Genomic DNA, 57,671 nt, shown 5'->3' on the forward strand with positions numbered 1-57,671 from the left:
TCTCCACCGTGATAAGGTGGTGGTAACTTCCCTGGAGGGTCAACTGCTGCATCTGAGACAGGTAAAGCTTTGCTGCAACAATAGCGTCTTCAGCTGCATAGTGGATCTGCTCGCGGGTAAATTCTCCACTGTCATAGTCAATAAAGGAGTGCTGCAAGTCTGATTTCACCAAATTGAATCGGTGGTGAATATCATAGCGGCTCGCCACGGTATTTAGTGCATAACGGATCCGATTGTTTTCAGCGTGCTCTGCTCTGGCGCAAATCTCTGCGTTCTCTGAATCAAATACCTGATCATTGTCAAACACATGCAGGCCCAGATATCGTGCTCTCTCGGCGATACAGGTGTCCCAGATATTGCGAGGCTCAGTCAGACCCAATTGCCAGAGACAATGTAACTCGGCTTTGGCATGGTGGGCGATATAGGTCGTGGGCAGGTCAAGCAATGGCTGAAGAAGTTTCGGTTCTTTGAATTTAGTTAAATCAATAACATAATTGTGAAGATGCAACTGATTGCCTGTGTTTGTCATCAAGGTAACAGCCATCAATAGGGGTAGAATACTTCGGATATCCTGTTTTTGCTTGTTACCTCGAAGAGGGATTGCGGGGCCGCTGAACTTAAACTCAAAGTCTAGTGACGCGCCGGTCAATGGCAGCTGATGAGCTAGATGTATCAGATCTTCCAAGTCTTTTTGGGTTTCAATGTACGTCACCGCCGCTGAATCCATTGGCGGCAGCATTGGCAGTATAATAGCGCTTTTCTTTGGCTCGAATTCGGCTTCGTTAAATCGTTTTGCTAGTGCGGGCAATAAATTCATAATCAATATTCTCTCTTGGAAGCGTAGGGCCGCCGGGTGGCCAGCAACCCTATAAAACAGTTTTTATTTAGGCCTCTTGGCCACTCCAGTAGCGACGGACAGTGCGAACACCCATACTTAACTGCTCGGCTATTTGTTTTTGTGTTAAGCCTTGCTGCTTGAGTCGCTGTATTTCTCGCTTTTTGGCATCCGTTGCTCGAGTGCGCTGATTGGTAATGCAGAAATAAGCACGGGCTTCCGCGAGGTTGTTAAACTCTGCATCATATGGGTAGCTAGGGTGCGGGTTATTCTGAAAAGTAATAACCTCGCATGGCGTTGTAAAAGGGCGCACCCGACCCACAGCTTGGATCACGGTACCCATTTCCAGTGTCTGTAACATTGGTTCGGCTAATTGAGCTACATCTGTGTAGCGGTACTTGTTGTCAGCGATACGGGCGTGACGGCGGCGAGGATTTGGTGTGACTCTAATGTCTATATCCAACTGCTCATCACTGGCGCGCATGTCTTGCAAGGTATTGCCTAGGATCTTCGGTGTAACGTAGTAACTGTTCAGACAATATACGCAGTCGAATTTTTCGAACTGATTAATGCCAATGACCCCATAATGGATAACTGGCACGTTAGTGACAGTGTCACTATGGGCGTATTCTTCACCATCAACGAAATGAACATCAACTATCCCACGTGCCGCCAGCATGTCATTCAGCTTGTCGATGCAAAATTGCTTGTGATTCTTCTTTGAGACCAGGAGCACTTTCTTGCCATCACTTATGCGCTTGATTAGTAGCTCAAGAAAGAAATCCAGGATCTGTGCTGAGTTCTTCAGAAAGTTACTTGCAGTGCCCAAAGATGATGCGATATTCAGCCAAACGGTACCTTCACCTTTAAAAGTGGTGTCTTGGTAGAAGTTGTGAAAGTCGAGACCCAGCTTGTGCTTCAACAGGGCTTCATGCGTGGTACCGCTATACAGCAGAACATCACAATCGGTTGCCAGCGGTGTTGCGGAGAATCGTAAATCGCCAAATTCGGTCTTCTCCCGTGAGTCAGGCGGTGATTTCATCAATGCCTGAAGGTCAAAATGAATATTGCGATACTCTTCCGGCCAGTGGCGCTCTCCGATGGTAACCAGCTCTCTAATCTCTGCCGGAAATATAGGAGGCATTGACCAAACACCTGGCTCTCTCAGGTCATCGGTTGAGGCATCCAGTAGGGTTTGCAGAGTGAGTACACAAGCCTCTTTACGCTTCTGCGGTAGGTTTGACTCACATAGGCAGAAAATCAGGTTCGCGATTTCTTCCTGTGTTATGAGTCGACTGTAGGGCGTTAGCGATACGGTAGCTTCATCGAAGATAACCAGTACCTTCTCTGCGTTGCATTTAGCTTTCATGCGCGCAATGAAGTTCAGATCGTTTGCCAAGTGTGCTTGAGTTGCGAATAATACTTGCGTGCCTTTTAGGGCATCACCATACTGATCGACCCAGTAGCATTTTTCTCGATTCGGGCAAAGGGCACAAATCGTACGTTTTCCAAGGATAGAGAGACCGCGTTTTTCATAGTCAGCCCATTCAGCATTGCGCTGCTTACCGCATAACTCTTTGTCGCGTGGACGAAGGTTAGCTACTTGGATGTTTTTAGGTGGGTGCTGGATATATTGGCGCTCATCAATGATGGCGCGAGTGGGGGCTAATACGATGATTAGATCGTACTCTTCCGTTTCTATGCCTTTTGCTACTACGTCGTCCATGTTCGTGGATTTACCTACACCTACTGCCCAGTTAACCAGCAGGTGAGGATATTCCCGGAGAAGTGACAGCACATAGAGACCATTGTTAGTCTGTCTGTAACCAGCGAGCGCCAAAGCGCCGCTGATTGGATTCAGATTAGACCGCATCTTAAGCTGCCTTGTAGCCACGACACTCAAGCATTACTTTGATGCTTGGGATCGCTGCCAATTCTTGATTGGAGCACTTTTCGTACACGTCACTTAGCTTAATCTGACCGGTTGAGTATGCAGTGTTAAACGCTTCGATCTTTTCTTTGCCTAGATCTATGTTTTGAGGTACTGGCTTCAAAGCAATAGTGTACTTATTGCGCTGACGACTCATCAGTAACATCATTGGATCTGGAGCGTCAAAGATCGGTAGGATTTGAGGTAAGGCGGCACCAGGATTGCAAGCATCAGTGATCGCTAAGACTTCCACCTGCTGTGAGCCAAAGTTAAACACTTGTAGCAGTAAGCGGCTATATGCTTTGTTATCTGCATGGCATAGAGCACAATCGTCACCGTTGCATTGGACGTAGCCCTTTTTCTCAGCAGTGTCGATCCAGTGGATTTTAACATCCTCATGCTCTGGACTAAATAACATTAAAGGAATTGCGCTTTCACCAACTTTAGCCAGCTCCAGCGTTGATTGGTTTGAGCTTGTTGTATTTGCCGCTACGCGGTTTTTCAGCGCTTGTATCTTTGCCTGCATGTCAGTCGAAGCATTATCAGAAGACAGTGCGGTAGAAACAGCGGTAGAGGCGGTTGTTAGTTGAGTGGTCGTGGTCATTTCGTATCCTTTGTACATCAAATTGTTAGACGTCGTGACCGTGATTGCGGTCACGACTAGAATTTACGTTTAATCGCGGAGCAAAGACATAAATGCATGTCTCACCCATTCCCACTGAGTGGGTATGGCTTTTAATTCAGTAGGTTACCTTGTTCTTGGTGATATCGCTGACTATGGTCCAGGTCATGGTGGACAGCGGCCACGATGTCAAAGTGAACTCCAAGTAGGCGATGTACTTCAGTCTGTCGCAGCTCTTCTTCATCCATGAACTCACCCCAGTACGGCACGGTGATTTGATGTAGTAGGCATCCAAAAATGGCAAGCGCACCTTCAGTGGAATAGGACTTGTTCTCTATTAGGTAAGAAAGAAAGTCATACAGAAACTGCGGAAATCCGGGCATTTGATGATGATAAGGTGAGCAGAAATCTTTACCTTCAAAACAGATACCTGCAAACTCAGAATGTGCATTGAGCTGTTCAGGCTTTTCGAAGTAGATTAGAAATTCGCTATCGATAAAGTGGCTGATGCGGCGGGCGTTGTCTTCCTGATCAGCAGTGAACACATCGGTATCGTGACAAATACTAAAAGTACCTGCACCAATACTTTCCGCTCCGATATTTACTTGCAGTTTGTTCGGGTTGACGCCTAGATCATCGTTCGAGTAAAACGGATTGGTGACAAGGCCAAGGTAGGCCTCAATATAGGCTTTAATGCTCAGAGGAATAATTGCTTGTGGTGAATTAGTCATAATAAATCTCCGTTTGTTTCGTGCCGCCTAAATAACTTAGGCGGCGAATTTAGGGTGTAAGAAGCCGTCACCGTGAGTGCACGGCTAGATACTGAATTAATATGTGTTTATTTAACGGTTAGTTTTAATAAACGAGCTTAGCCGTTAGTTGCTTGCTCTAAGCGCTGTAAATCGAAGGTTATTGCGCTTTGTACATTGAAATGATGCCCCATCGTGCCAATTAGGCCTGTACGGAATATTTCTTCGTGATGGAAGGTAATTGCGCTAGTAATTGCACCAAATATTTCCAGCATTGTGCTTACTGGTAGTGTAAGGCTTATACGAAGGTATGCGTAAGCTTGATACATAATGAGGGGAAGTCCTTTATTACCATCAAAGTCGTACAACTCAGTAAATGAAATAGGCTCTACGCCGTTGAAAGTTACAGTTATTTTAAGCCAGTAGACATTACCGGTTAGATGCTCTGCTTCCGTATCAAAGTAATCTGTCAGTCTTAAGAAACGCTCATGGTCATATTCCCCTTTGTCGCAGATTAGTGATTTAGGGTGGTCAAAAGCCACCATCATCCCACCGAACTCATTGTCGCCCACAGCAATTAGTGTAGTGGTGCCTCCCTCTTCGTTAGCCAATTCATATTTATTACCTGATAGCAAATTTTCCAGAAGCGCCATATCTTTTTGGATATAAGTAGCAATGTTCGTGTTCATGATTTAGTCCTTGTTAAATACTAAAGAAACGACTGATTCACTCAGCTGAGAGAGGATTATGTGGTTAGAGCTCAAAAATGGATAGAAATTAGAATCTCACGTATTCCCATAGAGTGGCTCTTTGTCTTATCTGTATGTTTTGTAATGTGTTATTTGGACTGTGCTGGTGTAACTACATTTAAGTGGCCACCAAACCTAAAAGACATCATTTCAAGGGTTGGTGGCCACTTAGTGCGTTTGAGGTCTGTGATCTGGTCAAGATACCTGTTACCGAATATGCGCTATGTTGTATTGCTATTAGAGTTAACAACAATAAGGCTAGGTAAATGGAACAAATCTCAATAATCCACGTAGCTATAGCGGGTGCTATTGTCGTGCTAATTCTCACGCTTATCAGTAGCAGAAAAGTAAAACGACTGAGCGAGGCATTATCTAAAGAGAAAGAAAAGGTCACGTTAACTACTACTCGGATTAAAGAGTATGAAGAAAAATACTCACAGGTAATCGATATTGAAGCCGAGTGCGAGAGAGTCAAGTCAGCGCTTGAAGTAGAGAAGGCTGAAATTGAATCTAAATCGAAACAGAAGCTCGACGAACTAGAAGCCCAGAAAGAGCAATTGGTTAAAGAACGGACAAATATTGAAGGTCAGATTGCAAATATTCGTATTGACTATAAAAGCAAGAAAAATACCTACGATGCGTTAAGTAAGCAAATAGCAATTTTCAGTGAGGATGTTGAATTGATCGAACTAGGTTTCTACGAGCCTAAGTTTGACTTCGATGCTTCTGAGACCTTCAAAGAAGAAATCAAAAAATGCAAGGAACGACAGAAGGTGTTACTTAGGGAGCGTTCTTCAAGTGGTGCCATTTATTGCTACCGCGACTGGACAGTTGATGGCTCCAGAACGGAAGGCAAAAAGATGACAAATAAAGGTATTCGTCTAACGGCTCGGGCATTTAACAATGAATGCGAAGCAGCAATAGCGAATTGCACGTGGAAGAACGTAAGTAAAATGGAAGAGCGTATTAGGAAAGCATTCTCGGCTATCAATAAACTTAATGAATCTAATGCTATTTCTATTACTGAACGCTACCTAAAGGAAAAGATACACGAGCTGCAACTGACATATGAATATCATGAGAAAAAGCAGCGGGAAAAGGAAGAACAAGCAGAAATAAAAGCTCAGATGCGAGAAGAGGCGAGAGTAGAAGTGGAAATTAAGAAAGCAGAAGCGGAAGCCATTAAGGAAGAGAAACGGTATCAGAAAGCACTTGATACGGCTCGACAAGAGCTGGTAAAAGCCAATGATGAGACAAGATTAGTATTGGAATCACAAATTGCAGAGTTACAAGCTAGTTTAGAGGAAGCGGAGCGCAAGCACCAACGCGCTCAATCGATGGCAGAGCAAACCAAGCAAGGACATGTTTATATAATTTCTAACATTGGTTCGTTTGGTGAGGGGGTGTACAAGATAGGTATGACTCGTAGGCTAGAGCCTATGGATAGGATCAAGGAGCTGGGAGATGCTTCAGTTCCTTTCACTTTTGATGTTCATGCGATGATACATACAGATGACGCACCGACTTTAGAAAAGAAGCTGCATGAACAGTTCGATACTCGCAGGCTCAATATGATCAATCGACGTAAGGAATTTTTCAATGTGTCTTTGGATGAGATAAAGCAGGTTGTAAATGATTTTACTGAACACGCAGTTGAATTCGTTGAAACAGCAGTGGCGAAGGACTATCACGAAACACGGGCGATGAAAAAACAACAGTTCCTTAGAGAAGGCAAATTTAAAGAAAAGGAAGCAACAGTGTCCAGCAAGATTCCTGAATTTGCTGATGTACTTTAATGAAAGCGTAATGAGATTAAATTGTAGTGGAGATAACTAATATATGGGACGTAAGTCTAGGGAAAAGAAAGAGCGAAAGAAAAACGTGAATAAAGAAAGTGCTGTGTTAGAGGATGTTGTTCAATTCCGAAGTATTACATTTAGAGCGAGAGGTAATGGGAAAGTAGATTTATGGACACAGTCTCAAAGCGAAGCATATAGCCCGTTTGATCAAAATGGGGTACCAAAGGAACTAGTTGGCAAATTACGCTCTGACATTTCCGGTACCGAAATGAATAAGATATTCGAATTATATATCAGTGGATTAAGGGATATAGATAAGCATGTCGATGACAAGATAATCGCAAAATGGCTTTCTGAGCTAACTAACGAGTTAGTAGAAGAGTTCAAAGATAGTGATTTAGAAGATGGGTCGATAAAGGACGAGAAACACTATTACCAGTTTATCTCTGGACCACCGGCGAATATTGCACTGTCTGTATGTGTTGATAGTCGTGTTGCTAATTTATGGCAGCCTATAGATATTGATGCGTTTACTCGTCATCAAAAAGGAGTCTGGGTTTCATCTCATATTGATGAAAACGGTGTGAGTCAAGATGAAAAACAATATGGATTAGGTTTCGAATATAGGTTAGTTACTGTAGGAAAAAGAAGCCCTATAACTGATGTGAGTCTGTTTGCTGAAAGCTGCGAAGATGAGAATGCTCTAGATACATTAAAAGTAATGACCCACGATAAAGCGCGCTCGACCTTGAACACGTTTTGGAATAAATTAGATCACTATATTTTATTTGAGGTAAATGTAGCGCCCTATGACCGATTGCCATCTCAATATCGTGATAGTTTTTCTAGCAAGGAATTTATAGATAAAAATGGAAGAAAGGTTCCCGCACATAACAAAAAAATCCCAAGGAGAAGGTTAAAGCCAAGGACTGAACTGAGCAGACAAAAATACGTGGTATATATTGCGAAGGACATTGAGGGCAATGTCCGTTATATAGGTGAAGGGAACCCTTCCAGGCCAGGCCATGTCAACTCAGGTACATCACATGTATACAACTTAAACAGAGAACACTTTGCTAATCGGCCAATGATGGTTGATATAGTTGCAGAGTCATTGACCAAAGCAGAAGCATTGGCGATAGAGAAGATATTAATAGACAAGTATCCTAAAGACCAGCTTTGGAATAGAGCCAAAAATTGTTAACATCGTGTCAATCGGATCCCCCCCAAAGTGTCCACCGACCCTATTAGTAACTCGTTTTAGGTTTCTGTCCGCACTTTACAAACAAATTGGATAGCTTTCTTCTGTGATCCTCCAGTCAGAGTCCGATTCTGGAGGCAAAAAACAGATTAAAGTGGTACAGAATCGTAGTTAAAGGTTGGCTGAGTTTAGAATCGGCAGAGACTCCATTCCATTATTACGCTATCTATGGAGTCAACCGCTAATAAGTTACAATACACATATATTTTTATTTCTAAAGGCTTTCAGATGGTTCAGGTAAAGCACGCAAGTAAATATAAAGAGTGGCGACACAAGTATAACTGGTCTACTAGCAGGACTGGACGAGAAGAATATGGGAAGTTCCTGCTATCAGTACTCACCGCCGAGAAAAATGGTTTTGTTCTGAATTTGAATGGTTCTTGGGGGAGTGGAAAGACGCAGTTTCTGCGAAGACTCTACATTGAGCTTGCTGAGCAGAGTTACCCTGTTGTTTACATTGATGCTTGGGAGAGCGATTTCCTTCAGGATCCTTTAGTCGTTGTCTGTACTGAAATTTTAAATCAACTTGGCTATCTATTCGACAATGCGGGTAAAGATGGCCGGAAAAGGGGATTGGTTAGTAAGTTAAAAACTAATTATGCCGACCTTCAAAGTAGTTTTGATAAGCTGTTGAAAGCTGGTAGAAGTCTATCGAAGGGCTATGAACTTCTGAGTAGTGATGGCACTGGTTCAATGATATTCGGTGTTGTCGATTCATTAGCGGAGTCGGCATCTGTGTTACCTAAGATGAAAGGTGTAAATGAAACTAACCTCGAAATTTTGGAAACTCTTAGAGGTGAACAGAACCAGCTAGTCCAAGCGATGAAAGATATTCGAAATCAGGTTTCAATTATCAGCGGCATAATGCATGACCTTTACGAGCTTAACCTGCCGCTCGTGATATTTGTTGACGAGCTAGATAGATGTCGCCCTGACTATGCAATAAAGATGCTGGAGATCATTAAGCATTTCTTTGATGTTAAGGGTTGCGCATTTTTGGTCGCAACCGATACCGAGGCTCTCGAGAAGTCCATTAAGGCAGTATATGGAAACGAGTTTGCATCAGATCGTTATCTAAGACGTTTCTTTAACCAGCGTATAAAATTACCCAAACCGTCTATTTATGAGTTTGTTTCCGGACGCAACATAGACTTTAAAAGCATCCAGGGTGCTGGACTCAAGTTATTCCCCTTCAACGATCCTAAGATAATAAACCGGATAATTTCTGCAACATTGGACCGAAGAGAAATTGAGCTCAGGGACGCAGAACAAGTATTGGGTAAAATTGAAGCCAGCTTAAATTATATCGCTTCTAATCGATTACGAGGCGCAAGCTACATCAATGTTGCGGTTCTTACGTATGGCATCGTTGAGCAACATTTAGGTGAAGTTGCATTTGAGGGCAGAACTAACCGCAATATTAACGAGATAAATCTGAAAGGGATTAAGCTTTTTGATTCGATCGATATAGGAGATTTCATTAACAGCCAATTAAAAACGGTTACAATTTCGAATAGCTTTCAAGAGTATAACTTCGCTGGTGGTTCCCACCATTATAATGAGGCAAGGGATATTCTAACTATATGTGCAACCAGCACGGCCAAATACAGTAATAGGGAATGGTCTTTGATAAAAGCTAGAGAGGATCTTAGAGAACAATTCGATAGTTGGAAGAGTAATCCCGGCAGCCACTGGTTATGGGGAGATTACAAAAGCTTGATAGGTTTGACGTCACATATTGAGTGATTTTGCATAGCGGCCACCGACCCTATCAAACTAATTTAATAGGTTTGCTGTCCACTTACTGTGGAAAAGCTGACAGCTCTCTCCGGTAAACCTTTGGTCGATTTCCGGTGTAGGAGTCAGAGTATAAGATACCGGTGCCAAACCTACTGTGCGTCCAATCATTATCCATATTGGGTGAGAAATATACCTGTCGGAACATTTGTTGTTCAGTCAGTTGATAAATATCAAATTTATTGTTGACCAGATAAATTAATCCGTTAAAGTACGCCTCGTTCTCACGGCAAAGGCCGCTGAGACAGATGGTGTCTAACCCATCGCATGATTGCGTTGCCCTGGTGGTGGAATTGGTAGACACAAGGGATTTAAAATCCCTCGGCGTTCGCGCTGTGCCGGTTCAAGTCCGGCCCGGGGCACCATCAAAATCTTTGGTGACAGAGATACAAAATCAGAAAGGCGCCTTGGCAGAGTGGCTATGCAGCGGATTGCAAATCCGTGGACCTCGGTTCGACTCCGGGAGGCGCCTCCATTCTTTTACTTGTCCATGAGTTCCGATAGTAACCTGTAGGATCTCAACTTCTCAGATTGTTCAAACACCATCGTGTTTACCATAATTTCATCTGCCCCAGTGCGTTCCAAAAGTTTCTCAATTTTCTGTCTTACATATGTTTGATCACCATGGATAGATTCACGTAATTGAGTTTCAACGTGAAGCTTTTCCTGTGCTGACCATAGTGGTGCCATACTTTTCACTGGTGCGCGAAGTTTTTCGCGATTGCCGCGAATCATTTTTAAGAATTTTTGCTTCTCTGTTGTCGCGAGAAAATCTGCATGTGACTGAGTATCCGCTACGATAACGTTGGCACAAATCATCACATAGGGTTGAGCTAAATGCTCGGATGGGACAAACTCATCTCGATAAAAGTTTAGAGCACGAGACATTGCATCTGGAGCAAAGTGTGCAGCAAATGCGAAAGGTAAGCCTCTCTTAGCTGCTAAACGTGCGCTGTATGTACTCGACCCCAGAAGCCAAATCGGCAGAGATGTGTTGTTACCTGGATAAGCCGCGACTGGTTGATTTCGAGATACGGGACCAAGAAAGAAATTAAGTTCCTCCAACAGCTCTTCAAAGTCAGGATCCATATGCTCTGGTTCCCGCCTTAATGCATGCATTGTTTGGTAGTCGGTGCCTGGTGCGCGTCCTAATCCGAGGTCAATACGACCAGGGTATAATGCCTCTAACGTTCCGAATTGCTCTGCAATAACTAGTGGTGCATGGTTAGGTAACATGATTCCACCTGATCCTAAACGGATCGAGTTCGTGTGCGCTCCAATATGACTGAGTAATACACTGGTTGCGGCACTGGCGATGTCGGGCATGTTATGGTGTTCAGCCATCCAAAACCGATGATAGCCCCAGGACTCGATTGATTGAGCTAATTCAACGGAGCGTTCGAACGTTTCGGTGAAGTTTGTTCCGTCGGACACGGGTGCCAAATCCAGAACAGATAAACGAGGAAAAGACATAGGATAGTTATAGCCTGTTAATGAATCTTAACTATCATATGGTGGTGAAAGTTGACGTTTAAAAGGGGAGGATTAACCATTCACAATGGATTATTTTTCTTCAATGCCTGGAGAGCGTTTAGCTTACGAGTTTAGCTTTTGCTATGTGATAAAAGCGGCTTTATTACTGTAAGTGGCCACAGTGGTCGATGTCGTTGAATATTCGCATGTAGAACGTTTCCACAGCTACTTTAGATTAAAACATAGGCCTCTTTAACAGCGAACTGCTGTTGTCGACAATAGTGAACGAGCTAGCTTTAGAACGTTTTGACTGATACATAGACTTGTCTGCCGCTGTTAATAATTCATGTACATTCGACCCATGCTCAGGATAGAGTGCAATACCAATGCTAGCTCCGACGCATAACTCTTTACCTTTAAAATGAATTACTTTTTCTATTTCTTGGATATAGCGTAGTGCACATGCAGACAGAGACGTACCTGTTGTGTGTGAACGATGAATAATAATAAATTCATCTCCACCAAAGCGGCCTACCATGTCTGATTCGTCGATAATACTTGATAATCTACTAGCTACAGATTTTAACACTGCATCACCTGCCTCATGGCCATGGCTATCGTTAATATCCTTAAATAAATTTAAATCTATAAAAAACAAACTAAAACTATTCTCACTGCCTCTGAAATTACGCGTAAGCTGGATCAAATGTTTTTCTATTGCTCGACGATTGTAGATATTAGTTAAGGAGTCGTGCTCAGACAAAAATACCAAACTTTCTTTTTGACGATTTAGAACTGAAGTTTGATTCTCTACTTCTTCTTTAAGTTTTGATTTTGATATTGTTGTGTGGTTTAACAATGCCGCCATTTTATTGAAGTAACAAGACAGATTTTCAAATTCCGTGAATTGATTTTCTGAAGGGATTTTATAGTCAAAATTTGACCTGCTTAATTGTTTTATTCCATTTATAAACCTTTGAAAGCTTCTCTTGAACTTTATTTTTATATAAAAGCATAATAGCATAACAACCAGAGAGATAAAAATAATACCTGCTTGAGTGTAATAATTTAAATTTTGTAGTTTTGTAGACTTATTATTAAGTATTTTTTTATAAATATATATTATTTCATTATTCATATCCTGGGATACAATGTTTATTCTGGATTGTATGACAGGATTTGATTTATTATAATTTACGACTGAATCATAATGGCGATCTTTGTCTAGTAAATGATTATTTTCGTATTGAACTAAAAAATACAGTTCGAGATTCATTTTTTTTAGGTCTTTAGTAAGGTATAAAACATCTTCATTTTGAGATAATAATTCGTTTAATTTGTTATGAGAAATCATGAATTGTGTGAAATTGTTTTTTCCCCTATTTTGAGTGTAAGCCCAAAGATAACTACTTAATGACTCTAATGATATTTGTATGTCCATTATTTGGTTTAATTGTTTCTTGGCTTTATAATCTTCTATTTTTATGAAGCTTATGTATACTATAACGCTGATACATAGTATTACGCTTAGACTGAATAGTGATGCTAAATAGTGGTTTAACGAACGATGCATTTTAATCTAGACCATCAAAATATGAATTGATATAGTTTTCTTTAAATATTTTTCTGTAATTTGGAATCTGTCCTTCTACATAGTTTTGTTTTAATGCCCAATTAGCTTCTGATTGTAATGTAAATAATAAAGAATTCGTTAAATTTAATCGAAAGTTATAATCATCCCAACTCCAAGATATTTCTTCAACTGTTGTGTTAAGTTTTTGTGATAGTATTTTCATTGTTAAATGAGGGTTTTTATCCATCCAGTTAATTGAGTGATGAAGTGACTTTATTATTTTCATTACTTCTTGATCTGATTTTTCAATGTGTATTTCTTTTGATACAAGCAAAAAGTAAAGTTTATACACGCCAATAATTCCTATGTTCTTTACTTCTTCATTTATTCTATTCTTGGCCATAAATCCGTATGGCTCCCAAGTAGATATTGCATCGACGTTTCCTTGCATTAAATTATTTATAATAACCTGCGTTGTTGATGATATTTTTTCTACTTTTTCTAAATCAATGTCATTTACCTGTAGCAACAAGTCTAAGTAATATTCGCTAGCGCTCTTTTTTATTACACCAACCTTTTTTCCTGGTAATTTATCTATACTTTCTATGCCAGACCGCTTTTTAGTTAGCAGCTTAATATCATTCGTAGAAGATGCAAAAGAAGTGATTAATGCTAAATCTTTGTATTCAAAGCTTTTAAACATCAGTACGCTTTCAGAAAAAGTGGCGTAATTAACATGGTTTTCTAGAAGTAGGTTTGAACATTCGACCCCTCCAAAGCACATGATAAGTTCGACGTTTAAATCGTTTTCTTCAAACGCACCTATGTGCTCTGCAATGATAAAAGGGGCTGACAGAGGCGTCTTAGATATACCGATTGTTGTAGGTTTGTGGATAGCATTTGATACCGTTGTTAATTTTAAATAAGCAACTACTAATGCAGAAAGAACTAAAATTATGATAACTGTAGAAATCTGTTTTGTATCCATCAAAAACAACTCCCTTCATAATAGTAGTAATTAATCTATCAGTTAAATGAGTGTAGTTGCTTATTGGGTTGATGCTAGGAGAGGAGAGGATTTATTTGTATCGTGCCAAATTTATGAGTACCTAGGGGTAATTTCGGTAACTGGCTTAGATATAAAGAATTTATCTTGAGTTAGTTCAAGTTGTAGCAAATGACTGATTTCATAACATGATGATTTATGGAGAGATATCAACTTTTTAAGTTGAAAAATTGTACTCCATTTTTGCCATTTTTCTTTATCTCATACATTGCGTGATCGGCTTTTTGATACACTTCATTAAACGGTTGCTTTCCTTTGTTAAAGAGACAAACACCGATACTCATTCCTATCGTTACTTTATGTAAGTCTTGATTTATCGCTGGAATGATTGAATCTAAGAGTTGATTGCAAAGTTGGGATATTTCCTCTCGACTTGAATGCCAGTTTAAGATAACAAATTCATCGCCTCCTATGCGTCCAACTTGAGACTTGCTTGACGCAAGCTCTGTTAAGCTATTGGCGATATTGATGAGGAGGGTGTCGCCAGTATGATGGCCTAGCTGGTCGTTAACTGCTTTAAAATTATCTATATCAACAAACACTAAAGCAGACTGCTGAGACGGTTCGGTTTGAGGTTGATGATTAAAGTTTTCCTCAATTGCTTTTCTATTTAACAATCCAGTCAATGGATCACTCGAAGCCAACTTGGCCAGTTGCTGCTCATAACGCTTTTCTTTTGTAATATCGATATGAGTACCCATCATCCGTAGTGGTTCGCCATCAGAACCATACTCGACGATGCGCCCTCGATCGTAGACCCAGCTATCACTGCCGTCTTTATGAATCATGCGATGTACTACCTCATAAAGGTCGGTCTTGCCTGCTAGGTGATCTTCAAATGCACCCACTGCAAGATCGTAATCTTCAGGGTGGAGATTGCTTTTCCATGTTTCAACCGTGGCGGTTAACTCATGGGGCTGATAACCTAGCATTTTGCCCCATTGCATATTGAATATCGTCAAAGTACCTGAAGGAATATGCTGCTCCCACAAACACAGTCCATTACTGTCGAGTGCAGCATTCAACTTTTCTTGTAGTCGCGCATTCTTCCGCTTCAGCTCTTCATTTTCTTTTTCTAAGCAGGCAATTCGAGTTAGATATTCTTCCATTTTGCGCATAATTTACGTCGTTTTCGGAGCGACAATATACGAAAAATACTTTGCAATTTCTATGATTGAGCTTGGAGATATAAATATTGAATATGCGGTAAATAATAAAGAATCGGTGATGTTACTTAAGAGCAGCAAAGTAAATGCTTGGAAAACAAAGAAGGAAATAGGGGGTAAGCGAGGGGCTCTCCTGGTGCAAAGTCTTAAATGGAGGCCTTTGCACCGGGACTACTGAGGGCTAGCGGTTTAGTGCACCACAACGCTCAGGTTGGTATGTGATATCGACAATTTCAATTGTCTTCACTTGATTATTTGGCATTGGCCATTCAAGTTTTTGACCAACAGACAAACCGATCAGTGCGCTGCCTACGGGCGCAAAAATAGAGATATCATCACTGCTTTTCAGTTCAGAAGGGTAAACCAGTGTCTTTGTCATGGTTCTATCTTCACCTGAAAATTTAAACTCTACAGTCGAGTTCATCGTGACCACGTTATCTGGCATTTGTTCTGGCTCAAGAACTGTTGCTCGGTCGAGCTCTGCTTCTAATTCCACAAGCTCCGCTGCGATGTTTGGCATTTTATCCAACAAAGCCGTGATTCGGTTCATATCTAAGCTTGAGATGTAGATAGAATTGTTTTCTGACATTTTATGACTCCCAAATAAAAGGCCGCCTCACAAAAATGGGACGGCACTCTATATGTCAATTACGGTATCAATCATATGGACGCTATTCCATATGAACTAAACCTGATTTTAGTCTTTATAGTGCGACTTAGCTAGTAAAAAATTTTTGTTGTGAAGCTTGATTTTTCTAAATCTTTCAATCACTTCAGATATTGTTCTCTGATCACCTTGAAACGGTGAAGTCAAGTGAGTGCGTCGTTTAGAAGAAAAGCAGGATTTATCGTAGGTGTGCTCGGTTTCGATGGTCAACCTAACTTCATAAAAGCAAAACGGTATAGTCCGTTGCTAGCATGGCTTCGGTTATCTCAGTTTGTTAAAACTACCAATATCCGTTAATAAATTACTTTTTATTTCGCAATAGTCAGATAAATACGTTCATCTACCCCTTTAGGGTAGTTTGAAATTGTAATTGATTTACATCATGTATTAATTTTCTTTCACAATTAACAATGAGCTCAGTGATAAGAACCTAACCCTTAGGAATTATAATGAGCAAGTTGAAGCTAGTAGTCATCGGTAACGGTATGGTAGGGCACCGTTATATTGAAGACTTAGTCGAGAAAGCTGATATGTCTAATATAGACATTACGGTTTTCTGTGAAGAACCTCGTGTCGCATACGACCGTGTGCACCTTTCCTCTTACTTTTCTCACCATACTGCAGATGAACTTTCTTTAGTAAAAGAAGGCTTCTACGAGAAACACGGTATTAACATGCTGATCGGCGAACGCGCGATTAACATCAACCGTGAAAACCGCATTGTTTACTCAAGCACTGGCCGTGAAGTTCAATACGACAAGCTTATTCTTGCTACTGGCTCATTCCCATTTGTTCCACCTATCAAAGGTCACGAAAGCAAAGACTGTTTTGTTTACCGTACTATCGAAGATCTTAAAGCGATCGAAGCGTGTGCGAAGAAGAGCAAATCAGGCGTTGTTGTCGGTGGTGGTCTGCTAGGTCTTGAAGCAGCAGGCGCATTGAAAGCACTGGGTGTAGAAACGCATGTTGTTGAGTTCGCACCGAAGCTAATGGCTGAGCAACTTGACCTTGCTGGTGGTAACCAACTTCGACAAAAGATCGAGCGTATGGGCGTGAACGTTCACACCAGCAAAAATACGCTTGAGATTGCGCCAGAAGGCACAAACGCACGCAACGTTATGCGTTTTGCTGACGGTTCAGAACTAGAAACAGACTTCATCGTATTCTCTGCAGGTATTCGTCCACAAGACAAACTAGCACGCCAAATGGAGCTAGAAGTGGCACCTCGTGGCGGTGTTGCTATCAACGACCATTGTCAGACTTCTGATGAGAACATCTACGCGATTGGTGAGTGTGCGTCTTGGAACGAAATGTTCTACGGCCTTGTTGCTCCTGGCTACAAGATGGCGACCGTTGCTGTTGACCACCTACTAGGTAACACAGAAAGCAAATTCGAAGGCGCTGACATGTCTGCGAAGCTGAAACTTCTAGGTGTAAAAGTAGGTTCAATCGGTGACGCGAACGGTCGTACTGAAGGCTGTAAGAGTTACGTTTACCAGAACGAAGAACAAGAAGTTTACAAACGTCTTATCGTTTCTAAAGACAACAAGAAACTGCTTGGCGCGGTTATGGTTGGCGACACCTCTGACTACGGTGACCTGCTTCAACTTATGTTGAACGAAATCGACCTACCAGAACACCCGGATGCGTTGATCCTTCCTGCACACGCAGGCGCTGAGAAACCAGCACTCGGTGCAGACGCTCTACCAGAAAGCGCAGTAATCTGTTCTTGTTTCGACGTAACCAAAGGCAAGATCGCACAAGCGGTTGCTGATGGTCACCACACATTGGGCGACATCAAAGCAGTGACTGGCGCAGGTACAGGCTGTGGTGGTTGTATTCCTCTAGTGACCTCTGTTCTAAATGCTGAGCTTGCTAAATCTGGTATCGAAGTGAAGAACGACGTGTGTGAGCACTTTGCATACTCACGCCAAGAGCTGTTCCACCTAATCCGTATTGAAGAGATCAAAACGTTTGATGAGCTTCTAGAGAAATACGGTAAAGGTTACGGCTGTGAAGTTTGTAAACCACTGGCTGGTTCTATCTTGGCTTCTTGCTGGGGTGAGCACATTCTTAAGCCACAACTGGTTAAGCTGCACGACACGAACGATAACTTCCTAGGTAACATCCAAAAAGACGGTACTTACTCTGTTATCCCACGTATGGCGGGTGGTGAAGTAACACCTCAAGCACTGGGTGCGTTAGCGAACGTTGCAGCAGAATACAACCTATACACCAAAGTAACCGGTGCTCAACGTATTGGTCTGTTTGGTGCTCAAAAAGACGATCTTCCAGAGATCTGGCGCAAGCTTATCGACGCTGGTTTCGAAACAGGTCAAGCGTACGCAAAAGCACTTCGTATGGCGAAGACCTGTGTTGGCTCAACGTGGTGTCGTTACGGCGTTCAAGACTCTGTTGGTCTGGGTTCTTACATCGAGAACCGTTACAAAGGCATTCGTACACCTCATAAGATGAAGTTCGGTGTTTCTGGCTGTACTCGTGAGTGTGCGGAAGCACAAGGTAAAGACCTTGGTATTATCGCGACTGACGCAGGTTGGAACATGTACGTATGTGGTAACGGTGGTATGAAACCTCGTCACGCAGACCTACTTGCAAGTGACCTAGATAAAGAAACGCTAATCAAGTACATCGACCGCTTCATGATGTTCTACATCCGTACTGCTGCGCCACTACAACGCACATCAGTTTGGATGGAAAACATGGAAGGTGGCGTTGACTACCTACGCGAAGTGATTGTTAACGACAAACTTGGCATCAACACTCAACTAGAAGCTGACGTAGCGAAGCTTGTAGACGAGTACGAGTGTGAGTGGACTGCGACCATCAACGACGAATCACAACTGACTCGTTTCGCGCACTTCATCAACTCTGACAAGCGCGATGAAAACGTCGTGTTTGTACAAGAGCGCGAACAGCACCGCCCAGCAACCTTCACGGAAAAACACCCTGAAGCGAAAGGCGACATCCTACACGTAGCGATCACTGAAGCATAAGGGAAGTTTGATTATGTCATTTGAAAAGATTTGCCAAATCAGCGACATCGTACCGGGCACGGGTGTTTGTGCTTTGGTTAATGGTCAGCAAGTTGCGGTATTTCGCCCAACACAAGCAGAAGAAGTGCTGGCGATCAGCAACACAGACCCGTTCTTCCAATCAAACGTGCTTTCTCGCGGTTTGATCTGTGAGCACCAAGGCGAGCTTTGGGTGGCAAGCCCACTTAAGAAGCAGCGCTTTAACCTGACAACAGGTGCGTGCATGGAAGACGAACGTTTTAGCGTGAAAGCGTACAAAACGCGTGTAACCAACGGCGAAGTAGAAATCTCTGCGTAAGCTTGGTTTTCATTCCCTCCTCTTAGGGGGAGGGAATGAACTGAAACCTAGATTCAATAGACAAAGGCTTTCCAAGCATCATCTCAGGGGAACAGGGAAGCGAGGTGTTGTAGATAGCGTTCAGGTGTCAACGGGAAGCCTTTCTCTATTCAATCTTTAACTTTTTAACTTTCAATTTTGGATAAGGACACATTCATGTCTACTGATTTTAAGCCTGCAGAATTCGTGCAAACCATGATCAATGTTGGTGAAGCGAAAACTAATACAAGCACGCGAGACCTTCTGCTTCGCGGTACGATGGCTGGCGTTATTCTTTCGCTTGCGGTGGTGGTTGCTATTACCGCGATTGTACAAACGGGTATCGGTCTTGTAGGAGCACTTGTTTTCCCCGTTGGTTTCGTAATTCTAAGTGTGATGGGGTATGACCTAGTAACCGGTGTTTTTGGTCTAGCGCCTCTGGCTAAGTTTGCTAACCGTCCGGGCATCACTTGGGGTCGTATCTTCCGTTGTTGGGGTCTTGTAGGCTTGGGTAACCTTATCGGTTCTCTGATCGTTGCTTACCTAGTGGCTATCTCTCTAACAGGTAACTTCTCTCTAGAACTGAATGCAGTAGCGAAGAAATTTGTGGCTGTTTCTACCGCGCGTAGCCTTGGTTTTGAAAACATGGGTATGGACGGATGGATCACGTGTTTCGTACGTGGCATCTTCTGTAACCTAATGGTATGTCTAGGCGTTATCGGCAACATGACTGCACGTTCAGTGTCTGGTCGCGTAGCAATGATGTGGTTCCCAATCTTCATCTTCTTCGCACTAGTATTCGAGCACACAGTAGTAAACATGTTCCTATTCCCACTAGGTATGATTCTAGGTGCGGATTTTGGTATCGCGACTTGGTTGAACTTCAACCTTATCCCAACCATCCTAGGTAACATTGTTGGTGGTCTAGTAATGACTTGTATTCCACTGTACCTAACTCACGCTAAAACTGCGCCTTCTATCAATGCTGAAGAAGAAGTAAAAGCACAACCTGCAATGGCTAAATAACCATTAACGGGTAATTCGCTTAATATGGTCCCGCTTCTGGATGGGCGGGACTGTTCTCTAACTTGGATTTCAATTTTTAACTTTCACTTTCGCGACATATTTTATTGGTTTAGCTATAAAAAGTAATAACTCCTTAGAGTGGTTTTAGCCCTAAGTGCATAACGCGAGTGTTACTCTTTATATCTAAATTTTTCGATAGGCGTTGATATGACTACTGCTCACTCATCTTTAAACAGCGGCTTAGTTTCTCTTGTTGGTGCAGGTCCAGGTGATCCTGATTTGCTCACAGTAAAAGGCTTAAAAGCCATTCAAGCGGCTGAAGTTCTGGTGTACGACCGATTGGTGTCGAAAGATATTCTTGAATTGGCTCATGCATCAGCAGAGATGATTTACGTTGGCAAAAAATTGGACTTTCACTGCGTGCCTCAAGATCAAATCAATCAAATCTTGGTGCAGAAAGCGCAAGAAGGTAAGCGTGTTGTACGTCTGAAGGGCGGTGACTCATTTATATTTGGCCGTGGTGGTGAAGAGCTAGAAGAGCTAGCCGAATTTGGCATCAAATACGAAGTGGTTCCGGGTATTACGGCGGCGGCGGGCGCGACGGCTTATGCTGGTATTCCATTAACACACCGCGACCATGCACAAAGCGTTCAATTTATCACTGGTCATGTACAAAAAGATGGTCGTGAGATTGAATGGCATTCACTAGCGCAATCCAACAACACACTTGTGTTCTATATGGGTTTGAAGCAAAGCGGCCATATTATGGATAAGCTGGTCACTCACGGGTTAGATCCTGAGATATCATGCGCCATTATTGAAAACGGTACGCGCCCAGAGCAGCGCGTGTTCCAAGGAAAGTTGAACGAGCTATCGATCATGGCAGAGCAAGCCGTGAGCCCAGCATTGATTGTGGTTGGCAGCGTGACTCAACTTCACAACAAGTTGGATTGGTTCGCAAAGTAATACTGCTCAGAAGTGACTATATTTTACAGGGGCTTTGTTGCCTCTGCATTTCTTGCTTACGCATAGGCATTTGATCAATGAGGTTGTTGATAAACGGCCAGTCTGTTTCTGCGCCCCAACGGTGCTTTTCTAGCCCATCTTTACCAAGCAAAATAGCGGTATGAGAACCTTTTTCGACCTCATAAAGACGAGCTAGCATTTTTAGGTCGAACTCTTCTTTAAGCCAAGCAGGAAAAGTATAACCTTGTTCTGTAATGACCAGCGTGACGACATCTCTGTCTTCCAACTCACACTCATTCATAAGTGTTTCTAGCAAGAATTGTTTGACGTATTCATCATTTTCTGGCGCAAAGTAGAGCACACTTCTATGTGGCCAGTATTTGGAGTGCGCTAGATAACCAAATGCTGTCGATGACAAGATACAAGAAAGCAGTATCACTAGTAACTTTCCGCCCATGACAGTTCCCCTAGAAACCCAAATAACTTTTTATACGTTAAGTTTAGTGGAATTGGCTCATTGTGCTTTTTCCAAAACTGGCATAGGGTAGGCAGCAAATAAATTGAGCGTAGAAATAGATGAGTTCGGAAAGCAAACAAAAAATCGCCATTTTGGTTGATGTACAGAATGTGTATTACACCTGTCGCGAAGCGTATCGAAGCAATTTTGATTACAACCAGTTTTGGTATGTTGCCACACAAGGGAAAGAGGTGGTAAGTGCTCGTGCTTATGCTATTGCGAGCAATGATCCCAAGCAACGTCAGTTCCACCATATTCTTCGGGGTGTTGGCTTTGAGGTGATGCTTAAACCCTACATCCAGCGTCGTGATGGTAGCTCGAAAGGCGATTGGGATGTGGGTATTACTCTCGATGCAATTGAAATTGCTCCCGAAGTTGAGGAAGTGATTCTAGTTTCGGGAGATGGAGACTTTAGTCTGCTAGTAGAGAGAATTCAGCAGCGCTTCAATAACACGGTGACCGTTTATGGTGTACCTAAGCTAACATCCCAAACTCTGATTGATTGTGCCGACAATTTTGTCGCGATTGATGACGATTTCTTGCTGTAGTAATAGTGCAATAAAGAAAGGCGAGTCACTCAGGCTGTACGAAACGTACAATGACTCGCCTCTAATTTATCGTTGATTTGGCTAGTTACGAAGGAATGATCATTTGCCCTAGCAAGTAACCCAAGCAACACGCACCAATCACGCCGATTAAGCCCACAGACATGAATGAGTGGTTGAAGTACCACTTACCAATCTTAGTTGTGCCCGAGGTATCGAAGTTCACAGTCGCGATATCTGAAGGGTAGTTTGGAATAAAGAAGTAGCCGTATACCGCTGGCATCAAGCCGATAAGCAGCGCAGGTTCCAAACCTAAGCCGAGACCAACAGGCAGCATCATGCGAGCCGTTGCAGCTTGAGAGTTCACCACAACCGACACAATGAATAACGCAAGCGCGAATGTCCAAGGATAGTTGGTTACCATCTCAACGATGCCAGATTTAAATTGAGGCATAGCGTACTGGAAGTAGGTATCTGACATCCATGCAATACCGAAGATAGCAATCGCCGCCACCATACCAGATTTAAATACCACCCCATTTGGTACGTCACGCGGGTCAGTTTTGGTCGCAAGCAAAATGATACCGCCGAAGCAGAGCATCATCATTTGAATCACAACTGCCATGCTGATTGGCTTCGAGCCATCTACGATGGTACGAATGTCTGGCCACATCGCGATAACGACGATAACCAAGATAGAAGCAATGAACAGCAATACAGAGTTACGAGCACTTGTTGGTAGTACTTCATCAAGAGACGTTGCAGTTGTGTTGAGGATTTTTTCTCTCCACACAGGATCTTTCAAACGCTCTTGGTATTCTTCATCGTCGTCTAGCTCTTTACCACGCTTTAGGCTGTAAAGTGACATCAACAACGTACCGAATAGCGTTGCAGGTACAGTAACGAGCAGAATTGAGAGCAGAGTGATCTCGTGTTGAATATCAGAGAGTTGCGCCAAGTAGTAAACTACGGCCGCTGAAATTGGTGATGCCGTGATTGCGATTTGAGAGGCGACAGAAGCGGCAGCCATAGGACGCTCAGGACGAATGCCGTTTTTAAGTGCAACGTCGCCAATGATTGGCATGATAGAGTAAACCGCGTGACCTGTACCAAGTAGGAAGGTCATAAAGTAAGTCACGAACGGAGCAATAAGGGTGACGCGTTTTGGGTTCTTACGAAGCACACGCTCGGCAACTTGCAGCATGTATTTCAAACCGCCAGCGGCTTCAAGAATGGAAGCACATGTTACCACCGCTAAAATGATCAACATGACGGTGACAGGAGGAGAGGTTGGCGGCATCTTAAAGATGAAGACTTCAATCACCAAGCCAATTCCGGATACGACCCCAAGGCCTATACCACCATAACGTGAGCCGATATACAGCATCACGAGCAAAAATAGAAACTCAAGATACAACATGTGGATTTCCTTATTCAAAACAGAGGGCTACATAGCCAAATTACCTCTTTGTATTGTCTCGATATTCAGAAAGAAAATACTTCATGTTGTTCACAATCCGCTGGATAAGAAACAGCAATATTCAATTATTGGCAATAACTCACGCTACACAGGGGAACTGTTAACACAGTTTTATCAGGGTGTTTTTATGCTGTGTATTTTTGCGATCATGTGAGCGTTAAATGCGAAGAGGTTTAAGAGTTTGTTGCTATTCATCGCATACGTAACCAGACCTTACAGTTTCACAGAACGCGGAAATACAGTCATAACTAACCCTAAAGGTGCTTCTTTGTTATGAAAACGCAAAGGATAATAGTTTGCATTGCGATTGGTGCTTGGGTATAAAGGTGTCAGAATGACTACACCAACAATAAGCCATCATGTCTGAGCAATTTTTCCCGCAACTGTTTCAAACTTCGAGTGAGATTACACCTTATCTACACGGTGATATCGGCGAGATAGGGCAAGAAGCTATCCATATCGAGAATGATATCAACCCGATCATCCAAGGCCTTTACCAGCAAATCTCGGAGGCTCATCCGGAAGCGGGAAAAGCATATTGGTTGACAAGAACGTGGGATTTACTTTGTTGGCAGCCAGTTTATGTCGCATTCATCTCTATTTACGGTTACCACACGTTGCCAAACATTCGCGAGATAGCGCAGCACCTCAAACCTTGTTTTGTTTCTGGGTACCGATTCGCCGACGAAGCGCATATACATGGCGAGCCAGAAGCGTTGATAAAAGAGGCGGGGCGTCAAATCCGAGAACTGTTCGACTTCTATCAACAAGAGATGAGTCAATGGACACGCATTCGTCCTGGCTTCACCCATCAATTGATGTCTGACGGAATCATGGCTTGTTTAATTCGTCTCCAACAGCGCTTTCCGCAAATGACTAACTCGACACTTCAGGAGCATGCGGTCTTGTGGCTAAGCGCAATGGGTTTGGATGTTGATAATAGCCGCTCACTTCATGAGACGGAATCTGATCAGCCGCTAAAGTTAGTAAGAAAAAGTTGTTGTTTAGTCTATAAGTGTGAAGGCAGAAAGCTTTGTGCAGATTGTCCTCGTTTAGAGGAAAATCGACAGCTTATGAGCAAGAAGGTTCTTAATTAACATTTATTTAACTTGTGTAACAGTGCTCGATTTGAGAGTGAGAATAAGTATCATTGCATGCTCTTGTTGACAACAAAAAGATAAATACAATGATGAAAAGGACGTTTTCTTTCAATCTCATCGTACTTGCGATGAGCAGTGGATACGCAGTTAGCTCAATAGCAGCAGAAGATCTTCAACAAACATCGACTCCGAGCGATGAGCAATTGGTTGTTGTAGGCAGTGTGATGCCGAAATCGATCTCCGATATTCCAGGAACGGTTTGGTTTGTTGGCCAAGAAGAGATTGCTCAGCAATATCGTGCGGGCAAGACACTGGGTGATATTCTTTCTGCAACCATCCCTTCTTTAGACGTCGGCACCGGTGGTCGAACTAACTATGGTCAGAACCTTCGCGGTAGAGCAATGTTGGTAATGATTGATGGTGTCTCGTTACAGTCTTCTCGCCCGATTAGTCGTCAGTTAGATGCAATAGACCCATTCAACATCGAGCGAATTGAAGTACTATCTGGTGCAACCTCCATTTATGGTGCAGGCGCTACTGGTGGTGTTATTAACATTATCACCAAGAAAGCGTACTCGGATGACTTGTCGTTTGAATCCTACGTGAGTGGCACTACAGGCTTTAATAGCAGCGATGACTTTGATTACAAACTCGCTCAGTCTATCTCGGGTGGTAATGAGCGAATTATCGCTAGAGGTTCGGTTGTGTACACCGAGACACAAGGTGCATTTGACGCAAATGGCGACATTGTCACCCCAGACATTTCACAGGGCTCTTTGCAGTATAATTCAACGCTCGATGTTATGGGATCGACCGAGATTCAAATCTCCGATGCCAGCAAGTTAAACCTTGTCGCACAATACTATGACAGCCAGCAAGATTCGCCATACGGTTTGTACATTGTTAACAATAAATTTGTTGATGTACGAGAGGGGTTCGATTCCGACCGTGAACATGGTACAGAGCGAGTTCTCTTAAGTGCGAACTACGCTCACGACAGCGTATTCGGTCATCAACTGATAGGCGAGTTATCTTACCGTAGTGAAGACCAAACCTTTACTCCTTATTACCAAAGTGCCTCTCAACAAAAAACAGAAGTTTTTGCTGGGCGCTTAGCGTTAGCTAAAAGCTGGGAGTCATTCAAACTTGTTTATGGTGTCGATGCGTACTTAGACCGTTTTGAAAGTAACCAGGCTCTGTTCGATCCAACCATTGCGAACAGCTCTGGGAACTTAATTAATCGAACCTATGCCGAAGTGGGGCGTTACCCAGATGTTGATGTGGCGTCTTACGCAATGTTTGTCCAAGGGGATTACCAAATCAATCAAGATTGGTCAGTACAAGCAGGCTACCGCTACCAATACATGGACAATAAGATTGATGATTTTGTTGCCTATAGTATACAAAAGAAGATCGCATCGGGTAATGGTGTATCAGCGGATGCGGTACCAGGTGGCAGCACTGACTACTCTGTGAGCTTATTTAATTTGGGCACCATTTATCAGCTTAACGATGAATCTCAGCTTTGGGCGAACTTCTCTCAAGGTTTCGAACTCGCTGATCCTGCAAAGTACTACGGCCAAGGTAGCTACGATGCCGCGGATGCAAATGGTCACTACGCGTTGAACAATAGCATTAACGTATCTGACTCAAAAATGTCGGGCATCAAAACGGACAGCTATGAAATTGGTTACCGATTAGATACGGATACTGTCGCACTGCAAGCGGCGGGTTACTACTCGGTGTCGGATAACTCAATCAAGTATGACAAGAAGACGCTCCTAATCACCAATGTTGATGACGAGCAACGTGTATACGGTGCCGAAGCAAACATTAACTACTGGGTAAACCGTGATATTTTGTTAGGTGCATCAGGTCACTATGTGGTTTCTGAGCTGAAAACCAACGGTAAGTGGGAAGATCTAAGTGCGGGTAAAGCAAGTACATCAAAAGCGAACGCGTGGGCGGCTTACTATCAGGATGGCTATTCACTACGTCTACAAAGCCAGACGATGTTTGATTACGAAGATGACGCAAACAACAAACTAGATGGATACACTACGTTTGATCTTCTTGGTAACGTAACACTACCTATCGGGCAGTTAGGTTTTGGTATTCAAAACCTATTTGACGAAGACTACACAACCGCTTGGGGACAACGTGCGCAGATTCTTTATGCAGCACACTACGATGCAGCAGCGTACGACTACAAAGGAAGAGGTCGCACATTCACACTGAACTACAGTGTTGAATACTAAAGCTAACTCGCTCCAAATATCAAAAAAGCCGCTTGAAGCGGCTTTTCTTTTAGGCTTGATCTGTCTGCGCTGTGTCTACAACGTTTTCCGTGTGTTCTGAAGCTTGGTTTTGTTCTTCAGCTTCCATTTTCGCGCGTTCAGCTTTGGAGATATAACGCGGCTTATTGCTCTTATGTAGCTTAGCGTTATGCTTCTTCTGCTTCGCTTTCAAGATCTGATTGATTTTCTTCTTGCGGTTCATGGTGGTGGTCCTTTAATTTAGCGAGGCAGGATAGTTACTTTTTTATCAAGTTACAACTAAATAAGCGCCGGTATCGGTCGCAAAATTCAAGTACGTTCCTATGTCCAATCATCTATCGCGTTTTAATGGAGCCCAAATGAAAACACTGTACACCGAACGTTTGATACTGCGTCTTGTGAGTGTAAATGATGCACCATTTATACTAGAACTTTATAACCGCCCAGACTTCTACCGTTTTGTCGGAGACAAACAAATTCGTACCGAATATGAAGCGGCGCGTTACATAAAAGAAAACATGCTACGCATGCAAAAAATTAGAGGCGTGAGTTTACTCGTTGTAGAGAAGAAAGAAGATGGACAACCCATCGGGATTTGTGGGTTGGTTAAACGTGACACATTACAACACTATGATCTCGGATATGGATTTTTACCTTCCGCTTATGGCTTCGGCTACGGAACGGAGTCTGCAACCGCAGTGCTGGAATACGCTAGAGAGGAAATGAAACTCGATAATTTGGTTGCCATCACCAACAATGACAATATTCGTAGTATAAGTTTGCTCAAAAAACTGGGCTTTGAGTTTGAACGAGTTGAGCAGCAATATGATAATGGCCGCACGTTAGAACTTTACACAATGATGTTGTGATTTTTGGATAGCGCATGAGCGATATTTTACTTGGCAAACTCGCCACTGAATTTAAGACAGTAAAAGCCATGGTAGAGGTTTACTGTCATGACCATCATGGAACAAAACGTGACTTATGCTCAGAATGTCATGAGCTGCTTGAATACGCAGAAGTGCGCCTCGACCGCTGTCCTTATGGAGAGAATAAACCGACGTGTAATAAATGTCCGATTCACTGCTACAAACCAGAGCCGAAAGAACAAATGCGTTTGGTCATGCGTTACTCTGGCCCCAGAATGTTACTGAAACATCCCATCTTGGCGGTTCGTCATTTGCTTCATGAAAAGCGAATGGTACCGGAAAAGCCTGCAGCGAACGCGTCAAACCGTCACAAGCGTTTATCTAAACAAAAATGCGAAGAATAAAAAAACGAGGGCGACATGCCCTCGTTTTCGTTGAGTAGAAGCGGCGTGGTTAGAGGCCAGCGGCCATACGCTGCTTGGTTTTGCTCGCAGCAAGTAGCATGTATACGCCAGTCGCAACCAAAGCGGCAAACAAGTAGCCTAGCAAGCCGTGTTCTTGGCCCATAAATTTATCAGCGACAACAGGACCAGCAACAGAGCCGATGCTGTAGCTAAACAGCATGACTTGTGTCGCAGAGACAATAAAGCGTTCATCAAGTCCTTCGCAACCTAAGTTGATTGCAATCGGGTACAAGGCAAAAGTAGCTGCACCTAAAAAGAATAATGCAGCAGCCAATACCACGGCTGACGAGGAAATAAAGGTCATACCGATCGAAAAAATACCCAAAATACAGAAAAACGCCATTAGCACTGTGCGGCTCATGTATTTGTTTAACGCGGTCACCATTGGTTGAACTAGCATGCCACCTAGAATCACTAGCGCCATCAATGTACCAATGTCTTGATGGCTAATTTTACGGTTAGTTAACTCAACTGGCATTAATCCGTAGATCGCGCCTAAGGTCAAACCTGAAACAACACAACCAATAATTGCTGCATGGTTTAGTTTGGCAATTTGCTTAAATGATAAAGCGGTTGATTCATGGCTGTTTGGCTGCTCACACTCAATGAACATTAGCACCAGCATCGCCATTAAGATCAACGTCGTGATCGCAATAAACGGAACGCCGCCACTTACGCCAAGCACGCCAATACCAAACTGGCCTAATGCTGAACCACCATAAAGCGATAGCATGTACAAGCTCAAACGTCTCGCACGCGATGCTTCGTCTCCAGACATTAGCCAAGATTCAACAATGACAAAAACACCAGCAACCGCGATACCCGCAATAAAGCGAGCGGCAAGCCACATCAATCCGTTAGCAAACACGGGTAGTGTGACGATAGTTAGCGAAAATACGGCCAAGCAACCAATAAACGCGTTACGGTGACCAACTTGACGTACGATACGTTCAATAAAAATAGCACCGGTTAATAAGCCGCCATAAAACACACTCGCCAACCAACTCGCGTAATCTGCTGAGATGTTGTATTCACCGAGCATGAGAGGGATCAAGCTCATTAAATAGCCCGAAGCCACCGCATAAAGAGACAGTGCGACGACTGGAACTGTAACTCGTGGTGATGCTGCAGGAACGACTGTGTTTTCCACTGTTTTGCGCCTATAAGTTAAATGAAATCTAAGGGTTATTCGGCGCGAATATGAGGCTAATAGTTAGGCAAGTAAAATGATAAATTTAAGTCGTTTCGATAAATAATATTTGTTAACTAGATAGGTTGATAAGTTGCATAAAAACGCCAACCTACAAACAAGGTTGGCGTGGAAGATTATTTAGTAAGTGCTTGATTTAACCATTGATCGAATTGAGTTTTAGGTAACGCACCATTGATCATATCAACGCGTTGACCATTCTTGAAAACCATAATGGTAGGAATACTGCGAATACCAAATTGCGTCGCAAGTTGTTGTTGAGCTTCGGTATCAATCTTAACAAAACGAGCCGTTCCGGCTTGCTCATGAGCAACATCAGAGAAAACAGGAGCAAAACCAACGCACGGGTTGCACCATGGGGCCCAAAAATCTACTACAACAGGCATATCACTTTGTAATAGAGCAGAAAAGTTATCTTGTGTACCTTCGATAGGCGAGCCGTCTAAAAGTGCACTTTTACATTTACCGCAAGTTGCAGATTCGGCAACGCGCTCATTAGGGACACGATTTAGACCGCCGCACGAAGGGCAGCGAGTTTTAAACGATGACATGACTTCTTCCTTTATTACGTATTGATGAAAACATGACTTACCAGTCAGCCTCATTATTTGTATACTTATTTTTTAACCTGCCGAAATAACGCAGCGCAGGTTTGTATTTGAGCCTAAGGTTCTAAGAAATTTTATTAAAATACAACAATAAATAGGTCTGCGATGACAAATTACTACGCTGAAATTACAGGTTGGGGGAAATGTGTTCCGCCAGCCGTGCTCTCTAACGATGATCTTAGCACTTTCCTCGATACTTCCGATGAGTGGATTCGTACCCGCACTGGTATCGAAAACCGCCGTATTAGTCATGTAAACACGTCAGACATGGCGACCGTTGCTGCTAAACATGCATTAGCTCGAGCAGGCGTCGATGCAACAGACGTGGATTTAATCATTGTGGCGACTTGTTCACCAGATTCATTGATTCCAAATATCGCGTCTAAAGTACAGCAGAACCTAGGTATTCGTGCAGCCGCTGCCTTTGACTTAAATGCCGCATGTACGGGATTTGTCTATGGCCTAGAAACGGGCACACGTTTGATTCAATCAGGTAACTATCGTAACGCGATCATTATTGGTGCGGAAAGATTGTCTTTCTACATCGATTGGGCAATGCGAGATACCGCTGTTCTATTTGGTGATGGTGCGGGCGCCGTTGTGTTATCAAGAACGGAAAAAGAAAAGGGTTTACTACAGTCTCAAATCGGTTGTGACGCAAAAGGCCGCGATATTCTGTCCGTACCAAAGTTTGGTACTTGTATGGATCGCTTTGCGGAAGACAACGGTTACTGGGATTTCAACTTTGTAGGACAAGAAATTTTCAAACGTGCGGTAAAAGGTATGGGGCTAGCTGCGAAAACCGTACTGAAAGCATCACAGTTAACGACGGAACAAATCGATGTTGTGATTCCGCATCAAGCGAATATTCGTATTATTCAAACCTTGTGCGACCTGTCTGGAATTCCACACGACAAAGCGTTTGTTAACATTCAAAACTATGGCAATACTTCAGCTGCGACGGTGCCAATTGCATTGTGTGAAGCGGTAGAGCAAGGTCGAGTTAACCCAGGTGATAACATGCTTCTTGCTGCGTTTGGTGCAGGTTTGACATGGGGTGCGGCAGTATTGAAATGGGGTGACCGCGTAACGCCAATTGGTGAAAGTGATGCGGTTCTGCCTGAATGTGAGCAATCCGCGCTAGAATTACTTGAGCGTGCCATTAAGCTGTGTAACGAACGCCGTCGCGACGAGGTGTAACGGACACTTTGCAAACATAAGATGAGTAAGGGAGCGCGAGGCTCCCTTATTTGATGATGTGTTCTACAGCTACCTGTAAAATATCTTACGACATAAAACCCAGGTTTGAATGGGTAAAATTACGGATGTTCGGGAACACGTATTCCAGTGCAGCGTTATCACTCACGCCCATCCACTGTGCTAGTGTTGAACCAACTTGATCAGCGGCAATTTTGGGTATGAGTCGGCCTTGAGAGTAATCATCGTTTCCGCCCAGTATTAGTTCCGGCCATGTACCGATAGGTTGTTTCCCATTTACCGCGCCTCCAATTAATAGTTGATGACCACCCCAGCCATGATCGGTACCATTTCCGTTGCTCATCATCCGTCGACCGAAGTCAGACATAGTGAAAGAGGTGACTTGCTTGTTTAGCCCTAACCGTTCGACTACACGATACATTGCTAAAAGGTTTGTCGCGAGATCCTCAAGTAACACTGGATGACGTGCCAGTTGCGAATCGTGTAGGTCATACCCAGAGTGTTTAACGAAAAAGACTTGTCGTTGCTGCTTCAGGACATCTTGGCTTGCTATCAATTTGTACACGGTTTGCATCTGCTTGCCGAGCGTCGATGACGTAAACAGCGGCTCGTCAGCAATGTGGTTGAGTTGCTCGCTCAGTACACTGCTCATTACCATCGACTCATCAACCATCAAATTAAAATGACCATTAAATGGATTGTCAGTTTGATGAGAGAGAAGGCGATCATAGATCCCCTTGTATAGCGGGTTATCAATCGCGGTAAGCTGAACCGCGCGATCTTTTTTCAGGACAGTTTGGCGGTGTTCCATTGCCCGTAACCAAAGCGAGTTGCCATGCACACTGTATAGCGGTGTTATTTCTGATTCAGAGTTTAATACATCCAACATTCTGCCAGCCCAACCAAGATTTTTAGACTCGCTCATTCCACCAAGTAACCAAGCGTCTGTTTGAGAATTATGAGAAAACAGTTGCTCGGGAAGTGATGCTTCACCTTGCTCAATAGCTTGTTTGGTGACGGGATGGTTGAGAATGCCACTATTGAGCACGATGCTGGCATCGCCTTGTTCGAAAACGGAAGTTAACGCATTTAACTTTGGGTGTAAGCCGAGCTTCACTGGGTGATTTGAGCTATCGACAGCACTCAAATTGATAGGGAGTATGTCTTCTTTGGCGACAGAGAGTGGCCCTCTGACTTTGGAATATTGACGATAATGCGCCTCCGATAATGGCAGTACGGTGTTGAATGCATCGTTTCCGCCTGCTAAATACACACATATTAATGCTCGAAAGTCATTGGATGGCGCTGCGAGAGAGTAACCTGGCAGACTAAGAGAGGCTAATGCGCCCATCGATAGCGTGCTTTGTATAAAATGTCGTCGTGAAATATCCATAATTCACTCCTAATCCTGAATATAGAATTCGTCGCCAGAAATGGCGGTAAATATCACTAGAGCGAGTTTTGTTGTTGGCACATAGTCCCCACGATAATCATTCAGGGCGGTGAGCATGAGCTCTTTCAATTCAGCAGAAGCCGTTCCAGCAAAGAAACGCTCGTTAACCAATTCGACTAAGGCACGGTGATCGTCCAGAAGAAGATAAAACTCGTTAAGATCGAAGTGGTAGGAATCACCACCTCCTCTACGAGTGCTGGTTAACATATAGTTGACCAAATCGGTATAAACAGACCAATTGAGAAGTTCATACTCTGGAGAGTTAATACCAGACTCCGTAAACTCGTTAGACGGCTGATAGTCTGGAGAGTAAAAATTAAACACGGAAGGAGAACGAAGCGGCCCTTGATTAGCGATGTTCATCATCGTTGTTGCGTCTTCGTAACGTGATCCTTTAACCGTAAAACCTGATGCTCGATGAAAATTAGTCAGGACCAGTATCGGTTCTTTCACTTTTATAGGCGGGGTATCCGTCATCCCTAATGCTTCAGGGTCGAGCAATATGGCTCGAACAACGGCGGTTAGATCGCCTTTTTCTCCTTCCCCATTGTTGTTAAATATCGTAGCAACACGCGCGACGTACGCTGGGCTTGGATTTGAACTGACCAAACGTTGGATAAGTAACTTTGAAACAAATGGAGCAACATTTGGGTGAGACATCAACATATCAATCACTTTTGAAAGCTCTTCTTGTGCGGTTAGACCCGATGGGATCACGTTCCCTAGAAATCGCTTCTCGCCGGTGTCGTGTCGCTGACTGATAACTCGCATCGGTTTCACGAATGCGATGTCGGAATTTTTCCATCCAGTTAATGCTCGCGCGAGCTCTTGAATATCAGTTTGATTGTACGTGGGGATAGGTTTGCCTGTTTCGTGGTTTAGCTTTTTACTGCCATCTAAATTGAGTTCATACAAACCGATAGTGAATAACTGCATTAACTCTCGAGCAAAGTTCTCATCGGGAAGCGTTCCTGTCGCACTATTTTCTTTTGCACTACCGAGCATAGACAAATAGCTCCCCATGACTGGATGGATGGAAACGTCATACAACAGGTCTCGGTAGTTGCCAAACGCATGCTCAACCAACAGATCGTAGTAATTCACTAACCCTGTAGGTTTGCTGGAAAGAACGCCGCCATAACGAGAAACGACTATGATCTGACTCAATGCATAAGCCGTTCGCTGTCTGAGCTGATCTTCAGCAGTAACAACAATCTGATACCAAGCATTTTCTCGGTTTGACTGTAGGCCTTTAGAAAAAGGCGTTTGATAAAGTGGTTGATGGTAGGTTGCTGGCAGGTTGATTTGTTTCTGTATCCAGTCCTCTAACCCGTTTTCCCTAACCTCATTAATTAACGCAGGAGTTGGTCCAAAAGAGGTTTGATAGAGAAAACGCGCAACGGTTTGATCGGATGGGGATTGCTGTATTTGTGCTGATACATTAGGCACATGGCTCAGCAATAAGATAGCCAATCCTAGTACCCAAGCAGAGATTTTATTTAGCTTCTGACGTCTCATAGTTAACTCGCTTACCCGAAGTAACGATTTAAGTCCATTTAACGGGAGTTATTAAGCTCTTTTGAGCTGTTTAGTAAATTTATGAAAATCAAGCAGCTGCATAGGCGAGTATAGTAGCTATAAGTGGTGAACAAAAAACTCAAACGATGAATTTGGTACTATAGTGCTAGAAGTTTTTGATGCTATTTTTTCTAAGATACTGATATTAAATATGGCCAATGAAGAGTAACAAGCAGAGATATCGCAATGGATATAGAAGGGGGACAGCTAAAGTACTGTTAACAAGAGATTGGTATGTTTGTTAAGGCTTAAGTTAGTTTCAAGAAATTATTGAGCCAATAAATAAAGTCCATTGGTTTGCACAAGAGAAAACCACACGGATGTTCTCTTGTACAAAGCAACAAAGGTTATTTTCGGGCAAGCTTATGGTGAGCACGAGAAAAGTGATCGGCACAAAATGCGCCCACGATCGAGAGTTCGCCAGCCAGACAAAGCGCAGCTGCGACTTCGGCTAACGCTTTCGCATTGCCGTTGCCGTGCAAACCCAAAATATCCAAACATGCTTTTTGCGTTGGAAGGCCAGTACCACCACCAACCGTTCCCACCATGATGTTTGGCAAGGTCACGCACGCGTACAAGTTGCCTTGAGCGTCCACATCCATACGAGTGATTCCAATGGCAGACTCTGCAACGCAAGCGGCATCTTGACCACAAGCAATGTACAGCGCGGCAAGCGCGTTTGCGTAATGCGCGTTGACGCCAATTGTCCCGCTGAGTAAACCGCCCACTGTGGTCATTTTGCCAAATTGAACCATAGACTCCGGCGTCGTATGCAGATATTTTTCCACCAACTCAGCAGGAATGGTCACTTCGGCGGATACTTTCTTACCGCGTACCGAGCGCAGTGTGTGTGCGTTTGGTTTTTTGTCGCCTGATAAGTTGCCATCCAAGAATGCTTGAGTTGGTTTGATTGGGCTGGTCGCCAAAATATGATGGAACACTTCGTTTGTTGCGATGGTCACCATGTTTTGTCCGGAAGCGTCACCAGTCACGTATTCAAAGACCAAATAAACATGGTTTCCTTCGATATTTACATTGATGTCTTTGAGTTTGCCATGTGAGGTGGTGGATTCCGCTATTTGACGAAATGCGTCAAACTGGGTCACAACCCAACTGACGAACTGGCCAGCGTCGGCAAGGTTATTAAAGGCGAACACTGGCGTTCGGCTCACCCCTTCACTCAGCAACAATGCGCTCGCGCCACCAGCGGCGGTGATAAGATTTGCGCCACGGTTGTAGGAAGCGACTAACGCGGCTTCTGTCGTTGCGAGCGGAACCAAAAAGTCATCGTTCGCATACAAGCCGTTGACGCGCAAAGGGCCTGCAATGCCGACCGGCACATTAACAGTACCAATGAAGTGCTCGATGTTGTTGGAGTAAGCATCGCAATGTGACTGCGTGAAAGGATCAAGGAGATGATCTTTATTGGTCACGTGTTCCAATACTTGCCAACGGCGCGCCAAATGCTTATCCGACAGGCCAGGGCTTAAGCAGAGACGTTTCTCTGGCTTGTGAAACTTCGGTTCTAATGCCGATTGAATCTTACTGCTGGTTTCGATATCGGAAAGGGCGGAGCTTTGAACAGGGTTATCTTGGTTTAACTTCGGCATACAAACGTTAACTGAAAAATCGAACCAGAGATTGTAGTTATTGAGGCTTTGATTACAACGTTGATTATACGTTTTGCAACAAATACCACTGTGCAAGCGCCTTTATTATCCAAGTGATTTGATATTGGAGCGACGAATTTATCGGACATAAATGGGTTTTGACAATGAATGTTGAGTAAATGGTAGATCCGGGAGGTTATGGCTTTTAGAGAAACTGGCCTGTAGGTGTTTGGATTCGACAAGGTGTAAGCATGAGTGCCTTAAGAGCGGAATGGTTCAATCTATGAAAGGAATAAATTGTCTAACCCAGTCCCTTGGGTCAGACGTTAGTTTGAATCAGTTATTCAAAAACTAGTTGAAGGCGCGAGCCACACGTCCCGCACTTTGAATACGGTAATGGCCAACGTAAGCAGGAACAAATACAGATTGTCCTTTCGCGGCGGTTAACGTCTCACCGTTATCACTGATGAGTGTCAGGTCGGCATCAATCGCCATCAAAATCTCTGCGCTGTTTGCCTCAACCACTTCATTGTTCGGTTGGTTTAGAATGCAGAAGCTAAAGTCTGCCACTGGGACCGGATAAAGGCTTTGGCAACCATCGGCATTGGGTTCTAGAACAAGGCTGTTAAACGGCTTAGGCACAAAGTCTGTGCATTTAACCAGTTCTTCAACATCCATGTGTTTCGGCGTGAGTCCTGCACGCAAAACGTTATCTGAGTTCGCCATGATCTCTAATCCCGTACCTTTAATGTAAGCGTGTGGCGTTCTTGCGCTCAGGAACATCGCTTCGCCAGGTTGCAGCGTGATGACATTCAACAGTAATGGCGCAAACAAGCCGACATCGCCAGGGTATTGAGTGGATAGATCCAAGATGAGCTGGAAAACGTCGCTGTCAGTGCCTTGATCCGATTGACGTGAAGCGTGGGCAAGAAGCTGTTTCAGTGCTCGCTCTTTTGTTTCTCCTTCCATGGTAAGAATGTGCACAAAGAAATCGCGTAAACCTTGTGAGTTGATTTCGCGTTTGAATGTGTCAAGAGGCGCGCGTAGCTCATCGATATCGCAAAGGCCAAATGCCTCAATAATCTCGTCATACGAACGAAAACCGTTCATGGCTTGGTAGCTTGTCAGCGCGTACACCAACTCAGGTTTATGGTTTGGATCCTTGTAGTTACGATGGCTCGCGTTTAGTGGGATCCCAGCACTTTGCTCTTTTTCGAAACCTATTTCGGCATCTTGTTTGCTTGGGTGAACTTGAATCGACAGTGCGTGTTCGGCCGCTAAGATCTTAAACAGAAAGGGCAGGTCGCCAAATTTCGCTGCGGTTTCTGCTGATAAGTAAGCGGGTTGGTTTTGTTTGATCAGTTCAGACAAAGGCAGCGTGTTTTGCTCAACCTGAACTTCAGAGCAGCCGTTTGGGTGAGTACCCATCCATACTTCTGCTTGAGGCTCATTCGTTTCGTTAGAAAAGCCAAACAAATCGTGAATAGAAGAGGTGCTTCCCCAAGCGTAGTTTTGGATTTTGTTGTTCATTTGAAAGAAGCTATGCGATGAAATAGTGTTCAAATTCATGAATTTTTCCCATAGTTAACCCTCCGAACTGAATCGGAAGAAAAATTGAGCAGAGATACGTTAAATAAGGAGGGCGAGCGCGGTTAGGTCACTCGCCAATTGGCCCGAAGGGCGATAAGTCGATTTACAACCGAGGCTTTGGTTCGAGAGGTTTTCGTGATGGCTGCGCTTGCAAAAATGGCAGCAACAAAAGGCCAATGACGGCTGCACAAACTGAAATGGTGATGAAGAAACCCGTCCAATGATACTCTTCAAGAATTAACGCCAGCGGATAGCCAGACAATGCTGCGCCCATGTAGGCGAACAAGCCCACGAATCCTGTTGCCGCGCCGGCAGAGTCTTTGTGAGAGCACTCCGCCGCCGCCATACCGATCAGCATTTGTGGTCCAAAGACAAAGAAGCCGATGGAGAACAATCCCGCTGCTTGGAATGCAAAGTTGGTCAGAGGCATTAGCCAAAGCGCGGAGACAGATAAGAAAATCCCAATCGCGAACAGCAAGTTCATTGGCCCACGGTTACCGCCAAAGAGTTTGTCTGAGCCCCAACCCGCAACCAATGAACCAACAAAACCGCCGATTTCAAACATCGACAGAGCAGCGTTGGCATTAATCAGGCTATAGTGATGCTGCTCGGTCAAGTACAGGTTTCCCCAGTCATTGATTGCGGTTCGGACGATGTAAACCAACACATAACTGAACGCGAGCAGCCAGATGTATTTGTTGTTAAATACGTACGATTTCAGAATTTCGCGGTAGGTGAGGCCACGTCCGTAATTTTCTTGCGCAAGTTCTAGTGCGTCGTTGCGCCATTGGCCGACACTTGGTAAACCCATTGTTGTGGGTTTGTCGCGCAATCGCCAACAAACGAATAGACCGAGTAATACCCCGATGATGCCGGGTAGAATAAAACCTTCACGCCAGCTGTAGTGCAACGTTAAATAGCCCACCAAAATAGGGATCAGCGCGCCACCAACGTTGTGTGCGGTGTTCCAAATGGCCCATAAGAAGCCACGCTCGGAGCGTGAATACCAAGTGGTTAACAGCTTCGAGCATGAAGGCCAGCCCCAGCCTTGGAACCACGCGTTTAAGATCCACAGAGTAATGAAAGCCGCGAGTGAGCTAGAAAAGCCGAACGCGATGTTGACCAGACCTGTCGCAATCAATCCTAATCCCATGAAATAACGAGGATTAGAGCGATCCGAAATCGTGCCAGAAATAAACTTCGAGCAGCCGTAGGTGATGTAGAAAAGCGTACCGATAAGACCCAAATCGCCTTTATCTAAGCCAAGATCGGTAATCATCGCTGGTGCGGCGTAGTTAAAGGTCTTACGGGTAAAGTAGAAACCTGCGTAGCCGATGTACATCCCCAACATAATGTGCAAACGCCAATGGCGGTAACGCTGGTCGATTTGCTCGTTGCTTAGACTCGGTTGAGTAAATTTAGGTGAACGTAAAAATCCAAACATCTTGAGTTACACCTTAGGTAAAGTAATGCTGATTTGTGTGCCGATCACTTGATCGCTGGTGGAGTAGATAACCATTTTTCCACCTAACGCGTGCACACGCTCTTGCATGCCGCGAACGCCCATGCCTTTCATACTGTCCTGAACTTTGAAACCGACACCATCATCGTGAATCATCAATGACACCGCCGTTTCTCCAATTGTCAGTTCAATATTGATCAACTGCGCTTCTGCGTACTTGGCTGCGTTATTTAATGACTCTTGGCATAAACGGAATAGGGTTACTTTGAGTGTGTCACTCAGGCTGGTGTAATCGCCTTGCCAGTTCAGTTGAACAGTTGTTCCGTGATTGGCGAATTCCATCTCTCGCGTCAGTTGCTCGACGGATTCTTTTAAGTCCAAATCATCCAGCATTTTTGGTCTTAGCTTGCTTAACAGTCGCTTAGTGGTGTCGTACACGTTGAGGGAAAGCCCTTCGATCATGTCGGCGCAACCCACGCGTGTTTCAGCGTTGTTCACTCGTTTAATGATGTTGGCTTGTGTGCGGATTGCCGTGATGTTCTGTCCGATTTCGTCATGCAGTTCGCGCGCAATATCGCGTCTTACGGACTCTTCCGCTTTGATAAGCTGGCGAGACAAATTCTGATTGCGTGCAAGTTCGCCGCGCAGTTTGTGATTGAGGTCTTTTTGTTTCTGAACCCCTAAGCCGAGCATAATGCCGGTGATGGTTTGCGCCGAGAGAGATAATAACAAATCGGTGATTTCTAGATTTGATACGCCGCTGCGAGCCGCAATCAGCGCAATGCTGTTGAGCATGGTGGCGAGTAGAGCACCTTGCCAGCCGTAACGCAGAGCAAGCACGATGATTGGAATCGCCATACAAAACGGCGCAAATCGTTTTAGCTCTTCAGGCAAACTGGTTTGCACCAAAATACTGCCGATCAAAAGTAGCGCATAAAGCACGATATGACGCACCTGAAATACAACGGCATTACTTAGTAGGAGAGAGCTAAGCGGAGACCAACGACTTTGGAACAAATAACTCCATAACAAGTAGCACATAGGCACCACGAGCAAGCCTCCAGAAATGCTAGCCAGCCATACCATGTAAACCGAAGGAACGTGAAAACCAACGGCCATCACATTAATAAACGCGCTAATGATAATGACTGCGCTCATCACGGCTAAATGGCGGTTTTGGTCTCCGTAGTAGTATTTTTTCGCAATCAGAGTGACCGGGATACTGGCAATGCTCGCAATCAGCACGGTAAGCCACTGCGGTTGACCCAGTAAGATCGCAAGTGCGATGGAAAGTCCCCACTCCGAAAGGTAAATCGTCGGCCAATAAGCGGTGCGAGTGTGCAGGGCGACACCTAATCTTAAAGCGAAAGGAAACAATAAGATCGCCAGTTCGGGATCATTGACAAAGTAATAGGCAATCACCCATAAGCAGAACCAGGCGCAAGCCATAACAAATAGTCCGCAAATGGTGGTAACAGCGTAAGCTCGCATTAAAAGGACTCTTGAGAAAATAGTTTGGCGAGCTCAACGTTGTTTTTCACGCCGAGTTTGTCGATGGCATTCGCACGATGCACATGCACGGTCTTGTGGCTCAAGCCAAGCTCTGCCGCGACAGACTTTACATCCAAACCGGTCGCAAGTAGCTGACATACCTCGTTTTCACGTTTTGTCAGTTGGCATAGAGAGGTGGTGTTGTCGCTAGGCGTTGCAAGTTTAAGTGCAATATCTGATGTGAGGTAACAGCCGCCAGAAGCACTGGTTCTCACGGCTTGAATAAGTTCGTCTGGGCTACAGCGTTTACTAAGATAGCCTTTTGCACCTAGCTTTAGTGATTTTTCCACCATCGCAGGGGAGTCATGCACGCTAAGCATCACGCAGGCAATGCCAGTTGGTATTTCGCTAAGAAAGTTTAAGCCGCTTTCATCTGGCATGGAGATATCTAGGATGACGACATGAGGGTGTACCGCAGGCAAGCCTTTGCGCGCTTCGGCGACAGAGCCGAATTCACCGACAACGGTAATATCACTTTCTAAATTTAATAATTGTGCGAAACCTGAACGCACGATGACGTGATCATCAACTAGAGCAACATGAATCATTATTACAACCAAATAGAGCAGACGACTAACAACAATAAGCTCCAACAGGAGCCAATAGAAAAACCTTTAATGATACTGAATTGATCAACTCATTTTAATGATCTTGCACGCTTTACCGAAGTAAAGCGCGCAGAGAAGTTAGGCTTGGTTTTGTGCAAGTTGAAGCTTCTTCGCGTGTCGAATCTTCTTCTCTTCCGCGATAGCGACGAAAGCAAGCAAAACAATACAAATCATGGCGGAGGTATCTAGAGCTGCGAAGGTACCTTTCCAACCTGTTAAGCCGAAGATAGGTGTACCGTCTGCAATCATACCGAGACCAAGTTTCGCGAAGCTGTCACCGATTAGGTAAGCGAATGTACCTTTTACTCCGTCAGCTACACTGATTGCTTTTTTAGGGACAAAACCAACCGCGGCAACACCGATAAGAAGTTGCGGACCAAACACCAAGAAGCCCAATACAAATAGAGAGGCTAAGTACATGAACTCGCTAGTGGCGTGTTGGTAGAACTCAAGCGATACGATGATCAAACCAAGAGACACACAAGCAACCAATGCGCGGCGACCGTTTGCTAAGTCAGATAAGTAACCCCACATCAAAGTACCCACAAGCGCACCGACTTCGAATAGAGTAAAGCCAGAGATTGCCGTTTCTTTTGACAGACCAAGTTCTTGGTACGCGTATACCGTTGACCATTGGTCGATACCAATACGCACGATGTAAAGGAAGATGTTGGCAAAGCAAAGTAGCCAGATAACTTTGTTTTTAAGAACGTATTCAACAAAGATTTCTTTTTTGGTCATCTGGTTTTCTTCAGCGGCGGTGTCTTCTTCACTCACTGCTTCATCGAAAAGTTCTTCTACTTTACCTAGACCGTAAGCTTCTGGTGAGTCGCTACCAAAGCGCATACCGATAAAGCCAACGATGATCGCGATGATAGAAGGGAACACGAACATGCCGATTACGTGGCCGTCGAATAGGTAGTTGGCACCGAAAAGAGCAACACCCGCTGCGCCCGCACCACCAACGTTGTGTGACATGTTCCACAAGCCTAGGTAAGAGCCGCGCTTGTTACGAGGTGTCCATTTTGTAATGGTTGAGTAACTAGAAGGGCCACCAGTACTTTGGAAGAAACCACTTAGAGCGTAGAAAGCCACCATCAAGAACAGGCTTGCACTACCGCCGCCCATGCTGAAGCTGAAACCAAGCATTGCAAGACCAGAAAGGATCAGCATAAAAGGGAGGAATTGCTTGGTGTTCTTACCGTCAGCGTAGTAAGACACAACGGTTTTACCGATGCCGTATGTGATGGAGAAGCCAAGGCCAATAAGACCTAGGTCTGTCATGCTCAAACCGTAAGTTGAGATCATGTCGTTTTGCGCGACATTGAAGTTCTTACGAATCAAGTACATGGTTAGGTAGCCGATGAATACGACCAAGTAAGATTGGATGAACGGTTTAAACCACATCTTTCTTCTAACTTCGACAGGAAGATCGAGGGTCGGCTTCCGCACCTGTTCGAGGAATTTTAACATGATGAACTCTCTTGTAATTGTTTTAGAAACACAACGGCGGCCGTTATGCGCTCTTGTTACCTTTGACTGAGCGGAATTCTAGAGAGTGGTTTTGTAAGGCACATGAGATGGTTGCCTAGATCGGCTAGGAAAAATTCCTAGAAATGCCTAGGAAGGCGGAAAAGCGTGAAAAGAGTCACACAAAATCCTTACTAATTTATGGGTTTTTGACAGGGTTCTTATCGGGTTGGAAAGCGTTCAAATGCAAGCAGGTTAATATACGCAAGCTTAGTGCTGACAAGGGGTGAGCACGTTTGGTTGGAGAGAATAGTGTCTTGTCGCTAAGTATCAATTGGGAACGAGAAGCAAACAACAGAGACCCAGAGGTCTCCGTTAGAAATATTATGAATTCGATTAGGTTGACGTGTTAAGGCGCGGGGCTGTATAGACGCGGCGAGCCGTGTTTTGGCAAGTGAATTAGGTTCAAATGGTTTCTTCTTGCCCATTCGACAGTTAACGCTGTAGGCGCAGATAAGCAAACCAGAGTGGGGATACGCGCGCGAACGGCTTTGTGGATCAACTCCAAGCTGCAACGGCTTGTCATGATTGCGAAGCCACTTTGAGGCTCGATGTGATTGTTGGTCAATGCGCCAATCAACTTATCTAGCGCGTTGTGACGGCCGATGTCCTCTCGGCACAACTTGATGTTGCCTTGTAAATCTGCAAATAAAGCGGCGTGTAACGCGCCAGATTCACGTGCGGCTTCTTGATGCAGTGCGACTTTGTCTCGCAGCCCTTCGAATACATCGGAGCGCGGAGGAAGAGACGGTGTTAGCGGTGCCAAATCAGGCAAAGCTTGTTCCAGAGCCTCTACACCACAAATGCCGCATCCGGTTGTGCCGGCAAGATTTCGGCGCTGTGTTTTTAACGCCCAGAAAGCGCGGTTGCTGATTTCCACTTCCGCATAGTGAGATTCGTGATCGCCACCAATTTCAATGTCTTTAATCTCTTTGAAATCGTGGACGATGCCTGTGCTTAGGCTAAATCCTTTCACGAAGTCTTCCAGATGGCCTGGCGTCACCATCATGACCGCTTGGCTAATGCCGTTATAGCTGATAGCTAAGGCGGATTCACTCGCCAGCGACATTTGTTGCACTGGGCGGCCATCAATCAATTCTCGGTAATTGAACGCACTTGGTTGAGGTGGTGCTTGATTGAAATCGGACAGTTCTAAATAAGATTGAGTAGTACATCTCATGAAATCACCTCATAAGCCGTTATGTATGCCAAAAATTGACGTGTGGATTCTTGTTATCGATTGAATATGTTTTTTGCTTCTGCGAAGCACTGATCGGTTAGCGCGGAGAAGGGTTCTTGTTTTCGCTTTAACAAACCTAGAGGGGCGTGAACGGCGGCTTCTTCGATAGGGATAATGCGAAGCGTATCGTTCAACTCTTCCAATCCACAATTCAGCGGCATAATGGCGCAACAAAGGCCACTGGCTACTGCTTGGATCAAGTGAAAGGTGGAGTTACTTTCAATGACGGTTTGCGGAACCAGCCCTTTACTCACAAAGCTAAGATCAATGGAGTGGCGATAGTGCATGCCCTTCGAAAGCAGCCCTAGCGGAATGTTATTGAGTGACTCCCACAACACTTCAGATTCGGCAAAATCAAAATGACGCTCATCGAATAAAACGCCAAGTTTGGTTGAATCTAGTTCGATAACATCGAAGTAAGCGGTGTTGACTTGATCGACATAACACATCCCCAAATCAAGTTGATTGCGATTGAGTTGGTCTATGATCTGTTCGGTCGTCATGGAGAGTATTTGAAAGCGTAACTCAGGGAACTGTTGAGCTAATGGTTTGAGCAATTGCATCGGGTTTTGGCTGGCGAGTGGCACCATTCCAAGCCGAAGAGAGCCTACCAACTGACCACGGCAGTTGGCGGCTTCGGCTTGCAATCCATCATGAGCTGCTAAGACGGTTTTTGCCCAAGCTAAAATGCGTTCTCCGGCTTCAGTAAATCCTTCAAATCTTTGACTTCTTTGGATTAATTCGAGATCGAGTTCTTCCTCTAAGCTTCGGATTCTCATGGACAAAGTAGGCTGCGTAATGTGGCACAATGCGGCGGCTTGACCAAAGTGTTTGGTCTGTTCAAGTGCGATGAGATATTTAAGTTGTTTGATATCCATAATGGCTTGTTAACCTTGCGTTGTGAGTCACATGTACGGGGGAACTCCCTAAAAAGGGCACAGCACTACCGTACTTTTTAAGCGCTGGAGCGTTTTAACTGGGGAATGAAAAACCAAAACCAAGTCAAGAATAAAACCACACTCAAAATTGATCTGAATCAAGGCTATTCCTGATATTAATTAGGGTCAAATTTAAAGTATCTATAGTGTGATAGATATTATCTATTATCAAGAGTAGCGATTTTATTGAGTTCGTTAAGCGAACTAGGCGGAATCGAATAGAAAAACGATTAACCTCATAAATTGTATTGATTAAAAATGTGATGACCGTCAGTGGAAAAATTCGTCATAGACTTTGTTTATCACTCGGTCAGGATTATCAATTGGACGCATATTGAATATCGACTTAATCTTTGATTTAGATCAAGACGCAACAATGCGAATTGAATCTACCAGTCTTAGAAACAGTAGGCGGGTATCCGATATCAAGAATCTAGATAAGTAAACGCTCGGACAAGCGAGAGCGTGTTGAGTGGTTACTTATTTGGATTAAAAAATACATGGATTAGAAACTAAGCCCTTCAATACTTCCGCATTATCTCAATAAATAACGCGCTTGTTTTCACGGGCACCCTGCTTGCTGGTATATCTGCGAGGAGTAAAGTCGTGAGCCAAAAAGAACAAATAAAAGCATACAAAGGTCCAGCTGGTGGTTGGGGTGCACTGAAAGCCGTAACCAGAAGTTGGTGGGGCAGTGAAAATGCAGTTAAAAACATTCGCACTATGCTCAAAACCAACCAAAATGGCGGTTTCGACTGTCCGGGATGTGCATGGGGCGAGTCGCCAGATAGTGGTAAAGTCAATTTCTGTGAGAATGGCGCGAAAGCGGTAAACTGGGAGGCAACCAATCGTCTGGTTGATCCTGAGTTTTTTGCCAATCACAGCGTTTCTTCTCTCTCAACGCAAACCGATTACTGGTTGGAATACCAAGGCCGTATCACACACCCAATGCGATACGATGCCGAATCCGACCACTATGTGCCTGTCTCTTGGGATGAGGCTTTTTCTCTTGTGGCTAAACATCTCAACCAATTGGATTCACCGCACCAAGCGGAGTTTTATACCTCTGGTCGTGCAAGCAACGAAGCGGCGTTTTTGTATCAGCTATTTGTCCGCGCATTCGGTACCAACAACTTCCCAGATTGTTCCAACATGTGTCACGAAGCCAGTGCAATCGGGATGAAAGACACCATTGGCGTTGGTAAAGGCACAGTGATCTTTGATGATTTTGAAGAAGCTGATGCGATTTTCGTGATTGGTCAAAACCCGGGCACGAATCACCCACGAATGCTTGAACCTCTGCGCGAAGCGGTAAAACGTGGTGCTCAGGTTATCTGTCTAAACCCGCTGAAAGAGCGCGGATTAGAGCGTTTCCAAAACCCACAAATGCCGATAGAGATGTTGAGTAACGGCTCAGAACCTACAAACACGGCGTACCTGCGTCCTGCTTTGGGCGGAGACATGGCAGTGTTTCGTGGCATCGCGAAATTCTTGTTGCAATGGGAACGCGAGGCATTGCAAAACGGTGGCAAAGCGGTATTTGACCGTGAATTCATCAAACAACACACGATAGGTATTGATGAGTATTTGGCTGAAGTGGACGCAACCTCTTGGGAACACATCGCGGAACAATCGGGTCTTGATTTAAGTGAAATCGAGATGGTGGCGAGCATGTATCGACGTGCAGAACGTGTGATCATGTGTTGGGCGATGGGGTTGACTCAGCATCGTCACTCTGTACCAACCATTAAAGAAGTCGCAAACGTGCAAATGTTACGAGGTAACGTTGGTAAGCCGGGCGCGGGTCTTTCACCAGTGCGTGGTCACAGTAACGTTCAGGGCGACCGTACGATGGGCATTGATGAAAAACCTTCAGATCTGTTGTTAGATCGCATCGAAAGTCGATTTGCCTTTGCCGTCCCGCGTGGTGAAGGCCACAACACTGTGCAAGCCATTAAAGCAATGGAAGAAGGGCAAGCGAAAGTATTTATCGGTTTGGGCGGTAACTTTGCACAAGCAACGCCAGACACAGAACGTACGCACAACGCGATGCGAAACTGTAATTTAACCGTACACATTTCGACGAAGTTAAATCGTTCTCACCTTGTCACAGGTAAAGATGCGCTTATTCTTCCGTGCTTAGGCCGTACCGAGATTGATCAGCAAGCGACGGGCCCACAAGGTGTGACGGTTGAAGATACTTTCAGCATGGTACATATCTCATTTGGTCAGCTAAAACCGCGTTCGGAGCATTTGCGTTCAGAACCAGCGATTATTGCCGGTATTGCCAATGCTACACTCGGGGCAAAACCAATTGATTGGTTGTGGGCGATTGAAGATTACGACCGTATTCGCGATTTGATTGCCGACACGATTCCGGGCTTTACCGACTTTAACCATAAGCTTAAACACCCGGGTGGATTCCACTTGGTAAACCCAGCTGCTGAGCGTCGATGGAACACACCAAGCGGCAAAGCGCAGTTCAGCTCTAGCGAGTTGCCGAAGCAGTTGATCAGCGAAGCGATACTCGAAAAAGGCCAAAAGCCAGATTTGATTTTGCAAACCATGCGCTCACATGACCAATACAATACGACACTTTACGGCTTGAATGACCGTTATCGTGGAGTATTTGGTATGCGCGAAGTGCTGTTTATCAATGAAGCGGATATTCGTAAACACGGTTTTGAACCAGGCGACAAAGTGGACATGGTGTCATTATGGGAAGATGGCGTAGAGCGTCGCGTAAGCGGATTTACGCTTGTTGCCTATGATGTGCCAGCAGGTCAGGCGGCGGCTTACTATCCAGAAACGAACCCATTGGTTCCTTTAGATAGTTATGGGGATAGAACGTTTACGCCAACCTCTAAGTTTATTGCGATAAAATTGGAAAAATCGACATCCGATAAGATCGCTTTGGTGGAAGCGGAATAGTGACCAAACCGGCACAACGACATTTCCGATAAGCAAACGGCTGATATTAATTATCAGCCGTTTTTAATTGCGCTCAGTCTGCATTTAGTGCGCATAGCTTGTGTATAATGTTAATGACATTATGCTGCTCGATAATAGACAGATAAGGCCGATTTGAATCTAATTTCAAGTAGTAAAACTAATAAGAAGATGCTTATGACCTTGAAAAATATAATTAAATTAACAATCAGTCACTTAGTGGCAGTTTCTATTGGCATTGCGATAGGTATCTATACTTTACCGATCCTTATTGCACCACCTGCGCCGACCGATGAACAAGTTGCTAAGAGCAAGCAAGGTGCAGAATACAGCGCAGTGTTTAAGAGGGAACTCAAAGGTAGCGATGCTTTTCATTGGGGAGAGGGAGAGATTCATTTGAGTTCTGAAGTCATTACGTTGGTAGGAAAACTCGCTCCCGGACCAGACTATAAACTCTATCTATCTCCTAAGTTTGTCGAAACGGAACAAGAGTTTAATGACCTTAAATCTGAGATGAGCTTAATTGGTGATGTCAAAACGTTCGATAACTTCGTTGTTGAGGTTCCTCAAAGCACTTCAATTTCTGAATACAATACGGTTGTTGTATGGTGCGAGACATTCGGTGAGTTCATTACTTCGGCAAAGTATCAATAAACCTTAGCAGTAGAGTGAAAGGCTTTTCTTTTCACTTTACGCTAGGATGTTGTTTCGCATAATTAAGAGGCAAAGACTCTTAAACATTCTAAATTTAAGAGCCTTTGTTTAGAGTTATTGACAGAACCATTCGACTTGTAAGTCGTTTGCACCTTTCAGGCTACGTTCTGGAAAAACAAGATTTCGAACTATTTAGAGTTATTCTCTGTTTGGCTTGTTTCGTTCGATGACGCTAATCGCAATGGCTAAAAATAGAATATCTTTTACTAAAAAGAAGTTTGTCACCAAAACCCCATCAGACACTTTCCATGTATTCGGTGTCGTAATTAGAAAGCTGAGTGTCGCAAGAAAAATAATTGCGGCGGCTATGCCAGAAAAATAAGCGACTCGTGTGCTTTTAAGGCCAACGATTAATCCAATAGCGACAATGATTTCTGTTGCGCCAATGATGTTTGATACGGCTTGAACTGACATCACATCATACAACCAACTCATCAGAAAATGATTTTCAACGAGCGGTTGTATAAGCTTAGCCTCTGTAGGTGTGAATTTATAAATACCAATCCATATTAGAACTAAAGAAACGCCGAAAACTCCGATAAGATATCCAATTGAGTCACATTGATGATGGCTTTTTACGTTTTGCATAATTAACTACATTCTCCTGTTTGTTAGCGCTTCCAACAAGACCTATAAGGTTGGTAGAAAATTTCATAGGTTTTTTTTCGCTCAAACAACAGATATTAAAAATCACGTGATACAGAATTACGTGTTTGATAGAACTTAAGGATATTTCGTGGAAGTTAAAATTTTTCAGGTTGACTCGTTTACATCAGAGGTTTTCAAAGGTAATCCCGCGGGTGTTTGTATCACAGAGTCAAGCCTTGATGAGGAAACGATGTTGGCCATCGCGGCCGAGATGTCGTTATCTGAAACGGCATTTCTGTCACTCAGTACGATGCAACTTCGTTGGTTTACACCGAGGACGGAAGTTGCTTTGTGTGGACACGGCACACTTGCAACGGCGCACGTTCTGAAAGAGCAGGGGTTATATAATACTGGAGATACGATTGAGTTCGTTACGCTATCTGGGGTTTTAACTGCACAACTCGATCATGAAGAAATTCATTTGGTGTTTCCTGTTCCAACTTTAGATATGCGAGCTAGTATTAACAAAGACTTACTTCATGGTTTGGGGCTAGATGCCGCCAATGTAGTCGCCTACGGTCAGTTTGATAATAAGCAGTTGGTCGTCATTAATGATGAATTTGTGCTTGAACAACTCGACCCTGATTTTGGTGCGCTGCTTAAACAAAAAGGCCGTGGCGTCGTCATCACTGCTCAATCAAGCACTGACGCCGATTTTGTCTCTCGATACTTCGCGCCTTGGGTAGGTGTTAATGAGGACCCAGTTACAGGCTCTGCACATTGCGCTTTATGTGTTTACTGGGCTAAAGAGCTCAACAAAAAGCAACTGAAAGGCTTCCAAACCTCCAAGAGAAGTGGGGTCGTCCATACAGAGTTGTTAAGCACTGAGCACGTTAAGCTTTCTGGAAATGCAGTAACGATATTGCGAGGATATATGAGAATCGCGTAGCGGTCCTTGTGGGAATGATTTTATTTTCGTGTTACCCGATGCTCAATAGTGAAGACGCTTGAATGCTGCTTATTTAAGTGGCTGATTTTTTTTGTAAAAACACCCCTGGCACGGTGGTGTATAACGATTGGAGAGTTATATGAAAACTATCGGTCTTCTAGGTGGTATGAGCTGGGAGTCGACGCTTAGTTATTACAAATTGATCAACGAAGGAGTCAAAGAGGCGTTAGGCGGCCTAAATTCCGCAAAAATTTGTATGTATAGCGTGAATTTTTCGGAGATAGAGAAACTTCAACATCAAGGTAAATGGGAAGAAACGGCAAGCATTCTATCTGATGCTGCATCTTCAATAGAAAAAGGGGGCGCTGACTTCATTCTTATTTGTACTAACACAATGCACAAAGTTGCGCCTCAAATTGAAGCCAGTATTAATATCCCCATACTACATATCGCAGACGCGACTGCTGAGTTACTTCGTGAGAAAGGGGTTCAAAAGGTCGGACTCCTTGGTACTCAATTCACAATGGAGCAAGACTTTTATAAAGGAAGGCTTTCAGACCTCTATGGGCTTGATGTCATCATTCCCGATCAAGACGACCGCTCTAAAGTACATAACATTATTTATAAAGAGTTATGCCAAGGTGAAATCAAAGAGGAGTCAAGGACGATATACTTGCAAATTATTGAAAAACTAAAAGAGCAGGGAGCTGAAGCTGTGATTCTCGGGTGTACTGAAATTGCCTTACTTGTAAACCAAAGTCACACCGATGTTACACTACTCGATACCACTTCTATCCATGCTCAAGCAGCAGTCCGTTTGGCAATTGAAGGTGAATGATCTACGCTTTCTTTCCTGCAAAAAAAGAGAAAACCAAGCACGTGGTTTTCTCTTTTTTATTATCAAGTTATAAGCGAGCAAATTTGAGAGTTCTGTATCCACCAATCAAGTTGCGGGCTTTGTAACCATTGTTGACCAGCTGACGGTATGCTACGTTACCGCGTAACCCAACTTGACAGTAAATCACGATCTCTTTGTCTTTAGGAAGTTCGTGCATGCGACGACGTAGTTGATCGACAGGAATATTAACTGCACCTTCAAGATAACCAACGGACTCCAATTCACCAGGATTACGAACATCAAGTAACAGTTGGTCTTCTGTCAGTGAATCCATTTCATCATAATGAATCGCGGCCGCATCGCCTTTGATTATGTTATTTGCCACAAACGCCGCTTGGTTAATTACATCTTTAGCAGAGCCATAAGGTGGCGCGTAAGTTAGCTCGAGGTGTTGCAGTTGCTCTACCGTCATACCAGCACGCTGAGCAACTGCCATTACGTCGATACGTTTATCAACACCGTCTTTACCTACTGCTTGCGCACCTAATATTTTACCTGTTACTGGATCAAACAGCATTTTGAATGACACGGTTTCTGCACCTGGGTAGTAACTCGCGTGACTTGCTGTATGCACATACACTTTTTCATAAGCGATGTTTTCACGTTTCAGCTGTTTCTCGTTTTTACCAGTAGAAGCGACGGCTAAATCAAAAATCTTACAGATCGCCGTGCCTTGCGTACCTTGGTAAGTTTCTTGGCGGCCAAGCATGTTGTCTGCTGCCATTCGGCCTTGGCGGTTTGCCGGGCCCGCAAGTGGCACTAGAGTTTGCTCGCCAGTCACAAAGTCTTTCTCTTCTACCGCGTCGCCGACAGCGTAGATCGAAGGATCGCTGGTTTGCATGTATTCATTGGTATAAATACCACCAAGAGCGCCGATTTCTAAGCCAGCTTCTTTTGCTAATTTGGTCTCGGGGCGAACACCAATTGCCATAATCAAAATATCGGTGGTGAGTCTTTCACCGTTGTTTAGTGTTAATTCCAATTCACCTTCTAGATGTTGGTGTTTTTCGCTCTCACCAGAGTCGAAACTTGCCACGTGCTCGTTAGGTACGAATTTCACCGACTCAAGTGCGACGCCAAGTTTAAGGTCGATGCCTTTCTCACGAATTTCAGCATGTGCGAAGCCAGCCATTTCACGGTCAACGGGCGTCATCACTTGATCCGCCATTTCAACTAATGTGGTTTTTATGCCTAGCTGGTGGAAGGCTTCCATCATTTCCAAACCGATAAAACCACCACCAACGACCGTAGCGTGTTCAACTTTGTTGGTTTCGATCGTTTTAATGATGCGATCCATATCTGGAATATTGCGCAGCGAGTGTGTTAACGGGTTATCAATACCCGGAATAGGCGGCACAACTGGACCTGCGCCAGGGCTAAGTAGAAGAAAGTCGTAGCTCTCTTGGTATTCCGAGCCATCAAGCAAATTGTTAACCGTAACCGTTTTGTCTTGACGGTTAATAGAAACCACTTCGTTCATCACACGGACATCAACATTGAAACGCGCTAGAAAGCTCTCAGGCGTTTGAAGAAGCAGTTTGCTGCGCTCTTGGATATCGCCACCAATGTGATAGGGTAAGCCACAGTTTGCAAATGACACAAATGGACCGCGTTCAAACATAATGATTTCTGCGTCTTCACTAAGACGACGAGCGCGAGCTGCTGCAGATGCACCGCCAGCAACCCCACCAATAATCACGATTTTGCTCATGGATTTCTCCTGCTGAATGATCGAAAACGCCTACACCTTACTTAAATAAATTAGCTAAGTCTAATGTTATTTAATCTACATTAGCATTGACTTAATAATATTAATTAGTAATATCTAATAAAATGTAATGTAGTAATGAAGAGGCATAAGAATGGGCGACAGTATGCTACAAAGTGCGACCGAAGCGAGTGAGCTGCTTAAAATTATGGCTCATCCAGAGCGCCTAATCGTGATGTGTAAGCTGATTGAAGGCGAGAAAGGGGTCGGTGAACTTTTTGAAGGTTCATCATTAAGCCAATCTGCTTTTTCACAACATCTCACCGTATTGAGAAAGCACGACATTATTAAAGCTAGAAAAGTTTCTCAGCAGGTATTTTATTCAATTTCTGATGAAAGAGTTGGTCCGCTGGTTGAGGCCTTTAAGCAAGTTTTCTGTAAGTAATTAGTTTGGCGGTTGCTATGTTTGAAGTTCCTTGGATGTCGCTGTTGGGCGGCATAATAGTTGGCGTATCAGCGATAACACTGATGCTATTTACTGGCAAGACTGCTGGGATCAGTGGGATCTTAAACGGTGCCGTTGAGAACGCAGATCGCGTTTGGCGCATTGTTTTTTTAATTGCGATGGTATTAGGTGGCGTGTTTGCTGTTTATGTTCTTGGCGGGCATGTACCAGAACAGTACAGCGGTTCTGTTGTTTTAGTTATCGTTGCTGGCTTGTTAGTCGGTGTCGGTACGCGTATCGGCAATGGTTGTACTAGTGGTCATGGCATTTGTGGGATAGGGCGTTTCTCAATCCGTTCTGTGGTCGCGACGTGTACTTTTATGGCCACAGCCATGTTAACCGTCTTGCTAGTATCGTGAGGAATAGTGCCGTTATGAAAACTCACGTAATGAAAAGTATTAAGCAAATGTCCGTTGTTGCATTTTCTGGTGTGCTCTTTGGTATTGGTATGGTGGTCTCTGGTATGGCAGATCCGGCAAAAGTGATCGGCTTTCTTGATATTACCGGTTCATGGGACCCAAGCTTAGCCTTCGTTATGGGCGGAGCACTTGTTGTGTTCGTTCCTGCTTATCTTTTATTAATAAAGCCAAGAAGCGAATCTGTGTTTGGTGATGAGGTTGTCTGTCCGACTTCTAAAACGATAGACAAAAAGTTAGTCGGTGGTGCAGCACTGTTTGGTATTGGTTGGGGCTTACTGGGTGTGTGTCCTGGTCCTGCGGTTGCCAGCCTTTTTACTGGCAACACACAAGTTCTGCTCTTTATAGCGGCAATGTTGGTTGGGTCATTCACCGCTAAAAGAGTGGTTCGTCAATAAAGAAAGTACTTCAACGTTAAAAAGAGTACTTAAACGCTAAAAAGTGAGTGTCGTAGAAACCGGGCAATGGTCACTCAGTTTATAGTCGAGTACATCTTGTGTTTTGAAAACGGTTTGAACACCAGACGACGCCTTTAAATCACCACTCGCAATAATGTGGTCTATCACCGAGCGGAATTGGTGGGTTTTATTCGGATTACGATTAGAGCGCACTTTACATTCCGCTTTAGTGTCTTTAGTCACTAGCTTTGCACTAGTATTGTCCGATATCACGTCCCACAACCAATCTCCTTGATAACCCAAGTTGTGGTTAAAGTCGCCAAGCACGACATAATGTTGTTTGTTGTCCTCGCGCGCCTTTATCCACTTAGCTAGTGCCTGTCCTTGTTGTTTCACTATCTTACAATCGCGGTTATTACGATACGCGCCACTGCAACCCGCTTTCAGATGTACAGAGAGTAGGTGAGTCTCGTGTTCTTGGTTTGGATTTAAAACAAGGTAGCTCGCGAAGCGAAGCTTGCTGTTGCCTCGTGTGATAGAGAAGTCTGGCTTGTCTAATACGCTTACGCCATTGCGCACGGCAAAGCCTGTGTATTGGTTGGTGTCGTTAAACTGAAGGTGTCGGTTGGAGGCGTTTGAACGATCGGAAAGATAAATAGTGAAGTCATTGCCAACGGCTTTTTGGATGGCAGCAGCACTTTCGACTTCTTGAAAAGCAAAAATGTCGGCTTGTGTTTTATCCACATAGTGGGTCAGCTTTTCAAAATCTTGTGGTGTTCTCGACACTTTTCCACCATCTATAGATAACCATTCTATGTTCCAACTGGTTAGATTGATGGAGTTTTGAGCAAATGAAAGAGAACTAAAAAGTAATATTAACGTAACAAAAAGTGATCGCATTTTGGCCTGTTGCACTCCTATCTTTTAGCGTATTCCTTTCCATCCTTTATCCTACAAGACCTCCAAAAATAGCAAGTAGATTTAGTACCAATTTTGCAATTTTCATGGTTTTCTTCGCAACTGAGATCAACGCCAATAAGATCGATTTCTTCTTGTTCGCTAGCCAATCTTTATTGATCAAAATCAATGTTTTCGAGTGGTGCTTCTCGTTAAATACGCCACAATATATTGTGTTGCCAAAATAAAAAACAACCCCATATAGTGTGTTTGTGGATAACTCTGTGAGTATGCTCGGGTAAGGAGAACAAAGTGAAACCAATCGTAATCAAACGCGACGGATCAAGAGCTCCGTTCAACAGGGATCGTATCCAAGCAGCAGTTGAAGCAGCAGCGGAAAACAAAGATAAAGATGTCGCTATTTATGCTCTTAATGTGGCTCTTGCTGTCGAGTTACAGTTAAGAGAACACGATGAAGTTCACATCCATGAGATTCAAGACTTAGTCGAAAATGAACTCATGCAAGGTCCTTACAAAGCCCTAGCGCGTTCTTACATTGAATATCGCCACGATCGCGACATCGCTCGTGAGAAGCAAAGTGCACTAACTCGCGAAATCGAAGGTTTGATTGAAGAAAGTAATCTGGATCTAATCAACGAGAACGCGAACAAAGACGGCAAAGTAATTCCGACTCAACGTGACTTGTTGGCTGGTATCGTAGCGAAACACTACGCGAAGACGCACATTCTTCCTCGCGATGTGGTTCAAGCGCACGAAGTGGGTGACATTCACTACCACGATTTAGACTACGCACCGTTCTTCCCAATGTTTAACTGTATGCTTATCGATCTTAAAGGCATGCTGACGCATGGTTTTAAAATGGGTAACGCTGAGATTGATACGCCAAAATCAATTTCGACTGCAACAGCGGTAACAGCGCAAATCATTGCTCAAGTCGCGAGCCACATTTACGGCGGTACAACCATCAACCGTATTGATGAGGTTCTAGAACCGTACGTAATCACAAGCTACGAGAAACACCTAGAGATCGCAAAAGAGTGGAACATTGCTGAGCCAGAAGAGTTCGCAAAAGCACGCACTGAGAAAGAGTGTTACGACGCGTTCCAATCTCTAGAGTACGAGGTAAACACGCTACACACGGCGAACGGTCAAACACCATTCGTTACGTTTGGTTTTGGTCTTGGTACAAGCTGGGCATCACGCCTTATCCAGAAATCGATTCTGAAGAATCGTATTGCAGGTCTAGGCAAGAACCGTAAAACAGCGGTATTCCCTAAACTTGTATTCGGCATCAAAGATGGTTTGAACCACAAATCAGAAGATCCAAACTACGACATCAAGCAACTTGCGCTTGAGTGTGCGTCTAAGCGTATGTACCCAGACATTCTTAACTACGACAAAGTAGTGGAAGTAACCGGTTCATTCAAAACGCCAATGGGTTGCCGTAGCTTCCTTGGTACTTACGAAGAAAGCGGTGAGCTGATTCACGAAGGTCGTAACAACCTTGGCGTCGTGAGCTTGAACCTTCCTCGTATCGCTATCCGTGCAAACGGAAGCGAAGAGAAATTCTACGAGCTTCTAAATGACCGCCTACGTCTTGCTCGTAAAGCACTAGAGACACGTATCTCTCGCCTTGAAAACGTGAAAGCACGCGTGGCCCCAATCCTATACATGGAAGGCGCATGTGGTGTTCGCTTGAAAGCAGACGACTCAATCGCAGATATCTTCAAGAACGGTCGTGCGTCTATTTCTCTTGGTTACATCGGTGTACACGAGACAATTAACGCGCTATTCGGTACAGAAGCGCACGTTTATGATGACGCTGTTTTGCGTGAAAAAGCGGTCGCTATCATCAAGCATCTAAAAGATGCTGTGAATCAATGGGCTGACGAAACTGGCTATGGCTTCAGCTTATATGCAACGCCAAGTGAAAACCTATGCAGCCGTTTCTGCCGCATCGATGCGAAAGAGTTCGGTGTAATTGAAGGCGTAACAGACAAAGGTTACTACACCAACAGCTTCCACCTAGATGTTGAGAAGAAGGTGAACCCGTACGACAAGATCGACTTTGAGATGCCTTACCCAGAAATCTCAAGCGGCGGCTTTATCTGTTACGGCGAGTTCCCGAACATGCAACGTAACGTTGAAGCACTAGAAAACGTATGGGACTACAGTTACACCCGAGTGCCTTACTACGGTACAAACACGCCAATTGATGAGTGCTACGAGTGTGGCTACAACGGCGAGTTTGACTGTACAAGTAAAGGCTTCACTTGCCCAAGCTGTGGTAACCATGACTCAACTAAAGTATCAGTAACACGTCGAGTTTGTGGCTACCTAGGCAGCCCAGATGCACGCCCGTTTAACTTCGGTAAGCAAGAAGAAGTGAAGCGCCGAGTTAAACACCTGTAAGGTTTACTACCACTCGTTTTAACACTTTGAAAATCAACTTTAAACAGGTTGATTTTCTCTTTCGCGATAACACAGAGACGCATTATGAATTACCACCAATACTATCCAATTGACGTTGTTAACGGACCGGGTACGCGCTGCACGCTGTTTGTGTCGGGTTGTGTGCATCAGTGCCGTGGGTGTTATAACCAGTCGACGCAACGTTTGGATTCTGGTGTACTTTTCACGCAAGAAGCGGAAGACAAAATCATCGCTGACTTAAACGACACGCGTATCAAACGCCGTGGCTTGTCGTTGTCGGGTGGAGATCCGCTTCACCCT

50 protein-coding genes and 2 tRNA genes (2 of these 52 running past the window's edge) are annotated in these 57,671 nt (G+C 44.1%); 24 read left to right on the top strand and 28 right to left on the bottom strand.

Going from position 1 to position 57,671, the window contains the following annotated elements; all coding sequences use genetic code 11:
- The 5 genes from MTF70_RS15620 to MTF70_RS15640 form a co-directional block, all read right to left on the bottom strand.
- Nucleotides 1-817, bottom strand: the 5' end (the start) of a protein-coding gene (locus tag MTF70_RS15620; protein WP_238959142.1) for a DNA polymerase. The gene continues 1,226 nt to the left of window position 1, outside the view; 817 of the gene's 2,043 nt are visible here — the first part of the coding sequence; it begins with the start codon at nucleotides 815-817; its stop codon lies off the left edge, out of view.
- A 67-nt stretch (nucleotides 818-884) separates the two neighbouring features.
- Nucleotides 885-2,708, bottom strand: coding sequence for a hypothetical protein (locus MTF70_RS15625; protein WP_205461006.1), 1,824 nt, complete (start codon nucleotides 2,706-2,708; stop codon nucleotides 885-887).
- Between the two features lies 1 nt (nucleotide 2,709).
- Nucleotides 2,710-3,369 carry a hypothetical protein gene (locus MTF70_RS15630; protein ID WP_213986621.1) on the bottom strand — a complete coding sequence of 220 codons (660 nt, stop codon included), beginning with the start codon at nucleotides 3,367-3,369 and terminating at the stop codon, nucleotides 2,710-2,712.
- A gap of 131 nt (nucleotides 3,370-3,500) precedes the next feature.
- Complete coding sequence (locus MTF70_RS15635) at nucleotides 3,501-4,118, bottom strand: hypothetical protein (RefSeq protein WP_205461008.1); 618 nt, start codon at nucleotides 4,116-4,118, stop codon at nucleotides 3,501-3,503.
- Nucleotides 4,119-4,255: 137 nt separating this feature from the next.
- On the bottom strand, nucleotides 4,256-4,825 hold the full coding sequence (locus MTF70_RS15640; RefSeq protein WP_205461009.1) for a hypothetical protein: 570 nt from the start codon (nucleotides 4,823-4,825) through the stop codon (nucleotides 4,256-4,258).
- 326 nt (nucleotides 4,826-5,151) lie between these two features.
- Here MTF70_RS15640 and MTF70_RS15645 point away from each other — a divergent pair, with 326 nt between their 5' ends.
- The 5 genes from MTF70_RS15645 to MTF70_RS15665 all read left to right on the top strand — a co-directional run bounded on the left by MTF70_RS15645 (nucleotide 5,152) and on the right by MTF70_RS15665 (nucleotide 10,217).
- Nucleotides 5,152-6,681 carry a DUF4041 domain-containing protein gene (locus MTF70_RS15645; protein ID WP_205461010.1) on the top strand — a complete coding sequence of 510 codons (1,530 nt, stop codon included), beginning with the start codon at nucleotides 5,152-5,154 and terminating at the stop codon, nucleotides 6,679-6,681.
- Nucleotides 6,682-6,724: 43 nt separating this feature from the next.
- Entirely contained in the window at nucleotides 6,725-7,888 is a 1,164-nt protein-coding gene (locus MTF70_RS15650; RefSeq protein ID WP_205461011.1) for a GIY-YIG nuclease family protein, read from the top strand.
- A gap of 285 nt (nucleotides 7,889-8,173) precedes the next feature.
- Complete coding sequence (locus MTF70_RS15655) at nucleotides 8,174-9,691, top strand: P-loop NTPase fold protein (protein WP_205461012.1); 1,518 nt, start codon at nucleotides 8,174-8,176, stop codon at nucleotides 9,689-9,691.
- A 329-nt stretch (nucleotides 9,692-10,020) separates the two neighbouring features.
- Nucleotides 10,021-10,107: transfer RNA gene (locus tag MTF70_RS15660), tRNA-Leu, on the top strand.
- Between the two features lie 36 nt (nucleotides 10,108-10,143).
- Nucleotides 10,144-10,217: transfer RNA gene (locus MTF70_RS15665), tRNA-Cys, on the top strand.
- Nucleotides 10,218-10,222: 5 nt separating this feature from the next.
- On the opposite strand, the gene MTF70_RS15670 is transcribed toward MTF70_RS15665, so the two are convergent.
- From MTF70_RS15670 to rnk, 5 genes are all read right to left on the bottom strand, one after another.
- Entirely contained in the window at nucleotides 10,223-11,215 is a 993-nt protein-coding gene (locus MTF70_RS15670) for an LLM class flavin-dependent oxidoreductase (RefSeq protein WP_005376038.1), read from the bottom strand.
- 235 nt (nucleotides 11,216-11,450) lie between these two features.
- Complete coding sequence (locus MTF70_RS15675) at nucleotides 11,451-12,491, bottom strand: GGDEF domain-containing protein (protein ID WP_225455651.1); 1,041 nt, start codon at nucleotides 12,489-12,491, stop codon at nucleotides 11,451-11,453.
- Between the two features lie 298 nt (nucleotides 12,492-12,789).
- The gene (locus tag MTF70_RS15680; RefSeq protein ID WP_213986622.1) at nucleotides 12,790-13,776 is read right to left on the bottom strand and encodes an ABC transporter substrate-binding protein; all 987 of its coding nucleotides are present in this window, start codon (nucleotides 13,774-13,776) and stop codon (nucleotides 12,790-12,792) included.
- Between the two features lie 227 nt (nucleotides 13,777-14,003).
- Nucleotides 14,004-14,963 (bottom strand): diguanylate cyclase, encoded by a 960-nt coding sequence (locus MTF70_RS15685; protein WP_170890245.1) that lies wholly within the window; start codon nucleotides 14,961-14,963, stop codon nucleotides 14,004-14,006.
- Between the two features lie 238 nt (nucleotides 14,964-15,201).
- Nucleotides 15,202-15,609 (bottom strand): nucleoside diphosphate kinase regulator, encoded by a 408-nt coding sequence (rnk, locus tag MTF70_RS15690; RefSeq protein WP_005376048.1) that lies wholly within the window; start codon nucleotides 15,607-15,609, stop codon nucleotides 15,202-15,204.
- Nucleotides 15,610-16,136: 527 nt separating this feature from the next.
- Here rnk and nirB point away from each other — a divergent pair.
- From nirB to cobA, 4 genes are all read left to right on the top strand, one after another.
- Nucleotides 16,137-18,701, top strand: a complete 2,565-nt coding sequence (gene nirB / locus MTF70_RS15695) for a nitrite reductase large subunit NirB (RefSeq protein WP_213893396.1) — start codon at nucleotides 16,137-16,139, stop codon at nucleotides 18,699-18,701.
- A gap of 13 nt (nucleotides 18,702-18,714) precedes the next feature.
- Nucleotides 18,715-19,038 carry a nitrite reductase small subunit NirD gene (nirD, locus tag MTF70_RS15700; protein ID WP_054575426.1) on the top strand — a complete coding sequence of 108 codons (324 nt, stop codon included), beginning with the start codon at nucleotides 18,715-18,717 and terminating at the stop codon, nucleotides 19,036-19,038.
- Between the two features lie 195 nt (nucleotides 19,039-19,233).
- The gene (locus tag MTF70_RS15705) at nucleotides 19,234-20,082 is read left to right on the top strand and encodes a formate/nitrite transporter family protein (RefSeq protein WP_005387971.1); all 849 of its coding nucleotides are present in this window, start codon (nucleotides 19,234-19,236) and stop codon (nucleotides 20,080-20,082) included.
- A gap of 207 nt (nucleotides 20,083-20,289) precedes the next feature.
- Nucleotides 20,290-21,048, top strand: a complete 759-nt coding sequence (gene cobA / locus MTF70_RS15710; protein ID WP_213986623.1) for a uroporphyrinogen-III C-methyltransferase — start codon at nucleotides 20,290-20,292, stop codon at nucleotides 21,046-21,048.
- A gap of 16 nt (nucleotides 21,049-21,064) precedes the next feature.
- Here cobA and MTF70_RS15715 read toward each other — a convergent pair whose 3' ends face one another.
- Complete coding sequence (locus tag MTF70_RS15715) at nucleotides 21,065-21,505, bottom strand: DUF4174 domain-containing protein (RefSeq protein WP_213986624.1); 441 nt, start codon at nucleotides 21,503-21,505, stop codon at nucleotides 21,065-21,067.
- Between the two features lie 119 nt (nucleotides 21,506-21,624).
- Between MTF70_RS15715 and MTF70_RS15720 the strand changes: the two genes are divergently transcribed.
- Nucleotides 21,625-22,113: an NYN domain-containing protein gene (locus MTF70_RS15720; protein WP_005376059.1), complete on the top strand. Its 489-nt coding sequence runs from the start codon at nucleotides 21,625-21,627 to the stop codon at nucleotides 22,111-22,113.
- A gap of 85 nt (nucleotides 22,114-22,198) precedes the next feature.
- Here the strand turns inward: MTF70_RS15720 and MTF70_RS15725 are convergent, their stop codons facing one another.
- Nucleotides 22,199-23,530 (bottom strand): anaerobic C4-dicarboxylate transporter, encoded by a 1,332-nt coding sequence (locus MTF70_RS15725; protein WP_005376060.1) that lies wholly within the window; start codon nucleotides 23,528-23,530, stop codon nucleotides 22,199-22,201.
- Nucleotides 23,531-23,949: 419 nt separating this feature from the next.
- Here MTF70_RS15725 and MTF70_RS15730 point away from each other — a divergent pair, with 419 nt between their 5' ends.
- Nucleotides 23,950-24,687 (top strand): siderophore ferric iron reductase, encoded by a 738-nt coding sequence (locus MTF70_RS15730; RefSeq protein WP_042520969.1) that lies wholly within the window; start codon nucleotides 23,950-23,952, stop codon nucleotides 24,685-24,687.
- 89 nt (nucleotides 24,688-24,776) lie between these two features.
- Nucleotides 24,777-26,948, top strand: a complete 2,172-nt coding sequence (locus MTF70_RS15735; protein WP_213986625.1) for a TonB-dependent receptor — start codon at nucleotides 24,777-24,779, stop codon at nucleotides 26,946-26,948.
- Between the two features lie 49 nt (nucleotides 26,949-26,997).
- Here the strand turns inward: MTF70_RS15735 and MTF70_RS15740 are convergent, their stop codons facing one another.
- Entirely contained in the window at nucleotides 26,998-27,189 is a 192-nt protein-coding gene (locus MTF70_RS15740) for a DUF2986 domain-containing protein (protein WP_005376066.1), read from the bottom strand.
- 136 nt (nucleotides 27,190-27,325) lie between these two features.
- Between MTF70_RS15740 and MTF70_RS15745 the strand changes: the two genes are divergently transcribed.
- Entirely contained in the window at nucleotides 27,326-27,835 is a 510-nt protein-coding gene (locus MTF70_RS15745; RefSeq protein WP_025767743.1) for a GNAT family N-acetyltransferase, read from the top strand.
- A 14-nt stretch (nucleotides 27,836-27,849) separates the two neighbouring features.
- The gene (locus tag MTF70_RS15750; protein WP_025767744.1) at nucleotides 27,850-28,239 is read left to right on the top strand and encodes a nitrous oxide-stimulated promoter family protein; all 390 of its coding nucleotides are present in this window, start codon (nucleotides 27,850-27,852) and stop codon (nucleotides 28,237-28,239) included.
- A gap of 49 nt (nucleotides 28,240-28,288) precedes the next feature.
- Here the strand turns inward: MTF70_RS15750 and MTF70_RS15755 are convergent, their stop codons facing one another.
- Together MTF70_RS15755 and trxC are read right to left on the bottom strand one after the other, a co-directional pair.
- The gene (locus MTF70_RS15755; RefSeq protein WP_017634647.1) at nucleotides 28,289-29,449 is read right to left on the bottom strand and encodes an MFS transporter; all 1,161 of its coding nucleotides are present in this window, start codon (nucleotides 29,447-29,449) and stop codon (nucleotides 28,289-28,291) included.
- 176 nt (nucleotides 29,450-29,625) lie between these two features.
- Complete coding sequence (trxC, locus tag MTF70_RS15760) at nucleotides 29,626-30,060, bottom strand: thioredoxin TrxC (RefSeq protein WP_005387991.1); 435 nt, start codon at nucleotides 30,058-30,060, stop codon at nucleotides 29,626-29,628.
- Between the two features lie 162 nt (nucleotides 30,061-30,222).
- Between trxC and MTF70_RS15765 the strand changes: the two genes are divergently transcribed.
- On the top strand, nucleotides 30,223-31,317 hold the full coding sequence (locus tag MTF70_RS15765; protein WP_054579613.1) for a ketoacyl-ACP synthase III: 1,095 nt from the start codon (nucleotides 30,223-30,225) through the stop codon (nucleotides 31,315-31,317).
- Nucleotides 31,318-31,402: 85 nt separating this feature from the next.
- Here the strand turns inward: MTF70_RS15765 and MTF70_RS15770 are convergent, their stop codons facing one another.
- The 10 genes from MTF70_RS15770 to MTF70_RS15815 form a co-directional block, all read right to left on the bottom strand.
- Nucleotides 31,403-32,728: a DUF1501 domain-containing protein gene (locus MTF70_RS15770; protein WP_213986626.1), complete on the bottom strand. Its 1,326-nt coding sequence runs from the start codon at nucleotides 32,726-32,728 to the stop codon at nucleotides 31,403-31,405.
- Nucleotides 32,729-32,737: 9 nt separating this feature from the next.
- Nucleotides 32,738-34,306 (bottom strand): DUF1800 domain-containing protein, encoded by a 1,569-nt coding sequence (locus MTF70_RS15775; protein ID WP_213961088.1) that lies wholly within the window; start codon nucleotides 34,304-34,306, stop codon nucleotides 32,738-32,740.
- 407 nt (nucleotides 34,307-34,713) lie between these two features.
- The gene (locus MTF70_RS15780; protein ID WP_047101062.1) at nucleotides 34,714-35,976 is read right to left on the bottom strand and encodes a hydroxymethylglutaryl-CoA reductase; all 1,263 of its coding nucleotides are present in this window, start codon (nucleotides 35,974-35,976) and stop codon (nucleotides 34,714-34,716) included.
- A 351-nt stretch (nucleotides 35,977-36,327) separates the two neighbouring features.
- On the bottom strand, nucleotides 36,328-37,545 hold the full coding sequence (manA, locus tag MTF70_RS15785) for a mannose-6-phosphate isomerase, class I (protein ID WP_213961089.1): 1,218 nt from the start codon (nucleotides 37,543-37,545) through the stop codon (nucleotides 36,328-36,330).
- A gap of 124 nt (nucleotides 37,546-37,669) precedes the next feature.
- Complete coding sequence (locus MTF70_RS15790; protein WP_005480243.1) at nucleotides 37,670-39,010, bottom strand: MFS transporter; 1,341 nt, start codon at nucleotides 39,008-39,010, stop codon at nucleotides 37,670-37,672.
- Between the two features lie 6 nt (nucleotides 39,011-39,016).
- Nucleotides 39,017-40,519: a signal transduction histidine-protein kinase/phosphatase UhpB gene (uhpB, locus tag MTF70_RS15795; protein ID WP_205461018.1), complete on the bottom strand. Its 1,503-nt coding sequence runs from the start codon at nucleotides 40,517-40,519 to the stop codon at nucleotides 39,017-39,019.
- Nucleotides 40,519-41,127 carry a transcriptional regulator UhpA gene (gene uhpA / locus MTF70_RS15800; RefSeq protein WP_005376090.1) on the bottom strand — a complete coding sequence of 203 codons (609 nt, stop codon included), beginning with the start codon at nucleotides 41,125-41,127 and terminating at the stop codon, nucleotides 40,519-40,521. Before uhpA ends, uhpB begins: the two co-directional genes overlap by 1 nt.
- A gap of 138 nt (nucleotides 41,128-41,265) precedes the next feature.
- The gene (gene uhpT, locus MTF70_RS15805) at nucleotides 41,266-42,660 is read right to left on the bottom strand and encodes a hexose-6-phosphate:phosphate antiporter (protein ID WP_021707729.1); all 1,395 of its coding nucleotides are present in this window, start codon (nucleotides 42,658-42,660) and stop codon (nucleotides 41,266-41,268) included.
- A gap of 406 nt (nucleotides 42,661-43,066) precedes the next feature.
- Nucleotides 43,067-43,897, bottom strand: coding sequence for a formate dehydrogenase accessory sulfurtransferase FdhD (gene fdhD / locus MTF70_RS15810; protein WP_053349912.1), 831 nt, complete (start codon nucleotides 43,895-43,897; stop codon nucleotides 43,067-43,069).
- Nucleotides 43,898-43,950: 53 nt separating this feature from the next.
- The gene (locus tag MTF70_RS15815; protein ID WP_017820178.1) at nucleotides 43,951-44,835 is read right to left on the bottom strand and encodes a LysR family transcriptional regulator; all 885 of its coding nucleotides are present in this window, start codon (nucleotides 44,833-44,835) and stop codon (nucleotides 43,951-43,953) included.
- Nucleotides 44,836-45,501: 666 nt separating this feature from the next.
- Here MTF70_RS15815 and MTF70_RS15820 point away from each other — a divergent pair.
- Together MTF70_RS15820 and MTF70_RS15825 are read left to right on the top strand one after the other, a co-directional pair.
- On the top strand, nucleotides 45,502-47,826 hold the full coding sequence (locus MTF70_RS15820; protein ID WP_205461021.1) for an FdhF/YdeP family oxidoreductase: 2,325 nt from the start codon (nucleotides 45,502-45,504) through the stop codon (nucleotides 47,824-47,826).
- A gap of 195 nt (nucleotides 47,827-48,021) precedes the next feature.
- Nucleotides 48,022-48,498, top strand: coding sequence for a DM13 domain-containing protein (locus tag MTF70_RS15825; RefSeq protein WP_005376099.1), 477 nt, complete (start codon nucleotides 48,022-48,024; stop codon nucleotides 48,496-48,498).
- Between the two features lie 198 nt (nucleotides 48,499-48,696).
- On the opposite strand, the gene MTF70_RS15830 is transcribed toward MTF70_RS15825, so the two are convergent.
- A complete protein-coding gene (locus MTF70_RS15830; RefSeq protein ID WP_205461022.1) occupies nucleotides 48,697-49,146 on the bottom strand; it encodes a YkgB family protein in 450 nt (149 codons plus the stop codon).
- A gap of 148 nt (nucleotides 49,147-49,294) precedes the next feature.
- Between MTF70_RS15830 and MTF70_RS15835 the strand changes: the two genes are divergently transcribed.
- Both MTF70_RS15835 and MTF70_RS15840 read left to right on the top strand, forming a co-directional pair.
- Nucleotides 49,295-50,095 carry a PhzF family phenazine biosynthesis isomerase gene (locus tag MTF70_RS15835; protein WP_167416018.1) on the top strand — a complete coding sequence of 267 codons (801 nt, stop codon included), beginning with the start codon at nucleotides 49,295-49,297 and terminating at the stop codon, nucleotides 50,093-50,095.
- A gap of 139 nt (nucleotides 50,096-50,234) precedes the next feature.
- Complete coding sequence (locus MTF70_RS15840) at nucleotides 50,235-50,933, top strand: aspartate/glutamate racemase family protein (protein ID WP_176311566.1); 699 nt, start codon at nucleotides 50,235-50,237, stop codon at nucleotides 50,931-50,933.
- A 67-nt stretch (nucleotides 50,934-51,000) separates the two neighbouring features.
- Here the strand turns inward: MTF70_RS15840 and MTF70_RS15845 are convergent, their stop codons facing one another.
- On the bottom strand, nucleotides 51,001-52,704 hold the full coding sequence (locus tag MTF70_RS15845; protein WP_205461024.1) for an FAD-dependent oxidoreductase: 1,704 nt from the start codon (nucleotides 52,702-52,704) through the stop codon (nucleotides 51,001-51,003).
- A gap of 151 nt (nucleotides 52,705-52,855) precedes the next feature.
- On the opposite strand from MTF70_RS15845, the gene MTF70_RS15850 reads away from it, so the two are divergent.
- The 3 genes from MTF70_RS15850 to MTF70_RS15860 are packed head-to-tail and all read left to right on the top strand — an operon-like array spanning nucleotide 52,856 to nucleotide 54,020.
- Entirely contained in the window at nucleotides 52,856-53,146 is a 291-nt protein-coding gene (locus tag MTF70_RS15850) for a metalloregulator ArsR/SmtB family transcription factor (protein WP_005376206.1), read from the top strand.
- 17 nt (nucleotides 53,147-53,163) lie between these two features.
- On the top strand, nucleotides 53,164-53,565 hold the full coding sequence (locus MTF70_RS15855; protein ID WP_005376208.1) for a YeeE/YedE thiosulfate transporter family protein: 402 nt from the start codon (nucleotides 53,164-53,166) through the stop codon (nucleotides 53,563-53,565).
- A gap of 14 nt (nucleotides 53,566-53,579) precedes the next feature.
- Nucleotides 53,580-54,020, top strand: coding sequence for a YeeE/YedE family protein (locus tag MTF70_RS15860; protein ID WP_017820171.1), 441 nt, complete (start codon nucleotides 53,580-53,582; stop codon nucleotides 54,018-54,020).
- Nucleotides 54,021-54,056: 36 nt separating this feature from the next.
- Here MTF70_RS15860 and MTF70_RS15865 read toward each other — a convergent pair whose 3' ends face one another.
- Entirely contained in the window at nucleotides 54,057-54,920 is an 864-nt protein-coding gene (locus MTF70_RS15865) for an endonuclease/exonuclease/phosphatase family protein (RefSeq protein WP_104976081.1), read from the bottom strand.
- A gap of 309 nt (nucleotides 54,921-55,229) precedes the next feature.
- On the opposite strand from MTF70_RS15865, the gene nrdD reads away from it, so the two are divergent.
- Entirely contained in the window at nucleotides 55,230-57,350 is a 2,121-nt protein-coding gene (gene nrdD, locus MTF70_RS15870) for an anaerobic ribonucleoside-triphosphate reductase (RefSeq protein WP_205391165.1), read from the top strand.
- An 84-nt stretch (nucleotides 57,351-57,434) separates the two neighbouring features.
- Nucleotides 57,435-57,671, top strand: the 5' portion of a protein-coding gene (gene nrdG / locus MTF70_RS15875) for an anaerobic ribonucleoside-triphosphate reductase-activating protein (RefSeq protein WP_017634628.1). The gene runs 234 nt beyond the window's last position; only the first 237 of its 471 coding nucleotides appear in the window; the start codon lies at nucleotides 57,435-57,437; the stop codon falls past the right edge of the window.

Origin of the sequence: Vibrio sp. 2CM40D (genome assembly GCF_023161825.1) — a bacterium.
Classification (GTDB): Bacteria; Pseudomonadota; Gammaproteobacteria; order Enterobacterales; family Vibrionaceae; genus Vibrio; species Vibrio alginolyticus.

What these genes read in the sequence shown, in the direction of transcription:
- MTF70_RS15625 (WP_205461006.1), bottom strand. Translation starts at nt 2,708, where the DNA reads ATGCGGTCTAATCTGAATCCAATCAGCGGCGCTTTGGCGCTCGCTGGT.
- MTF70_RS15630 (WP_213986621.1), bottom strand. Translation starts at nt 3,369, where the DNA reads ATGACCACGACCACTCAACTAACAACCGCCTCTACCGCTGTTTCTACC.
- MTF70_RS15635 (WP_205461008.1), bottom strand. Translation starts at nt 4,118, where the DNA reads ATGACTAATTCACCACAAGCAATTATTCCTCTGAGCATTAAAGCCTAT.
- MTF70_RS15640 (WP_205461009.1), bottom strand. Translation starts at nt 4,825, where the DNA reads ATGAACACGAACATTGCTACTTATATCCAAAAAGATATGGCGCTTCTG.
- MTF70_RS15645 (WP_205461010.1), top strand. Translation starts at nt 5,152, where the DNA reads ATGGAACAAATCTCAATAATCCACGTAGCTATAGCGGGTGCTATTGTC.
- MTF70_RS15650 (WP_205461011.1), top strand. Translation starts at nt 6,725, where the DNA reads ATGGGACGTAAGTCTAGGGAAAAGAAAGAGCGAAAGAAAAACGTGAAT.
- MTF70_RS15655 (WP_205461012.1), top strand. Translation starts at nt 8,174, where the DNA reads ATGGTTCAGGTAAAGCACGCAAGTAAATATAAAGAGTGGCGACACAAG.
- MTF70_RS15670 (WP_005376038.1), bottom strand. Translation starts at nt 11,215, where the DNA reads ATGTCTTTTCCTCGTTTATCTGTTCTGGATTTGGCACCCGTGTCCGAC.
- MTF70_RS15675 (WP_225455651.1), bottom strand. Translation starts at nt 12,491, where the DNA reads ATGAATCTCGAACTGTATTTTTTAGTTCAATACGAAAATAATCATTTA.
- MTF70_RS15680 (WP_213986622.1), bottom strand. Translation starts at nt 13,776, where the DNA reads ATGGATACAAAACAGATTTCTACAGTTATCATAATTTTAGTTCTTTCT.
- MTF70_RS15685 (WP_170890245.1), bottom strand. Translation starts at nt 14,963, where the DNA reads ATGGAAGAATATCTAACTCGAATTGCCTGCTTAGAAAAAGAAAATGAA.
- rnk (WP_005376048.1), bottom strand. Translation starts at nt 15,609, where the DNA reads ATGTCAGAAAACAATTCTATCTACATCTCAAGCTTAGATATGAACCGA.
- nirB (WP_213893396.1), top strand. Translation starts at nt 16,137, where the DNA reads ATGAGCAAGTTGAAGCTAGTAGTCATCGGTAACGGTATGGTAGGGCAC.
- nirD (WP_054575426.1), top strand. Translation starts at nt 18,715, where the DNA reads ATGTCATTTGAAAAGATTTGCCAAATCAGCGACATCGTACCGGGCACG.
- MTF70_RS15705 (WP_005387971.1), top strand. Translation starts at nt 19,234, where the DNA reads ATGTCTACTGATTTTAAGCCTGCAGAATTCGTGCAAACCATGATCAAT.
- cobA (WP_213986623.1), top strand. Translation starts at nt 20,290, where the DNA reads ATGACTACTGCTCACTCATCTTTAAACAGCGGCTTAGTTTCTCTTGTT.
- MTF70_RS15715 (WP_213986624.1), bottom strand. Translation starts at nt 21,505, where the DNA reads ATGGGCGGAAAGTTACTAGTGATACTGCTTTCTTGTATCTTGTCATCG.
- MTF70_RS15720 (WP_005376059.1), top strand. Translation starts at nt 21,625, where the DNA reads ATGAGTTCGGAAAGCAAACAAAAAATCGCCATTTTGGTTGATGTACAG.
- MTF70_RS15725 (WP_005376060.1), bottom strand. Translation starts at nt 23,530, where the DNA reads ATGTTGTATCTTGAGTTTCTATTTTTGCTCGTGATGCTGTATATCGGC.
- MTF70_RS15730 (WP_042520969.1), top strand. Translation starts at nt 23,950, where the DNA reads ATGTCTGAGCAATTTTTCCCGCAACTGTTTCAAACTTCGAGTGAGATT.
- MTF70_RS15735 (WP_213986625.1), top strand. Translation starts at nt 24,777, where the DNA reads ATGATGAAAAGGACGTTTTCTTTCAATCTCATCGTACTTGCGATGAGC.
- MTF70_RS15740 (WP_005376066.1), bottom strand. Translation starts at nt 27,189, where the DNA reads ATGAACCGCAAGAAGAAAATCAATCAGATCTTGAAAGCGAAGCAGAAG.
- MTF70_RS15745 (WP_025767743.1), top strand. Translation starts at nt 27,326, where the DNA reads ATGAAAACACTGTACACCGAACGTTTGATACTGCGTCTTGTGAGTGTA.
- MTF70_RS15750 (WP_025767744.1), top strand. Translation starts at nt 27,850, where the DNA reads ATGAGCGATATTTTACTTGGCAAACTCGCCACTGAATTTAAGACAGTA.
- trxC (WP_005387991.1), bottom strand. Translation starts at nt 30,060, where the DNA reads ATGTCATCGTTTAAAACTCGCTGCCCTTCGTGCGGCGGTCTAAATCGT.
- MTF70_RS15765 (WP_054579613.1), top strand. Translation starts at nt 30,223, where the DNA reads ATGACAAATTACTACGCTGAAATTACAGGTTGGGGGAAATGTGTTCCG.
- MTF70_RS15770 (WP_213986626.1), bottom strand. Translation starts at nt 32,728, where the DNA reads ATGGATATTTCACGACGACATTTTATACAAAGCACGCTATCGATGGGC.
- MTF70_RS15775 (WP_213961088.1), bottom strand. Translation starts at nt 34,306, where the DNA reads ATGAGACGTCAGAAGCTAAATAAAATCTCTGCTTGGGTACTAGGATTG.
- MTF70_RS15780 (WP_047101062.1), bottom strand. Translation starts at nt 35,976, where the DNA reads ATGCCGAAGTTAAACCAAGATAACCCTGTTCAAAGCTCCGCCCTTTCC.
- manA (WP_213961089.1), bottom strand. Translation starts at nt 37,545, where the DNA reads ATGAATTTGAACACTATTTCATCGCATAGCTTCTTTCAAATGAACAAC.
- MTF70_RS15790 (WP_005480243.1), bottom strand. Translation starts at nt 39,010, where the DNA reads ATGTTTGGATTTTTACGTTCACCTAAATTTACTCAACCGAGTCTAAGC.
- uhpB (WP_205461018.1), bottom strand. Translation starts at nt 40,519, where the DNA reads ATGCGAGCTTACGCTGTTACCACCATTTGCGGACTATTTGTTATGGCT.
- uhpA (WP_005376090.1), bottom strand. Translation starts at nt 41,127, where the DNA reads ATGATTCATGTTGCTCTAGTTGATGATCACGTCATCGTGCGTTCAGGT.
- uhpT (WP_021707729.1), bottom strand. Translation starts at nt 42,660, where the DNA reads ATGTTAAAATTCCTCGAACAGGTGCGGAAGCCGACCCTCGATCTTCCT.
- fdhD (WP_053349912.1), bottom strand. Translation starts at nt 43,897, where the DNA reads ATGAGATGTACTACTCAATCTTATTTAGAACTGTCCGATTTCAATCAA.
- MTF70_RS15815 (WP_017820178.1), bottom strand. Translation starts at nt 44,835, where the DNA reads ATGGATATCAAACAACTTAAATATCTCATCGCACTTGAACAGACCAAA.
- MTF70_RS15825 (WP_005376099.1), top strand. Translation starts at nt 48,022, where the DNA reads ATGACCTTGAAAAATATAATTAAATTAACAATCAGTCACTTAGTGGCA.
- MTF70_RS15830 (WP_205461022.1), bottom strand. Translation starts at nt 49,146, where the DNA reads ATGCAAAACGTAAAAAGCCATCATCAATGTGACTCAATTGGATATCTT.
- MTF70_RS15840 (WP_176311566.1), top strand. Translation starts at nt 50,235, where the DNA reads ATGAAAACTATCGGTCTTCTAGGTGGTATGAGCTGGGAGTCGACGCTT.
- MTF70_RS15845 (WP_205461024.1), bottom strand. Translation starts at nt 52,704, where the DNA reads ATGAGCAAAATCGTGATTATTGGTGGGGTTGCTGGCGGTGCATCTGCA.
- MTF70_RS15850 (WP_005376206.1), top strand. Translation starts at nt 52,856, where the DNA reads ATGGGCGACAGTATGCTACAAAGTGCGACCGAAGCGAGTGAGCTGCTT.
- MTF70_RS15855 (WP_005376208.1), top strand. Translation starts at nt 53,164, where the DNA reads ATGTTTGAAGTTCCTTGGATGTCGCTGTTGGGCGGCATAATAGTTGGC.
- MTF70_RS15860 (WP_017820171.1), top strand. Translation starts at nt 53,580, where the DNA reads ATGAAAACTCACGTAATGAAAAGTATTAAGCAAATGTCCGTTGTTGCA.
- MTF70_RS15865 (WP_104976081.1), bottom strand. Translation starts at nt 54,920, where the DNA reads ATGCGATCACTTTTTGTTACGTTAATATTACTTTTTAGTTCTCTTTCA.